Below are 57671 nucleotides of genomic sequence, written 5' to 3'. Positions count from 1 at the left end.
AACGCCTACTGGGTTGGGTAAAGCTGTGGGAATTGCTGGTGCGATCACACGATGGGAAAAGTTTCGATTTAATCCCCCTCCCTCTCGCCAGCAGCTAGAAGCATTGGCTAAGGTTGCGGGCATTGATGCCGATAGGTTAGAGCAAATGTTACCACCTGCTGGTGTGGGAATGAAAATGGAGCCGATTCGATTGTGTGCAGCTTGTTATGTGGAATCACCATGTCACAAGATTGAATGGCAGTTTAAGGTAACGCAAGGATGTCAGTATCATCATTTAAGTTTGTTGTCTGAGTGTCCTAATTGTGGGGCTAGGTTTAAAGTTCCGGCTTTGTGGGTTGATGGTTGGTGTCAAAGGTGTTTTCTGTCGTTTGGGGAGATGTTGAAGTGGCAGAAGCCCAGTTAGGTGGGATAGTGGAGCGATCACTTATCTCCTCTGGAAATTAACTTAGTCAACATAAACAAACTTGAGAAAACGGGTTATGAGTGCTGGACTGACTTGCAAAAAAGCCTGAACTTTTGTATAGTACAAGTGTATCTTGTCTCAAGTTATATAATATCGGCATTAAGATTATTTTTAACTAAAATTCTAAGATGAAATTTGAGCGTGTGCTTTAAGGAGGTTGAAGTATGAAAAACGCCTTGGATGTTGCCCGTTACTTCTTGCATCGGGTTGATAGGGAAGTGGGCGAAACTATTTCTCCTTTAAAACTCCAGAAGCTGGTTTACTATGCACAAGCTTGGCATCTAGTTTTTTACGGGAGGCTACTTTTCCCAGACAATATTCAGGCTTGGATACATGGGCCGGTTGTTTATTCTGTCTGGAATGAAAACAGAGAATATGAATACAAAGCCATACCCAAACCCGATGAACCTGTGTCAGATTTTACTAATGACGAGTTAGTAATTCTTGAAGAAGTTTGGTCTGTTTATGGAGAACTAGGAGCAAAGCAATTAGAGCGTTTGACCCATGCTGAATATCCTTGGATTCACGCACGGGGTGATCTTGCTCCAACAGAGAAATCTTCAGAAATTATATCTACTGAGGATATGATGTTGTATTATGTAAACTTCGCAGATAAGACAGACTCTTTCAAAATTCATCCCTCCGCTTTGGAAATTCACAAAGGACACATAGTTAATGAACCGATAAGTGTTTTTCCTTCAGTTGAGCTTATTGAATTAGTACAGCAATTGCAATATCCACTAAGAACATCACCAGAATTATATGGGTTAGCGCAAGCAGCAATTGATTCACTTAGTAACCGAAAGCTTGAAAGTATGGAAATTGAAGAATGGGCGTGTAAACTAGCTAATGACGTTAAAAATGCCATTGACTAGCTAGAATGCACCCAGTTAATTGTCCTCAGTGGGAATACTCACACTATCCAAATGCAAAAGAAATTTTAAATCATGAAACACAAAGTATTCTGATTGATTTGCGTAAAGGATATTTGGATACTGCCAAATCCTCTACTGATTCACGCGTTGTTCATAGGTTACTTTTTTCGCAGTTGACACCTCCTGAACATGATTACTTTGCAGGTCATTATCGTGGTGAAGATTTTCTTTGTCTTAAGGAGTGCCGTGTAGGCGTAGGAGGAGATATGAGGGTGGGTTATCATCCCCGTATAATAATTGAAAAGATGGATCAATTTGGTGAAGCTATTAGTCTTGGGATCAAAAAGTTGGATATTATTCATCAACCATCAGAGGCTCAATTATCTCCAATAGACAAATTGTTAAATACTGTAGCTTTTGCCTGTGAAGTTTTTGTAGAAATGCTTACAGTTCATCCCTATGCTAACGGTAACGGCCATGCGGCTAGGTTTATCCTGTGGTCTATATTGGGAAGATATGGTTATTGGCCAGTACACTTTCCTATTGAACCACGTCCTCCCCACCCTTGGTATGTAGATTGTATTAATAAATACAGAAACGGTAATAAGCAGCCTTTAGAGGCATACATACTGCAATGCATTATTGGGTAAATCATTGTCTTTTCTTGTTTATACCAACAATCAAGGAACATTTGATTGAGTTTAACTAGAAGTCTACTGTTTCAGAAAAACATTAAAATTAAAAAGTAAATAAGCATAAGCTATGCCCCAGAAGGCTATTTTGACAAAATAATTTTTTCTTAGCCATAATGCGGGGTAGGGGAGTCGAACCCCAGAGCGCATTTCCCTCGGAAAAACATTATCCCTTCCCTACTTCAATCTCCTGCTGTGCAACTGACGAGGATGGCAGAGTACCACCGTCTGGTATCCCGCAGAAATGCCCCCCCGCAAGTTGAACCAAGAGCCATTGCTACACTAATGTTTTTCATAAGTGATTCGGATAGAATGTAACGTATAGTTTCAACCCATCCGTTGCAAGTGGCAGGAGCATTGAAGAGATATTGGACAATGCAAACGCCCAAGCATTTGGAAATCTGGCGCATTTATACCAATTCCCGCATATTAGAAACTATCGTAGCAAAAACTAAAATTTTTTACAGGCGTAATGTTTTAATTCCTGTTCTAAAGTTTCGTAGCCTCCCAAATACGCTTTCATGAGGCATTTCCAAAGTTTGCCGTGATTTGGGACTTGAAGGTGCAGCAGTTCGTGAACAATTCATAATCTTGCAGGTGTGGTTCTAGAGATAATAAATTTGTATCAAAGGTCAAATTTAGTTCATCATCAAATACATCACACAGTCGTTTAGTAAAAATCAACGGCAGAATAAAGTCTTTATACTTCGCTGCTTCCTGCGCCCCACGAATACTGCAAGCAGTGTCCCAAATCCAATTTTCTAAGGATTTGTAACCATTACCATTACGTTCAACCATATAGATTTTTTGTACTTAATTTAAGTAAGAAGTTAATTTTTTTTGTAATTGCTCAAAAATAACATCTAACCAGACAGGAATGACAGGTTTACCTTCGTCTATGGATGTGATCGCCTTTTTTCTGTCATACTCCATAAGCTCAAGCGATAACTTCACCACGCCTAAAGGCGATCGCTCCTGTGTTTCTGACAACAACATAAAGCGTTTACCTGTACCAGAACTAAACAACTCCGGTTCTTGTTCCTTCAGGGTTTTTAAGGTTTCGCAAGCAATGTCAAAACTCAAACCCACAGACAGCCAATATACCATTGCTGCCAACTCTACTAAATTGGTTTTTGAGTAATAAATACTACGTCCTGTACCCGTATCACTAATGACAGGAACTACCACCCCTTTTTCTCGCCAATACTGGAGTTGACGGAGCGTACAACCTGTAATTTTAGAAGCTTCCTTACTTGTAAAAAATGTCTCCTGCATAGATTTCCATTTTACAGAAGACTCGTTTAATACAAATATGTTAGTATTGAACAAAATTGTTTTCAGGGTATGAGCCAAATTACCATTCAGTGTCGTTTAGGAGCCAGTGAATCTACCCGTCAACAGCTATGGCAGTTGATGGCAGAGAAAAACACACCACTGATTAACGAACTACTGATTCAGATTGGTAGACATCCAGAATTTGAAACCTGGCAACAAAAAGGTAAACATTCCACAGGTATTGTCAAAGAACTGTGCGAATCTTTGAAAAGTGACTCGCGTTTCATGGGACAACCTGCAAGGTTTTACACCAGTGCCACAGCATCAGTGAACTATATTTATAAATCCTGGTTTGCCTTGATGAAGCGTTATCAATCCCAACTGGATGGTAAATTGCGCTGGTTAGAAATGCTCAATAGCGACACTGAATTAGTAGCGCAAAGTGGAGTTTCATTAGATACTCTTCGTACTAAATCTGCTGAAATTTTGGCTCAATTTGCACCACAAGAAACCAACGGAAATACACCCACCAAAGGCAAAAAGTCTAGAAAGCGCAAGAAATCTCAAAATTTAGATAGTGAAATCAATTTATCAAAACACTTATTTGATACCTACGATCATACAGAAGATCATATAACTCGTTGTGCTATTAGTTATTTACTCAAAAATGGTTGTAGAATTAACAATAAAGGAGAAAATCCTGAAAAATTTGCTCAACGTCGTCGTAAACTAGAAATCCAAATTCAACGCCTCACAGAAAAGTTAGCGGCTCGAATTCCCCAAGGACGAGATTTAACCGATACTCAATGGATAGAAACCCTGATTACTGCTACTCAGACTGTTCCTGAAGACGAAGCAGAGGCGAAATTATGGCAAAACTATCTTTTAAGAAAATCTAGTCAAGTACCTTTTCCAGTAGCTTACGAAACCAATGAAGATATGATTTGGTTGAAAAATCAAGCTGGACGCATTTGTGTAAAATTTAATGGTTTAGGAGAGCATACATTTCAAATTTATTGCGATTCTCGGCAACTCCACTGGTTTCAACGTTTCCTAGAAGACCAAGAAACCAAGAGAAGTAGTAAAAATCAACATTCTAGTGCCTTATTTACCCTGCGTAGCGGTCGTATTGCTTGGCAAGAAGGAGAAGGGAAGGGCGAACCCTGGAATGTGAATCACTTAATTCTTTATTGTTCTGTGGATACTCGTCTGTGGACGCAAGAAGGAACAAATTTAGTTAGATCAGAAAAAGCCGAAGAAATTGCCAAAATCATCACTCAGACTCAAGCTAAAGGTGAGTTGAATGATCAACAACAAGCTCATATCAAACGTAAAAATTCCTCTCTAGCCAGAATTAATAATCCTTTTCCTCGACCCAGCAAGCTTTTATATCAAGGACAATCTCATATTTTAGTTGGTGTGAGCTTGGGTTTAGAAGATCCTGCCACCATTGCAATTGTAGATGGCACTACAGGCAAGGTTGTAACATATCGCAATATCAAACAACTACTAGGTGATAATTACAAGCTACTTAACAGACAAAGACAACAAAAACATTTGTTATCCCACCAACGGCATATTAATCAAAGGATAGCTGCACCAAATAACTTTGGAGATTCGGAGTTAGGGAAATATATAGACAGATTACTAGCAAAAGAAATTATTGCGATCGCCCAAATATATAAAGCTGGCAGTATTGTTTTACCGAAACTAGGTGATATGCGAGAACAAGTCCAGAGTGAGATTCAGGCTAAAGCTGAACAAAAATCAGATTTAGTAGAAGTCCAACAAAAATATGCCAAACAATACCGAACCAGTGTCCATAAATGGAGTTATGGCAGATTAATTGCAAATATTCAAAGTCAGGCAAAGAAAGCAGGAATCGCTACAGAGGAGGCAAAACAACCAATTAGAGCCAGTCCACTGGAGAAAGCCAAAGCATTAGCCATAAACGCCTATCAATCCCGAAAAGCCTAATTGACAAAACACCGAACCTTGAAAATAAAATAGTAATCAACAATAGCGCCGCAGTTCATGTTTTTGATAAACCTCTGAACTGAGATAAATGTGGGTTAGTTTGACTGTTGTGAGACAGTCTTGCTTTCTGACCCTGGTAGCTGCCCACCTTGATGCTGCTGTTCCTAGTGAACAGGAATAAGGTGCGCCCCCAGTAATAGAGGTGCGGGTTTACCGCAGTGGTGGCTACTGAATCACCTCCGAGCAAGGAGGAACCCACCTTAATTATTTATTTTTGGCAAACCATAAGCGAGGTCAATTTCCCTGGGTTTCTGCCAAAAGTCCAAATCCTTTGTCTAGTCTGTGTTTCAGATATTTATGGTTTGAGTAATACTCCCTGAAAAGGGAAATTCAAAGCAGATTTAGACACCTTTGCCAAAATCACCTTTGGAAGTGTCTCTAGATAAGGGTTTGGTCGGGCGGAGTTTCAACACCCCTCCCGAAGTGGGGCGGGTTGAAAGCTGTACCACTTTTGAGTGGAGAAGTTTTCTGCCAAGTTTCAACACCCCTCCCGAAGTGGGGCGGGTTGAAAGCCAAAGATGTTGGACAGCGCCTGAATTTGCTTGGAGTTTCAACACCCCTCCCGAAGTGGGGCGGGTTGAAAGCAAAATCTTAGATTGAGTTTCCTCGTCTTGGATGAGTTTCAACACCCCTCCCGAAGTGGGGCGGGTTGAAAGAAAGTTAAGTCAGTTTTTGCAGCCATCGGCTTAATTTGTTTCAACACCCCTCCCGAAGTGGGGCGGGTTGAAAGAGAAAAGATAAGGAGTGATCAACAGTACACACATTTGTTTCAACACCCCTCCCGAAGTGGGGCGGGTTGAAAGATTTGATTAGTTTGGTTATTGATGTTGTTACCAAGTTTCAACACCCCTCCCGAAGTGGGGCGGGTTGAAAGTTTGCCTGTTTTTGACGCAAGTGACACCATCTATGGCTGGGTTTCAACACCCCTCCCGAAGTGGGGCGGGTTGAAACAAGCTTGATAATTGCTTTATAAACACTCCGCTTTATAAAAAAGCTGTTAGAAAAAGGTGGGTTGAAAGCGAATCCAGTTACGTCCTTTACATTAGATAATTTGCCCAAATACTGAAAAAATTTGTACGCATCAGCACCTAACAGCGAGAAGCAGAACGCCACGCAAAAAATTTATTTCCAACCCTGCTCAATTGAATTTTTCGTGGTGAAATTACATCCTCTATAATTGAGAATGTAGACAGGAAGATGTGAGTGCTGGATTTAGCAGATTGATTAACCGAACCAAAAGGACGATTAATTTGTCAACGCGGTCAAATAATTTGGCAATACGGACAACAATTTGTCAACGCGGTCAAATAATTTGGCAATACGGACAACAATTTGTCAACGCGGTCAAATAATTTGGCAATCGACAGCACAGAGCATGTACAATTACCAATGAATATATTCATAAAGTGGACGTAACTGGATTCGAACCAGTGACCCCATCGATGTCAACGATGTACTCTAACCAACTGAGCTATACGTCCTTACCCACACAATTACTGAATTTAGCATATAAATTGGGAATAAGTCAATTATCGAATCTCAGTAATTGGCTATGGTTTTAATAGATAGGAGACGGAAGATAATGTTAACCTTTGTCTCCCTGGCATTTACTATCGGTAGCTAAGTTTCTCTACTATCAAGTATTAAAACCGCAACCCTACGCCGCCTTGGAGTGATACAGCCGCACCACCACCGTTACGGTAGGCATCAAAAGCGATAATGGCGTTGCCAAAAATAACTGTATTACTATTGGGGAGAACGTAATCAATTCCTGGTTGCAAGGCAAAGCTAATTTTATTACCGACTGGGGATGCAGAGTCACCACTGGTTAGCACTAAACCAGCCCCTAAATAAGCGTCTGTTTGCCAGTTGAGGGGTAGGTCGTAGGATACTGTAGGGACGATCGCTGTACCTTGGCCAATTAAAGCTTGAGCGCGGAAGGAAAGAGGACTTTCGAGTAATTTGTAGCGGAAGGCAAGTACACCTCCAATTTGAGTACCATCGCTCAGTCCTAATGCTGGGCCCACACCTACATAACTACCGTATGCTACTTGAGCTTGTGCTGGTTGATTGCTGAGAGACAGACTTAATAGGACACTAGCCCCTAGAATAGAAACTAAGGAAGAACGAGACTTCATTATTCAACTCCTGACACCATAAAAATACTTATATTAGCCATGGTTGTAATTGTCGATGGGGAGAGAGCCAAAGAGTTCTTTCCATGTTGCCTAATTGCAAATTCAATAACAAACGGTTTTGAGGGTTACTATATTAACGCTGTCCTGTAATAGTTTAATTTATTGGTTATTTTCCTGAAAGCTTTTGTATTATTTTTACATAAATTTCTCTACTCAACACAGTCAATCAATGAATTTTTAACTGACGCACTATCATAGTGTTGGTTACAAAAGATACTTTATTGTAGAGAGGGTTGTGATGAAGAGGATAAGGAAACGGTTGAAGTATGGATGGGGAGGTGTGGGTGGTGCGATCGCATTGAGGAATTAGCAGCAATATTTACAGCCCAACGTAAGCGGACAGGGGGCGATCGCACTGAAAAAGTTGCTTCCACCTGGGCAACCATTTTAGCACGGCGAGAAATGGGAGAATCATTACAAGCCATTGCTCAAGACTTGGAAATCCCTTATGCCACTGTCAAAACCTATGTGAAATTAGCTCGTAAGGCCCTCAAAGAAACTCCGTAAACAAGAAAAAGCTGGATTTGTTCCAGCTTCAGCCATATTTTGACACGGAAATATTAAAGTTTAGAAAATACTCATCACTTCCGAAATTAAAAATCAAAAGAAATAGTTCCTAAGACAGTCAGTGGTGCACCAGGAACTATATAAAAACCCTGCGATTCATAATACTTAGTCTCGAACAGGTTTTTAACATTAATTGCTGCCCGCCAATTATTGCGCCGATAAAAGATACTGGCATCTGTTCTCACATAGGAAGGAAGCTTGATACTATTTGGAAGAGTTGCTTCTCTCTCACCAACATAAACAACTCCTAGCCCAAATCCCAAACCTTGCAAATTCCCCTGCTGAAATTCATAGGTTGTCCATAAGCTGGCACTATTAAATGGCACGGCTTGTAACCTATCATTCAATTGGTCTAAATTATTGGATTGACTAACATAAGCATCGGTATAAGCATAAGTACCAATTATCTTCCATCCTGGCAAAATTTCACCTGTAATATCTAATTCCAAACCACTGCTTTTTTGTTCCCCAGTTTGAATACTGAAGTTAGGATCTTGAGGATCGGGAGTTAAGACATTATTTTTGGTGATATCAAAGTATGCCAAAGTTGCTGATAGGCGTTTGTTAAAGAACTCCTGTTTAATTCCTACCTCAAATTGTTCCCCTGTTTCTGGCTTAAATTGCTCATTTGTCCGGCTACGACTAAAAAATTGCGGGTTAAAAGAATTTGTCCAACTCGCATATAGTGAAGTAGAGTCAGTGGGTTGATAGACAATACCTACTCGTGGTGAAAAGTTAGAATCAGATGATTCAAATTCATAAGCATTGGCAGCTAAGTCTCTATAGAAAGAATTTACCCAATCAAAGCGCCCACCAGCTAATAGTTTTAAATTAGGCGTAAATTCAATGAGATTTTGGAAATACAATGCTACAGTTTCACCGCCATATTCTTCATAGAATGACCGCTCAAATTTTCCTGGTTTAGCACCATACACAGGATTAAAGATATCTATACCAGCAATGGAAGTATTGGCAAAATCATAGGCAAATCTATAGTTAGAAAACTCTAATCCCAACAAAACATTATGACTGATAGAACCTGTCTTTAACTTGCCACCAATTTCCGTTTGTAAGGAAATGTTTTGTTGTTCTTCATCTGTTTTTTGCGCGACTCTCGGCAGCGTCCTGCCATCATCTTCTAAAAAAGGTTCAGAGAAATTAGCATTGCGTGCTATTTGAGTATTTCCCTTGGTCGTAATAACGTTAAAACCCTGGCGTAATTTCCAATCATTGCTGAATTGATGTTCTAAATTATAGGTAAATGAGTTAGTTTTAAACTCAGCTTGATTGACATCAGGTTCTCCTAAAAATCGACTAATGGGAAGGTTTAAAAATACATTTCCTGGTGGCAGTCCTCTATCAAAGGTGTAATCATACTTTTGACTTTCATACTCAAAAGTCATACTGGTGCGTGGGCCAATATTCCAGGTAATGACCGGCGAGATAAAAAAGCTTTCATTTTCATGGAAATCCCGGAAACTGCGAGAATTTTCATAGGCAGCATTTAAACGATAAAGTACAGATTTATCCTCTGTTAACGGGCCAGTTACATCAATGGTGGGGCGATAAAAGTCATAACTCCCAGCCGTAAAACTAGCTCGATAAAAAGGTTCTGCTAAAGGTTTCTTAGTGATGGTATTTACTACACCACCGGGGTTATTGGCACTGCCATAAAGAACGGATGCAGGCCCTTTCAGAAACTCTACTCGTTCAATATTGGCAACATCACGAGGGCTGGTAAAACCAAAATCTTTAAATCCGTTACGCAGGGATTCAAAACTCGACTCAAAACCGCGAATAAAGTAACCCGAAGAAGATAAACCACCATAACCTGATTGCTGTTGCACACCACTGACGTTGTTAGCTAACTCACTCAGTCGCACAACTTGTCTGTCTTCTATCACCTCTTTGGGAATCACCTGAACAGATGCCGGAATATCTCGTAGCGGTGCATCTATTTTGGCTGCGGTTGTAGCTTCAGGTATTAAGTAACTACCATCTTTGTCACCTGTCACTACTAATTCTATTGGTGTTTCTGGTGCAGTTGGTTCTGCTGTTTGATTATTAGATTGAGTGGTGGGTGTAGGTTGGGCTTCTGGTTGAGTTTCTGGTTGAGGGGTAGGTGTAGGTGTAGGTTGGGCTTCTGGTTGGGGTGCAGATGCTGTTGACGTGACACCAAAAATTAAACCATCATCACTATCAAACAGTTCTACTGTGGGTGTATTATCTGTTCCCGTCACACTCAGTCGAATGGTACTGGAATTCAAGTTAGTCACGGTGATGTCACTAACTCCAGCAATGGGTTGTTTTTGGCTAACTGTGTCACCATTGGGTAGACTCAGTTGGGCTGAAGGAATGTCAACAATAAAAGTGTTACCGTCTTTTTGGGGTGATACCTGTAGTTTGTCTCCTTCTGGAGTGGCTAAGATAATTTCTAGTCCGTTATTAGTGGTATTAAAATTAACGGCTGTAATTTTGACTAATGTTTGACTTTGTTGTGGTGTTGTGGTAACAGATGCTACTGGTGCTAATTCAAAGATTAAGCCTTCATCACCATCAAATAATTCCGCGGTTGGTAAACCTTTTTCTCCTGTAACAGTTAGTCTGATAGTTTTAGCATCAGCTTGAGTGAGGCTGACAGCGGCAATTCCAGGGGCAGGATTTGCTTGGGTAAAGGTTTGGGCTTTGGGCAGTGATAGAACTGCATTAGGAATATCTACTATAAAGTTGTTGTTTTGACTTTTATTAACTGGTTTGAGCGCTTCTATATTGGGGCTTTCTAAAATAACTTCAATACCTTTAGCCGTAGTATTGACTTTAATACCTGTAACTTTAACAACATTATTGCTTTGAGCAAATAACTGGGCTGCACTGGTTGAGTATTGTTCTTTGTCTTGAACTGTAGATATTGCTTTTGTTTGCTCTGCACCCTGAGCAGGTTGTACTAAACCGCTAATTATCGCCAATACTAACCCAACCGAATGGATTTCTTTGATTAACTCCAACTTCATTTACCTGACTCCTACCAATACACCTGTTATGAGCTACCTGGTCTACTCATCCTTTCAGTCAGCAGAAATCTCCACGTCTGGTCTCCAGGCGTAAATATTTCTTGATAAGGATAAATAAATTAAATTTAATTATTCTCAATTAGCTATATGCGAATAATTTGCATCTAATTTAGAAACTAATAAGAACTACTATCATAAAGATTCTGGAGATGCAAGTATTGGTGAGATCCGAGATCAATTAGGTCTGGCTATAGCAGATGCCAGATTAAAGCCGGCAAACATTTATCCTGCCGTGGCGAGGTAGCAAAAAAAATGGTTAACTATCAAGTTAAATTTTGGTCACATATAAGCGATTCATGTCACTACGTAGATAACTCACTGTAGCTAATTAAACTTATATATAAATTACTTGTTGATAAGACTTATTGATAGATAGTTGCTTGTAATTTTCAATTAATTCCCTTATGTTTAAAACAACTAATTGAAAATTAGTAGCAATAAGTGATGTCAGAGTCAAAACCAAAGGCATTAGCGAATAATGCAAAGACCTTGTAGAAACGGGTTATGGGATGTCTCTGCATAGGGAATCAGCGACCAACTGATTGCTTAGTGTTGGCATGATGCCGCTGTATGAAAGTTTTGCTGCTTAGTTTCCAGTTGTCTTGTGTGCATCAGGTAGTGAAAGTACGATGACTCAATCTATTCATGATTTTTCTACAGTTGTAGAATTACTGCGTTGTAGATCCTTAGAACAAACCAATAGAGAGGCTTTTACTTTTCTGCAAGATGGAGAAGCACAGGCACATTCATGGACTTATGCAGAATTAGATTACCAGAGTAGAGCGATCGCTTCTCAACTGCAAATATTAGGTTTAGCTGGAGAGCGTGCCTTACTGCTTTACCCACCCAGCATAGATTACTTACCAGCCTTCTTTGGGTGTCTGTATGCTGGAGTTGTAGCAGTTCCCGCTTATCCACCACGTAATCAACGCAACACCCCCAGAATCTTAGCCATTTTAAAAGATGCACAAGCGGCAGTCATCTTGACCACGACGGCAATTCTGGCACAATTGCAATCTTTGCTGGCTGATAAATTTGACATAGATAGTATTCACTGGCTGACTACCGATAACCTCACACCTGGTATAGAAGCAGCTTGGCAACAGCCAGTCATTAATCCAGACACCCTGGCATTTCTCCAATACACCTCCGGTTCCACTGGCACACCCAAAGGAGTGATGCTCACCCATGGCAACCTGCTACACAATGCGGAAGTGACACGCCAGTATATGGAACATAGCTCTAGTAGCAAGTTTGTTACCTGGCTACCTGTCTATCATGACATGGGGTTAATTGGTGGTGTACTGCAACCGTTGTATGGTGGTTTTCCTTGTATCATGATGCCACCGGCGGCTTTTTTGCAAAGACCTTATCGGTGGTTGCAAGCAATTTCTCATTATCAAGGCACTACCAGTGGTGCGCCTAATTTCGCCTACGAACTTTGTATTGAAAAAATTACCCCAGAACAACGGTCAACCCTAGATTTAAGTAGTTGGAATGTAGCCTTTAACGGTGCTGAACCGATTCGCTACGAAACCCTAGAAAAATTTGCTGCTACCTTTGCTGAATGTGGTTTTCGTCCAGAGGCTTTCTATCCTTGCTATGGCATGGCAGAAACAACCTTGATGGTATCTGGTACGGTGAAGTCTGCATTAGTCACCACGAAAAAATTACAAAAATTAGCATTAGAGCAAAATCAGATTATTGATGGGGCTGATGATGAGAACTCCGTCACATTAGTGGGTTGTGGTCGAGTTGTACCCCAACAGCAAATAGTAATTGCTCATCCAGACACCTTAACTCGTTGTGTGGCTGGTGAAGTGGGAGAAATTTGGGTATCTGGGCCTAGCATTGGCAAAGGTTATTGGCACCGTGTTGAGGAAACAGGGCAAACTTTCCAAGCCTATTTGCAAGATACAGGAGAGGGGCCATTTTTGCGGACTGGGGACTTAGGTTTTTTAGATAATGACGAACTTTTTATTACTGGTCGAGCCAAAGATTTAATTATTATTCGCGGTCGCAACCTTTATCCGCAAGATATTGAACTCACCACAGAACGTTCTCATTCAGCTTTACGTGCTGGTGGCAATGCCGCATTTGCAGTAGAGGTAGAGACAGAAGAGAAATTGGTAGTGGTGCAAGAGCTAGAATTTCGTGCCAAACCGAATCTAGAAGAAGTTATTTCTGCTATTCGTCAGGCGGTTTCTCAAGAATTTGAGGTGCAAGTTTATGCAGTGGTGTTAATTAAACCTGGTACTATTCCGAAAACTTCTAGTGGGAAAATTCAACGCCGTGCGACAAAGGCAGAATTTTTAGCGGGTGCATTACAAATTATCAGTAGCAGTATTTCTGAAAATATTAATTTTGTAGAAACAGAGGCAAATTTACAGCTAAATCGCCCTACTTTGCTGGCGCTTTCACAGGATGAGTCTCAACTTTTCTTAGAGTCTTACCTAGTGGAACAAGTAGCAAGAGTCTTGAAAATTCCAGCTACACAACTAGATATTCAACAACCTTTAAGCGGCTTAGGACTGGATTCATTAAGAGTTTTTGAGTTAAAAAATCGCATTGAAGGTAATTTAGAAGTAGTTGTCTGTGTGGCTGACTTTTTTGAGAATTTGAGTCTAAAAGAATTGGCAACAAAAATCCTCGCAGAAATCGCAGCGGGGGATGGGCCATTAGTCACAGTAAGCAAAAGTAAAAAAAGCACTAACTATCATCCCTTATCTTATTCTCAGCAAGGATTATGGTTTATTCATCAGTTAGCACCTGACACTTGTGCTTATAACATTCCTATTGAGATTAATCTCACAGGAAAGGTAAACATAACTGCCCTGCAACAAAGCTTCCACGAAATTATCCAACGTCATGAGGTATTGCGAACTCAGTTTGTCTTAGTTGATGGCGAACCTGTTCAAGTGGTGCATTCAACTATTAGCTATGATTTACCAATAGCAGATTTACGAGATTTATCAGCAGAACAGCGGCAAGTTACACTAGAAAATCTCACCACAGAATTAGCTCAACATCATTTTGATTTATCTTCTCAACCACTATGGCGTGGTTTACTACTGCGCTGGACAGATGATGAATACAAACTACTAATTACCTTTCATCACATCATTACAGATGGTTGGTCTGTTGGTGTTTTCATGAAAGAATTAGGCGCACTATATGCCGCATTTGCTAAAGGAAAACCCTCTCCACTACCAGAACTACCAATTCAATATGTAGATTTTGCCCAATGGCAACACCATAATTTACATTCAGAACGTATTCAAGCTGCATTGACCTACTGGAAACAGCGATTAGGCGGTAAATTGCCTCTATTGAATTTACCTAGCGATTTTCCCCGGCCGCCTGTACAAACCTTCAACGGTGCTAAAGTTCAACTATCCTTACCTCAAAATCTGACAGCAGCGTTAAAGCATTTGAGCCATCGGGAAAACGCAACTTTATTTATGACCCTGTTGGCAGCTTTCAAAACCTTGCTGTATCGCTATACAGGACAAACAGATATTTTGGTGGGTTCTCCAGTAGCTAGCCGTAATTCTGTGGAAGTTGAATCATTGATAGGTTTGTTTGTCAATGTTCTGGTATTGCGGACTGATGTATCTAAACAACCTAGTTTTAGAGAGTTACTGGCACGGGTTAAATCTACGGCATTGGCAGCTTACGTTCACCAAGACTTACCTTTTGATCAGTTGGTAGATGAACTGCAACCTCAACGTGACCTGAGTTACAACCCCCTATTTCAGGTGATGTTTGTGCTTCAGAATGTACCAATTCCCATACCGCAACTATCAGATATTGCTGTCAGTTTCCATGAGGGTGATAACAGTGCAGCGAAGTTTGATTTAACTTTATTTATGGAGGACAGAGAAGAGGGATTAGTTGCAACTTTAGAGTATAACCGGGATTTATTTCACGCTGATACGATGCAACGGATGCTGGGGCATTTCCAGACGATTCTGGAGAGTATAGTGAGCGCACCTGATACTCAAATTACAGAATTGCCGTTATTAACGGTAGATGAAAGGCATCAATTACTGGTGGAATGGAATGATACGCAAAAGCACTATCCCCAAAGCCAATGTATACATCAACTATTTGAGCAGCAAGTAGATAATACACCAGATGCTGTAGCAGTGGTATTTAAAAATCAACAACTTACTTATGGAGAATTAAATCAACGCGCTAACCAAGTTGCTCACTATCTGCAAACATTGGGTGTGAAAGCAGATACTTTAGTGGGTATCTGTATGGAACGCTCTTTAGAAATGGTAATTGCCATCTTAGCTATTCTCAAAGCTGGTGGTGCTTATCTACCTTTAGATCCGACTTATCCAAGAGAGCGTTTAGCATTTATGTTGGCAGATGCTCAAGTATCGGTGCTATTAGTCCAACCACATTTAGTTGCACAACTACCACCACACGAAGCACAGCTAGTCAGCATTCATCCAGAATCTTTAGAATTTGCAGGTTACAGTCCTGAAAACCCGATTCAGGAAGTCACAGAAGAAAACCTGGCCTATGTAATTTACACCTCCGGTTCCACAGGAAAGCCCAAAGGTGCAATGAACACTCACAAAGGCTTATGTAACCGCTTATTGTGGATGCAAGATACATATCAACTAACAGCAAGCGACAAAGTTTTACAAAAAACACCATTCAGCTTCGATGTTTCCGTTTGGGAATTTTTCTGGCCTTTGTTAACAGGTGCAAGTTTAGTCATAGCTAAACCAGGTGGACATCAAGATAGCAGTTATTTGGTGCAATTAATTGCTCAAGAGGAAGTTACTACACTGCACTTTGTACCTGCCATGTTGCAAGTGTTTTTAGAAGAACCAGAATTAGAGAAGTGTAGTAGTATCAAACGGGTAATTTGTAGTGGTGAAGCCTTATCTGTTGAGTTACAAAAACGTTTTTTTGCCAGATTAAATGCCGAATTACACAACCTTTATGGGCCAACAGAAGCAGCAATTGATGTGACCTATTGGGCTTGTCAACCCCATAGCCATGAGAAAATAGTACCTATTGGTCGTCCTATTGCGAATACAAAGATATATATTTTAGACCAACATTTACAACCTGTTCCCGTGGGTGTTAGCGGTGAATTACATATTGGTGGTGTGGGGTTAGGACGTGGTTATTGGCAAAAGCCAGAATTGACTCAAGAAAAGTTTATTGCTAGTCCCTTTGAACCAAGAGATATTTTATATAAAACTGGCGATTTAGCTCGTTATTTATCCAATGGTAATATTGAATATTTGGGACGCATTGACCACCAAGTGAAAATTCGGGGCTTCCGGATTGAATTAGGAGAAATTGAAGTAGTATTAGCACAATATCCAAAGGTCAAAGAAACGGTAGTATTAGCCAGAGAAGATAGAGCAAATCATCATTACTTAGTGGCTTATGTAGTTCCTCACGAAGAAATGACATTTGCAGTTAATGAACTACGAGATTATCTTCAGGAGCAACTACCTGATTACATGATTCCTGCTGCCTTTGTCGAGTTAAATAAATTACCACTATCACCTAATGGCAAAATCGACCGTCAAGGCTTACCTGTACCAGTGATTCAACGCTCCGACTTACAAACAGCTTATGAAGCGCCCACTTCAGAACTAGAAAGAGCGATCGCCAAAATTTGGTTAGAGATACTGCACATAGAAAAAGTCGGCATTAATGACAACTTTTTTGATGTAGGTGGCAACTCATTATTAATGGTACAGGTAAATCACAAAATCCGAGAAGTTTTACAATGGGAAATTTCAGTTGTAGAAATGTTCCAAAATCCAACTATTAAATCCTTGTCTCAATACATAAATATCAACTCCAGAGCAGTAGATAATTTAACAGTTTTAAATAACCGGATTCACAAACAAAAAGAATCTGTAAATAGGCAGAAAATATTGATGAAGCGCAGCAGAAATATCAATTAAGCCAGAACCAAAATATTTAGAAATTAGGGAATATCAACGATAATGGTTGAAACTGATACCTTGCTAATGAGCAGTGCTAAAATTATTTATAACAATACCTCTGAATCAATTTTGCAACTGCCTATCCAAGAAACTTTAAATTACTTTAAATCTAGTGGTGTTTTATTATTTAGAGGTTTTGGCGTTGATTATGAACGCATGAAGACATTTGCGGAAAATTTTAGTTCCAAATTTGTCTTAGATAAAGACAGACCAATAGTCGATCCACACAATAAATATGTCACCTTAGTAGACCCAGGAATGCACTATGTTAGCCCTCATTGTGAGAACGCTAACTCTCCTTTTCGTCCCGATGTCATCTGGTTTTGCTGTGGTGTACCTGCTGCCCAAGGTGGTGAAACTTTATTTTGGGATGGTGTGAAAGTATGGCAGGAAATGAGTGTAGAATTAAAGAAATTATTTATTGCTCAAAAAATCAAATTCTACCAAAAATTTCCGGCGGCTGACTGGAAGCGTTTTCTGGGAATTGGTGCAACTTTAGCTGATGTTCAACGCACCCTCAATGGCATTCCCGGATTAAGCTATAAAATTAATGAGGACCAGTCTATTTCTATCGAATATATATGCTCGGCTGTCGTAAAGACAAAATACGCCAACCAAGACGCATTTGCTAATAGCCTCATTGCTGAATATAAAAATCCAAGAGGAGTAGTTACCTTTGCTGATGGTTCACCCATCCCAGCAACAGCCATCAACCAAATTCAGCACGTGATGAATAATTTAACAGAGGTAATCAACTGGCAATCTGGTGATTTAGTCATGATTGATAACTCTCGATTTCTCCACGGTCGCCGCTCATTTACTGATAGAAATCGGAGAATTTACTCACTTCTCAGTTATATGAAATAATTCTCCATCTCTCTGCTCCTCTGCGTGAAAAATATTATTTTAATTCAACCCAAATAAGAAAATATGGGTAGTACAGAAGCTGACACATCAATGGAAGGAATAGCAATTATTGGCATATCAGGAAGGTTTCCTGGTGCTAATAATCTTGAAGAATTTTGGCACAACTTACAAGCGGGAATAGAATCAATTTCTCAACTGACAGACAAAGATTTATTAGCAGCAGCAGGAGTTAATCCCAGTTGTTTAGATGATCATAACTATGTCAAAGCTAGCGGAATTTTAGAAAATATTGATTTATTTGATGCGGCATTTTTTGACTTTAATCCTAAAGAAGCAGAAATTACCGACCCACAACATCGCCTATTTTTAGAATGCGCTTGGGAAGCCTTAGAAAGTGCTGGTTATGACTCTAATAGATGTGAAAGCCGCATAGGAGTTTATGCGGGTGCGAGTTTAAATAATTATTTATCTTTTGATTTAAATAGTGACCAAGTTGGCTCGGCCCAATCCTATCAAAAATTAATTGGTAATGATAAGGATTTTCTCTCTACCCGTGTTTCTTATAAATTAAATCTAACCGGGCCCAGCCTAACTGTACAAACAGCTTGTTCTACTTCATTAGTCGCTATTACTCTCGCTTGCCAAAGTTTAATGAATTATCAATGTGATATGGCATTAGCAGGAGGAGTGTCAATTCGAGTTCCCCACAAAACAGGTTATTTATATCAACCAGGGGGAACTTTATCACCGGATGGCCATTGTCGGGCTTTTGATGCCCAAGCACAAGGGACAACGGTTGGTAATGGCGTGGGAGTTGTACTGCTGAAGCGATTAGAAGATGCGATCGCAGATGGTGATCATATCTATGCGGTGATAAAAGGTTGGGCAATCAACAACGATGGTTCGCAGAAAGTTGGTTATACAGCACCTAGCATCGATGGACAAGCAGAAGCGATCGCCGAAGCTATGATGTTAGCAGGAGTAGAACCAGAAACCATCAGCTACATTGAAGCACATGGTACTGGCACAACTTTAGGTGATCCCATTGAAATTGCAGCTTTAACCAAAGTTTTTCGTTCCAGTACAGACAAAAAAGGTTTTTGTGCTATTGGTTCTGTGAAAACAAATATCGGTCATCTTGATGCAGCAGCCGGGGTTACAGGTGTCATTAAGACGGCTTTAGCCTTAAAACATCAACAAATCCCCCCTAGCTTGAATTTTACCCAGCCCAATCCCCAAATTGATTTTGCCAATAGTCCTTTTTACGTCAACACAGAACTCACCCCATGGAAATCAGAACTATCTCCCCGACGTGCGGGTGTGAGTTCCTTGGGAATGGGGGGGACGAATGCTCATGTTGTTCTGGAAGAAGCACCAATACAAGTCAAAAGTCAAAAGTCAAAAGTCAAAAGTAAATATCTACTTTGTCTATCGGCTAAAACTAACTCTGCATTAGAAACTGCTACCGATAATCTGGCTAATTATCTCCAACTGCATCCTCATGTGGACTTAGCAGATGTTGCTTATACTCTGCAAGTAGGACGCAAAGAGTTTAATCATCGTCGGATTTTGGTGTGTGAGGATATTCCAGATGCAATCAATGCTTTAGAAAATAGAACTAACCAACGAGTTTTTACTCACCACCAAGAACCAACAGACAAACCGATTACCTTTATGTTTCCGGGACAAGGTAGTCAGTATATCAATATGGGTAAGGAACTCTATCAAACAGAGTCAATCTTTCGTGAATCTATAGACCGTTGCTGTTTGATACTTCAACCATTATTGAATCTAGATTTACGCGCAGTTATCTATCCCCAAGAGTCGGAAACAGAAACAGCGCAAGCACAACTCAAACAAACATCTCTAACCCAACCAGCATTATTTGTCATTGAGTACGCCTTAGCGCAATTGTGGATGTCCTGGGGTATTTCTCCCAGTGCGATGATTGGTCATAGCATCGGGGAATATGTAGCGGCTTGTCTAGCTGGTGTGATGTCCCTCGCAGATGGGTTAACGCTGGTGGCTATGCGGGGTCGATTAATGCAGCAATTACCAAGTGGAAGTATGCTGTCAATTCCCCTGTCAGCAGCAGAGGTTAAACCCTTACTCAACGAAAATTTAGCTTTAGCTGCTAGTAATGCACCCTTTTCCTGTGTGGTATCAGGAACTCATACAGCCATCGATGCACTGTCTGAAGAACTTACAGCCCAAGGGGTTGAATGTCGTCGTCTGCATACTTCCCATGCTTTCCATTCTCAGATGATGGCTGAGATTTTGCCCGCATTTAGGGCGGAAGTTGAGAAAATTACTTTAAACCCCCCACAAATTCCCTTTATTTCTAATCTCACGGGAACTTGGATTTCTGCACAACAAGCCACAGACCCAAATTATTGGGTCAGTCATTTACGTCAAACAGTGCAGTTTGCAGATGGTATTTCTGTGTTACTCCAAGAACCAAACCGGATTTTTCTAGAAGTAGGTGCGGGGCGGACTTTATCTACCTTGGTTAAACAACAAGCAGGCACACAGCAGGCCATACTGTCTTCTTTACGACATCCCCAAGAAGAAAAAGCCGATGTAGAATTTTTGCTCAATAACCTGGGTCGTCTCTGGTGCTGCGGAGTTGCAGTCAATTGGTCTAGTTTTTATGGGGGTGAACGTCGTTATCGTATTCCTTTACCAACATATCCTTTTGAACGTCAACGTTATTGGTTAGAACCGCAGAAAAAATCCCATGATGATTTTGCGACTAATCAGAAAAAGCCCAACATAGCAGATTGGTTTTATCTACCAGTTTGGAAACAAGCCATTTCACCCCAAATAGTGAAATCTCAAAAGCGGGTGTTGATATTTGCTGATGCTGGTCAAGTAGGTTTACAAATCGCTAAACGGTTAGAAAGGGAAGGTCAAAATGTTATTACTGTTTACCAGGGAGAACAGTTTAGTAAACTAAGTGGCAACTCCTATACTATTAATTCTAGTCAGCCTGACGATTATGATTTGCTGATTGCAGAATTGCTATTTTACGGGCAAATTCCCGATGGCATTCTACACCTTTGGAGCGTCGCATCTACTGAAGAAGTAACATCAGGAATTGAGTTTTTTGAGCATTGCCAAAAAACAGGTTTTTATAGCTTATTATTTCTCGCTCAGTCTTTGAGTAAACAAAATATTACTCAACCTGTAGATATATTGGTTGTCACCAATGATATATATGATGTTACAGGTGTAGAAAAATTATGTCCAGAAAAAGCAACTATTCTAGGAATGTGTAAAACCATTCCCCAAGAATATGCAAATATTTCCTGTCGCAGCATTGATATTGTCATTCCGGCAGTAGAAACTCAAATAGTAGACCAAATTTTCGCAGAGTTGAATGCTCAAGAATTTGAGAGTGTTGTTGCTTATCGTGGATATCATCGTTGGGTTCAAGCCTATGAACCACTACCGCTAGATAACAATCAAGCACCCAAATTACGATCAGAAGGAGTATATCTGATTACTGGTGGTTTAGGTGGTATTGGTTTAGAAATTGCTGAATATTTAGCCCAGACAGTACAAGCAAAATTAATATTAATTAGTGCGTCGCCTTTCCCTAGCCCAAATGAATGGGAAGCCTGGCTAACAACTCACGACGAACAAGATAAATTTAGCAGTAAAATCCGCAAACTCCAGGAATTAGAAAAACTGGGTGCAGAGGTTGTAACTTTGAGTGCTGATGTAGCCGATGCGGTGCAAATGCAAGGAGTTATAACTCAGGGTTTAGCTAGGTTTGGTCAGATAAATGGTGTAGTTCATGCTGCGGGAATTAAGCTGTTTAGAACAGTCCAGGAAATTACGAGAAACGAATGCGAACAACAACTCAAAGCTAATGGTCATGGACTGTATATTTTAGAAGCAGCATTGCAAGGTATAGAGCTTGATTTTTGTATCTTGATATCTTCCCTATCATCTGTTCTAGGTGCATTGGGTATGGCTGCTTATCCCGCCGCCCATCACTTTACCGATGCTTTTGTTTATCAACATAATCTAACAAGTCCTACACCTTGGATGAGTGTAAATTGGGATAACTGGTTAACTAGTCAATTAGCTAGAGAATTAGTAAATAAGCCAGAAATCGATACTGAATTATTCATGAATAATCAAGAAAGTGTGGAGGTATTTAAACGAATATTAGCTTTAAATCAAGTCAATCAGATAGTTGTCTCGACAACAGATTTACAGGCTAGAATCGCTCAGTGGATTAAGCCGATAACAATCATTAATCAACCTAATTCAATTACATTACATTCCCGACCATTCTTACAAAATAGTTATGTTGCTCCTAGAAACGAAATTGAGAAAACTATTGCTAATATTTGGCAAGAAATTTTAGGGATTGAACAGATAGGAATTGAAGATAACTTTTTAGAATTGGGTGGCGATTCGCTTTTGAGTATACAAATTACTGCTAGAGCTAACAAAGCAGGTTTACGGTTTACTAATCAACATTTATTTGAATACCCAACGATTGCCCAATTAGCAGAAATAGCAGGGAGAACTCAAACTGTTTACAGCGAACAGGGATTAGTAGAAGGGGAACTGCCCCTAACACCGATTCAGCACTGGTTTTTTGCTCAAAATTTAGCTGATGCACACCATTGGAATCAAACAGTTGTGTTAGAGGTGCAGCAAGAAATTAACTCTGTTTTCTTGCGACAGGTGGTGCAATATTTGCTGATTCATCATGATGCTTTGCGTTTGCAGTTTCGAGCAAAAACTTGGGGTTGGGAACAAGTAAATGCTAGTCCTGAGGAATTTATCCCCTTTGAGGAAATAGATTTATCAGACCTATCACCACAACAACAGGAACAGGAATTTACAGAATTAACTACAGAGATCCAAGCTAGTTTAAATTTGACTTCTGGGCCAATTGTGCGGGTTGCTTTGTTTAATTTCGGTACTAATAAACCAAGCCGCATACTGTTAGCAATTCACCATTTAGCTATTGATGTTGGTTCTTGGCGCATTTTGTTAGAAGATTTAGAAATTGCATATCAACAACTCAGTCAAGGACAAGCAATTAAGCTACAACCAAAGACAACCTCATTTAAACAGTGGGCTTTGCGGTTAACGGAGTATGCCCAGTCCATCGAGTTACAAAGAGAGCAGGTTTATTGGTTAGCTGCTGAACGTGATTGGGTATCATCTTTACCAGTAGATTATGCAGATGGGACAAATACTGTAGCCTCTGCTGAGACTATTTCTGTCATATTGAGCGCATCAGAAACCCAAGCATTACAGGAAGAGATTGGTGCAACTTATCGAGTACAAACAGAGGATGTATTAATTGCTGCTTTAGCACAGACATTGACTCAATGGACAAAAGAGCGATCGCTTTTAGTTGATTTAGAAGGAAATGGTAGAGATGTAATTTTTGATGATATTGATTTATCCCGGACAATAGGGTGGTTTACCAATATTGCACCCATGCTTTTACAGATTGGCGAGAGTCGAGAACCTGGGAAAATCTTAAAGCAGGTGAAAGAGCAAATCCGTAGTTTCCCGAATCAAGGTTTAGGCTATGGTGTATTACGCTACTTAATCTCTGATGAAATTATTACAGAAAAATTGCGATCGCTACAACCAGCAGAAATACTTTTCCTTTACCTTGGCAACTACGAGCAAACTGTACCTGAATCCTCTCTATTCAAATTATCAGACAAGTCTAGCGGTTTATCCCGTAGTCCCCGCGCACAACGCAGCCATCTGATAGAAATTAATGCGTTGATAGTTAACGACCAACTCAAAATTGATTGGATTTACAGTCAAAATGTTCATCGACAGCAAACTATCGAGAAGTTAGCTGAAGATTTTAGAACTGCTTTACTTTCTCTAATTACTAATAGTCAGTCTGCTTCAGTCGCAAACTACACACCTTCAGATTTTGCAGAATTTTCATCTAGCCAATGGAGTCAAGATGATATTGACAATATTTTGGCAGCCATTAATCAACAGTTATCAGTTAATTAATCTACACTTCTACACTGTCTAAAGCTTGAGAAAATCATGAAAAACATTGAGGAATTTTATCCGCTATCACCAATGCAGCAGGGCATACTTTTTCATACCCTTTATGCCCCAAAATCAGGCGTATATGTTGAGCAGTTAAGTTGTGATATTCAGGGTAGTTTAAATATTGCTTTATTTCAAAAAGCATGGCAAAAATTAGTTGATATACACCCGATTCTCCGCACTTCTTTTATTTGGGAAGGGATTAAAGAACCTGTACAGGTAGTGCATAAACAAGTAAAACTACCTTGGCAGCAACAAGATTTATCTAACTTGGCATCTATTGAACAGCAACAGTGTATCGAAACTTGTTTATTAGAAGAACGAGAAAAAGGTTTTGAAATTTCTCAAGCCCCATTGATGCGCTTAACGCTACTCAAATTAGCTGATAATCACTATAAATTTATCTGGAGTCATCATCATTTACTATTAGATGGTTGGTCTTCTTCCTTACTACTGCAAGAATTATTTGGTTGTTATCAAGCATTAAGCCAAGATAAAGATATGCAGACGCAAAAACCCCGTCCTTATCGAGACTATATAGCTTGGCTACAAAAGCAGGATTTATCAAAATTAGAGATTTTTTGGCAACAATATCTCCAAGGTTTTACAACCGTTACTCCTTTAGGTATAGACCAAAATTTTGGCGATCAGATAAGCGAAAACAAAAATTACACTACTCAAATATTGCGTTTATCATCCACAGAAACAGCCGCTTTACAGTCTTTAGCTAGACAACAACAATTAACATTAAATACCATTATCCAAGGAGCATGGGCGATTCTTTTAAGTCGCTATAGTGGTGAAAATGATATTGTTTTTGGCGGGGTTGTCTCTGGTCGTCCCACCATATTAGCGGGTGTAGAATCAATGGTTGGAGTGTTTATCAACACGTTACCAGTCAGAGTTAATGTGAATCCCCAAGCATTGCTTATACCGTGGCTCAAGCAATTCCAAATACAACAGAATGAAGTGCGTCAATACGAACATACTCCATTAATAGAAATTCAGAAGTGGAGTGAAATTCCTACGGGACAACCTTTATTTACAACTATATTTAACTTTCAAAATTACCCGGTAAATTCTGGATTACAAAAACCAATTAATTATCTCACAGTTTCTAATATTAATAGTTTTGTTCACCCCCACTATCCCCTTAATATTTCCGTCCAAGTAGACACAGAATTATCACTGGAAATTTTCTACGATACATCTTGCTTTGAAAATGATAAAATTTCTCGGATGTTGGGACATTTGCAAACCTTATTATCAGGTATGGTAGCGAATCCTCAGCAATATTTAGGGGAATTACCATTACTGACAGCTACAGAACGTCATCAGTTATTAGAAGAATGGAATAATACACAAGTTGAATACCCGCCAGACCAATGTATTCATCAGTTATTTGAAGCACAGGTTGAGAAAACACCTGATGCGGTTGCTGTAATTTTTGAGCATCAACAATTAACATATCAAGAACTTAGTCAAAAAGCCAATCAACTCGCAAACTATCTACAAAAATTGGGTGTAAAACCAGAAGTATTAGTGGGTATTTGTGTAGAGCGTAGCTTAGAAATGGTGGTGGGAATTTTGGGTGTTCTCAAAGCTGGTGGTGCCTATGTGCCACTAGACCCCACATATCCCCAAGAAAGATTAGGGTTTATGTTAGAAAATTCTCAAGTGACATTGCTGTTAACTCAGCAACATTTGCTTGAGATTATACCTACTCACAGGGCTAAAACTATTTGCTTGGGAGAAAATTGGGATTTTCTCGCTCAAGAAACTACAGCAAATCCGATGCACCTTGTCACACCGGACAATCTCGCTTATGTTATCTATACCTCTGGTTCTACAGGTAAACCAAAAGGAACTTTAATTACTCATCAAGGTTTAGTTAATTATTTAAGTTGGTGCACTCAAGCTTATCAAGTTGAGCAAGGTGCAGGAACTGTAGTTCATTCTTCTTTGGCATTTGATTTAACAATTACTAGCCTATTTTCACCATTAATTGTTGGTAATCAAGTTGAACTATTACCAGAAAATCAAGGGGTAGAATCTCTGGCTGAAACTCTGAAAAAAAGAACTAATTTGAGTCTGGTTAAAATCACACCTGCTCATTTAGAATTGCTTGGTCAACAATTGGTGGCTGAGGGGGTATCAGGTCGGACAAAGGCTTTTATTATTGGCGGTGAAAATCTTACGACACAACATATTTCTTTTTGGCAAAAATTTGCTCCAGACACAAAACTGATCAATGAATATGGACCAACTGAAACGGTAGTAGGTTGTTGTATTTATCAAGTATTATCAGAACAAAATTATCCTGGGGCAATTCCTATCGGCAACCCCATTGCTAATACCCAATTGTACATTTTAGACCAAGACTTACAACCAGTACCAATTGGTGTAGTAGGTGAATTATATATTGGGGGTTTAGGAGTAGCACGGGGTTATCTTCATCAACCAGAACTAACAGCACAAAAGTTTATTCCTAATCCTTTTAGTGATGAGCAAGGTACTCGTATTTATAAAACAGGTGACTTGGCTCGTTATCTCCCAAATGGAGAAATTCAATATTTAGGCAGAATAGATAATCAAGTCAAAATTCGTGGATTTCGCATTGAATTAGGCGAAATTGAATCAGTTTTAGAACAACATCCCGCAGTACGTCAAAGTGTAGTTATGGTGCGGGAAGATGTACCAGGATATCAACGTTTAGTTGCTTATTTAGTTGCTGAGAATATTGCTACTGATGAATTACGTCAATATTTACAGCCGCAACTACCTGAATACATGATACCCAGTGCTTTTGTATGCTTGGAATCTTTGCCGTTGACTCCTAATGGCAAGGTTAACCGTCGTGCTTTACCCGCACCAGACCAGCAACGTCCAGAACTAAAATCTGCTTTTATTGAACCTCAGACTGCTACAGAAAAGCAGTTAGCAGAGATTTGGATGCAGGTGCTGGGTTTAAAACAAGTGGGTGTAAATGATAATTTTTTTGAACTGGGTGGGGATTCAATTATTAGCCTTCAAGTAATAGCTAAAGCTCATCAAATAGGGTTACATTTTACGCCAAAGCAGATATTTCAAAATCAGACAATTGCTCAATTAGCAACGGTTGCTGATATCAAGTCCCAATATTTTGCTGAACAGGGTATAGTGACTGGAAAAGTTGCTTTGACACCAATTCAACATTGGTTTTTTGAGCAAAACTTACCAGACCCCCATCATTGGAATCAAGCGGTGCTGCTAGAAGTCCTAGAACCCCTTGATTGTGGATTAGTTCGACAAGCTTTAACTTTATTATTCAGACACCATGACGCGCTACGACTACGTTTTAAACGAGATGAGTTAGGATGGCATGGAGCGATCGCTCCTGTTGATGATGAGATACCATTAACATGGCTCGATTTATCAGCTTGTTCTCCACAACAGCAAGCAAACACTTTACTCTCTACTGCTAATCAATTACAAAGTAGCCTCAATTTAGTTCATGGGCCCCTACTACAGTTGGCTTATTTTAACTTGGGTAACAATCAACCTGGTCGCTTGCTGTGGGTCATCCACCATCTAGCTGTAGATGGGGTTTCATGGCGAATATTAATTGAAGATTTCCACACAGTCTATCAACTACTGGTCAACGCTAAAACTCCCCAATTACCAGCTAAAACAACTTCCTATAAATATTGGTCAGAACAACTTCAAACCTATGCTCACTCATCAAGTGTTAAATCAGAATTAGATTACTGGTGTAATATTGTCAGTCAATCTATCCAGCCTCTAGCTGTAGATTATCCCCAAGGCAATAACACTGAAGCATCAATTAGTCATATTACCATCGCACTCTCTCCCTCAGAAACACAATCTTTATTGCAAGAGGTAACACATAGCTATCGTACCCAAATTCAACATGTTTTACTGGCTGCTTTAGGGCATACTTTTAAAAAGTGGACAGGACATAATTCACTCCTTATTGATTTGGAAGGTCACGGAAGGGAAGGGATTTTTGATGATGTCGATTTATCCCGTACAGTTGGCTGGTTTACTACTATTTTTCCTGTTTTGTTAGATATCAGCAATGCTAATCATCTGGTAGATACTTTGCAAAAAGTGAAAGCAAAAATGCTGGAAATACCTAGCCGTGGTTTCGGTTATGGTGTGCTGCGTTATCTGAGTAATGAGCAGAAATTGATCACAGCAACTCAATCAGAAATCATTTTCAATTATTTAGGTCAATTTGATCAACTTCTACCCCAATTACCGTTATTTAAACTAGCTAAAGAATCCACAGGTACAAATCATAGTCCTTGGGGAAATCGACGTTATTTATTTACAGTAGAAGCAATAGTCATTGAGGGACAACTACAGCTGCAATGGTCCTATAGCAGTAACTTACATCGTCAATCAACAGTGGAAAAACTAGCTGAAGGGATGGTTGAGGCATTGCGATCGCTTATTATCCACTGCCAAACCGTTGATGTCAATAATTATACCCCTGCTGATTTTCCAGATGTTGATATCACTCAAGACCAGCTAGATCAAGTTTTTGCTGAACTCGCTTTAGATTAATCACACAAGTTGCCGTGAATAAGAAAAATATTGAATCAATTTATCCCCTTTCTCCATCCCAACTAGGGATGCTATTTAATACTGTATCTGTTGGTGAAAAATCAGGTATTTATGTTGAACAATTAAGTTGTAACTTAACAGGTAATTTGCATTTGCCAGCTTTTGAGCAAGCTTGGCAAAGAGTAGTTGCAAGGCACTCGATTTTAAGAACAGCTTTTGTTTGGAAGACCCAAGATGAGCCAAGGCAAGTTGTATTTCGTCAGGTAGAAATTAAGATTAATTATCAAGATTGGCGTGGTCAGGAATCAACTTTACAGCAACAGCAATTAGAGGAGTTTTTGAAAACAGACCGCGCACAGGGTTTTAATTTATCTAAACCGCCATTGATGCGATTAGCAATATTGCATTTACGAGATGATAGCTATCATTTTGTGTGGAGTCATCATCATATTTTAATTGATGGATGGTGTCTGTTTCTGTTATTTAAAGAATTACTATCTTTTTATCAAGCGATCGCTAAAAATCAAGCTGTACATATTCCACCTACCCGTCCTTATCAAGACTATATCACCTGGCTCAAACAGCAAAACTTAGAAACAGCTAATATTTTTTGGCAGAAAACACTCCAAGGTTTTACCCAACCCACTGCTTTAGGATTACCAGTAGGGGATGAAACCTACCGGGAATTAACAGCGGCATCCGGGAAAAAATCAGATGCATTATCGGCTACAACCACAGCTACATTACAATCATTAGTTAAACAAAATAGAATCACTTTCAATACCCTAATTCAAGGAATTTGGGCATTATTACTAAATCGCTATAGTAATCATCAAGATGTGATTTTTGGGATTACTGTGGCTGGTCGTCCAGTGGATTTGGTGGGTAGTGAATCCATGGTTGGCTTATTTATCAATACCCTACCACTCAGAATTAGTATTACTCCTGATTTTCCCCTTTGGTCTTGGCTACAAAATATCTACACACTGAATTTAGAACTGCGGGAATATGAGCATATTTCTACAGGTCAAATTTATCAATGTAGTCAACTTCCAGGGGGAGTGCCTTTATATGAAAGCTTACTCGTATTTGAAAATTATCCCCTTGATTACTCTATTCTCCAATCTCCTAATTTAGATATTCACATCACTGATATTTGTTCCCAAGGAGCACAAACCCAATATCCTCTAACTATATTGGTTAGTGTCGATTCAGAATGTAAATTTTCTCTTATTTATGACCAAAGACGGTTTGATGATAGAGATATTGATTTGATTTTGTCCCAATGGGTGAATTTACTACAATTTATTGCTCATCATCCAGATATAAATTTAGAAACACTATTAGCTAAAATCCCTATAGAGCAAATTCCCCACATCAGACCAAGATGTAAACAAGAGCAGACAATTTTTCATCAATTCCTGGCTACTCCCCAAACTCCTGTAGAAGCAATGGTCAGTCAAATATGGACTAAAATTTTAGGATTGCCACAAATCGATATTCACGAAAATTTCTTTAATTTGGGTGGACATTCCTTACTAGCTACACAGGTAATATCCCAAATTCGCCAAGTTTTTCAACTAGAATTACCCTTAGGAAAACTGTTTGAATTTCCTACCATAGCAGGTTTTTCCAAGGAAATTGAACAGATTCACCAAAAACAATCTCAGTCAAAATTACCACCTTTAGTTGCTGTTAATAGAACAGAGAAAATTCCTCTATCTTATGCTCAAGAAAGATTGTGGTTAGTAAGTCAATTACAAGCTAATGATGCCACTTACAATGAACTATTTACCTTAAGATTAACTGGGTTTTTAAATATAGAAGCCTTAGAACACAGCTTGAATGAGATAGTCCACCGTCACGAAGCTTTACGGACAAGTTTTTATACTGATGAACATGGACAACCATTTCAGGCGATCGCACCAAATGTCAAAATAAAATTATCGATATTAGAATTAAGCCATCTGTCTATTTCTGACCAGGACGGAGAAATTCAGCATTTAATCAATCAAGAATATCACCATCCCTTTGACTTGTCTCAAGTTCCCTTGCTGCGCTGCACACTGTTGCGTATCCATGAACAGGAGCATATCGTTTTATTTAGTATTCACCATATTGTTTCTGATGGTTGGTCAATGGGGGTGTTGACCAGGGAGTTAGCAGCACTTTACACAGCTTTTTCTGCAAACAAACTCTCTCCTCTACCACCATTACCCATTCAATATGCAGACTTTGCAGTTTGGCAACGTCAATACCTGCAAGGTGAAAGAAAAGAGAATTTACTTACCTATTGGCAACAGCAGTTAGCAAACTTACCTGCATTACAACTCCCCACAACCCATCCCCGTGGAGAAGTAAAAACGAACCGGGGTGCTAGTTATAGTTTCCTCATTCCTAATTCATTGGTGCAGGAAGTACAACTACTGTCTCAGCAAGCTGGTGTCACCTTATTTATGACACTGCTGGCAAGTTTTAAGATTTTACTCCAACGTTATAGCCATCAAGATGATATTGTCGTGGGTACAGATGTTGCTAACCGTAACCACACAGAAATTGAACAATTAATTGGTTTCTTTATTAATTTATTAGTTTTACGTACTGACTTAAGTGGAAATCCGACTTTTCTAGATTTATTACAACGGATACGTCATCAAACATTGGCAGCTTACGCTCATCAAGATTTACCTTTTGATGAGTTAGTGAGAGCATTGCAACCTGAACGACATCTCAGTAACCAGGTTCCTCTATTTCAAGTTTTATTTGTTCTGCAAAATACACCAAATTCAGTTTTAGAATTACCAGGACTTGCTTTAAATTCAATCGAAGTAGAAAGCGGAATATCCAGGTTTGATTTAGCCTTGCTACTCAGAGAAACTGATTCAGGTATCACAGGTAAATGGCAATATAATGCTGATTTATTTACCACTGATACGATTACTCAATTCACAAATCACTGGCAAACATTACTCAACAGTATTGTCACTTCTCCTCATAGCCGTATCAATACATTAGAAATGCTCACAACTACAGAAAAGAGACAAAAAAATATGGAACAACAGGAGCGTAAAGCAGCGAAAAGACAAAAATTCATGAGCATTGCTCCTCAACCAGTAAATTTGTCAGTAGAGCAATTAATTAAAACAGATTATTTGCCAGATTCGCCAAAATTTCCTCTCGTCATTCAACCTCATAGCCCAGAAGTTGATTTAATTTTTTGGGCTGAGAATAATCGCGAATATCTACAGACAAAATTATTTACCCATGGAGCTATCTTATTTAGAGATTTTCCTGTAAAATCAGTTGCAGAGTTTGAAAATTTTGCTCAAACAATTTGCCCCAATTTATTTGCTGAATATGGAGATTTACCCCGCACAGGTGAAGGTGGTAACGTTTATGGTTCTACTCCTTACCCAGCAGATAAAGCCATACTTTTTCATAACGAAAGCTCTCATTTACATTGCTTCCCCTTAAAGATTTGGTTTTACTGTGTTCAGCCTGCAACTAAAGGTGGAGAAACTCCAATTGTTGAATGCCGTAAAGCTTATAAATTACTCAGTCCCCAGTTGCGAGAGAAGTTAGCTACTAAACAGCTAATGTATGTGAGAAATTTCGCGGAAGGTTTAGATGTAAGTTGGCAAAATTTTTTCCGTACTACCAATAAAAAAGATGTAGAAAATTATTGTATTCAAGCAGGAATTGACTTTGAATGGTATGATGATAATGGTTTAGTAACTCGTCAAATTCGACCCGCTTTAGCCATACATCCTCAAACTGGCGAACCTGTATTTTTTAACCAAATTCAATTACACCATATTTCCTATTTAGATGTAGATGTACGAGATTCACTCCTCTCTCTGTTTGGTGAATCTAAGTTACCACGTAATGTTTATTTTGGTGATAGCACACCAATTACAGCAGTAGAAATTGCCGAAATTAATCAAGTTTATCAGCAATCTCAAACTAGTTTTTCCTGGCAAAAAGGCGACATTATTATGCTTGACAATATGCTCACTGCTCATGGTCGTAATCCCTTTGTAGGTGAGCGAAAAATTGTTGTTGCTATGGGAGAAATGACAAATGGTTCAGATATTAAGAATATTGAAAATTAATCATATCAACACAAAAAATTATCAATCTATATGCAAACTAAAACTATTAGCGGCTTTCGTCTCTCACCTCAACAACAAAGACTATGGAATTTACAACAACATAGTTCTGCTTTCTGTACCCAAGCTAGTGTTGTAATTACAGGTAATCTCCAAATCAATATTCTCCATCAAGCCCTTGAAGTAATTGTTAATCACCATGACATCCTCAGAACCAGTTTTTACCGTCCACCAGGGATGAAAAATCCTGTGATGGTAGTTAATCAGGAGATTAGCTGTGCTTGGGAATATTTAGATTTCAGTGCTGAAGCTGAAGAGGATATTATAGCGAAAATTCCAGGATTGTTTTGGCAAGGTAGACAAAAATGTCAATCTTTATCACCACAATCTATACTGAATTTATTTCTCATAAAATTAGCGGATGATTACCATATTTTAATTATTTCTTTGCCAGCTTTGTGTGCTGACACTAGAAGTATCAAAAAATTGATCCAGCAAATTAGCCAAGCCTATGGTAAATGCTGCCAAGGCGAAACTTTTAGTGCTGAATATGTACAATATATTCAATTTTCTGAGTGGCAAAATCAATTAGTTACAGATGAAGATGCTGAGATAGCTCAAGCATATTGGCAGAAACAAGCAATTCCCTGTTTATCAGGCTTAAAATTACCCTATGAAGTAAAAAGTAAGGGAGGAAAGTTTGTTGCTGATAGTTATCAATTAGCCATTGACCCAGAATTATGGGAGAAGATTGATAATTTTGCCCAAAATTATGATGTTAAAGCTGAAATTATCTTATTAGCTTGTTGGCAAGTCCTCATTTGGCGGCTGACTGGAGAGTCAGAAATTGTCATTGGTACAGCCAGTGACCGTTGTGAGTATGCAGAACTAGATCATACCTTGGGACTATTAGCAACTTGGCTGCCAATTAAAACTAAACTTACATCTAATTATAACTTTCTAGAAGTATTAGCCGCAGTCAATCAAAACTTAGCCAATGCTATTGAATGGCAAGATTATTTTCTCCCAATAACTCAAGGAGCAGATAATTTCCTGGCTTTTCCCATTGGTTTTGAATGGGAGCAGTTACCACCAACATTATCAACAGCTGGTGTATCATTTGCCATTGAGCAAATTTATAGTTGTATTGAACCATTCAAAGTCAAACTCCGCTGCACTGCACAAAATCAGAGTCTGACAGCGGAACTATATTATGATGTCAACTACTTCTGTGGTAAGACAATTCAACGGTTAGCTAGACAGTTGCAGACTGTAATTCATAGTGCTGTTATTGCACCGCAAACTTTCATCTCTCAATTACCAATTCTCTCACAGAGCGATCGCCACCAACTCCTATTTACATTTAACCAAACCGATAAAAATTACAGTTTAACTCAGTGTATTCACGAGGTTTTTGCTACCCAGGCAGCCACCACACCTGATCACATAGCTGTAGTTTATGAACATGAACAACTGACCTATGGAGAACTCAACCGCAAAGCTAATCAACTAGCTCACTATCTGCAAACATTGGGTGTGCAACCAGATGTAGTAGTGGGGTTATGTGTCGAGCGTTCCCTAGAGATGATTATTGGTCTGTTAGCCATTCTCAAAGCTGGAGGAGCCTATTTACCTCTCGACCCAATTTTACCCCAGGAAAGCCTATCCTACCGCTTACAGGATGCCCAAGCCCCCATTCTGTTAACACAACATCAATTAGCAGAGACATTTTCTGTTGATGTAGCCCAAGTAGTCTGCATCGATACAGACTGGCCAACTATAGCTCAATGCCCAGATGTCAATCCCATCAGCCATACAACTATCGACCATCTTGTCTATGTGTTATTTACATCTGGTTCGACAGGTAAACCCAAAGGTGTGGCGGTTGAACATCGCCAACTATTAAATTATGTTCAAGGAATAACCCAGCAATTAAACCTCCCAGATAGTGCTAACTTTGCCACTATTTCCACTATTGCCGCCGATTTAGGCAATACTGCCATTTTCCCTGCCCTCTGTACAGGAGCATGTCTGCATGTAATTTCCCATGAACGGGCAACTAATCCAGAATTATTACTAGAATATTGCGATCGCTATCCCCTTGACTGTTTAAAAATTGTTCCTTCCCACATCAATGCTTTATTAACAGCTTCCCAACCGGAGAAGATTTTACCTCAAAAATATTTGATTCTGGGTGGAGAACCCCTACCTTGGAACTTAGTAGAACAGCTTCAGCACTACGCCCCCAACTGCCACATCCTCAACCATTACGGCCCCACAGAAGCCACCGTAGGAGTCCTCACCTATACTCTCAACGGTGAATTGGCCCCAGACCAACCAGAAACCGTGCCTTTAGGTCGCCCACTGGGTAATATTCAAATTTATATTCTCGACTCTCATCTCCAACCAGTACCCATGGGTGTACCTGGAGAACTGCACATTGGCGGAGAAAGTTTAGCACGAGGTTATCTCCATCAACCAGAACTCACCAATCAAAAATTTATTCCCCATCCCTTTAACCCAGCCCCAGGTGCAAGATTATACAAAACCGGCGATTTAGCTCGTTACCTTCCTGATGGCAACATTGAATTCTTGGGAAGAATTGACCAGCAAGTCAAGATTCGCGGTTTTCGCATTGAACTAGGGGAAATCGAGTCCGTACTACAACAACATCCAGCCATTCGGGAAACAGTAGTGACTGCGCGGGCAGATGAATCAGGCAACCAGCGGTTAATTGCCTATTTTGTCCCCCATCAACCCAACTGTGCCGTTAGCGATATTCGTCACTTTCTCAAACAAAAACTGCCAGAATACATGATTCCTGGGGCTTTTGTAGCCCTGAAGAAACTGCCATTGACAGCCAATGGTAAAGTGGATCGTCAAGCATTGCCAGATCCCGACCAAATTAGACCAGAATTAGCAGCTATCTTCACGCCACCCCGCACTCCTGTAGAAGCAACAATTGCCAAAATTTGGGCCCAGGTACTGCAAATTCACCAAGTCGGCATCTATGACAACTTCTTTGAGCTAGGTGGCGACTCAATTATGACTATTCAAATTGCTGCCAGAGCTAACCAAGCCGGGGTGAAAATTACACCTAAGCAGTTATTTGAAAACCCTACCGTAGAAGGACTAGCCGCTGTTGCCAACGTTTGCTCCACCTCCACACCACCAATTACTTCTACATCTCGAACAGCCATTGATGAGTCCTGGTTGAACAAGCTACCAGGGTTAAACATCAACGAAATTGAAGATATATACGAACTCACTCCCATACAAAAAGGCATCCTTTTTCACAGTTTGTATGCTCCTGAAGAAAGTTTATATTTCTTCCAAACTCGCTTTGCTTTACGAGGAGAACTCAATGTTGATGCGTTCAACCAGGCTTGGCAGCAAGTCGTAGAACGGCACACCATCCTACGCACCAGCTTTCATTGGCAAGACCTCGAACAACCATTACAAGTGGTGTATAAGCAAGGAAAAGTACCTCTCCAACTACAAGACTATCGGGGTATAGATACACAACAGCAACAACTACAATTAAAATCTTTTTTGGCAAGCGATCGCACCTCCGGCTTTGATTTGTCCCAAGTGCCCCTGATGCACCTCACCCTATTCCGCTTTGCCGATGATTACTATGAATTTATTTGGAGTAGACACTTCATCATTGCCGATGGCTGGTCAATCCCATTAATCTTAGATGAAGTCATCCGAATTTATGAAGCCCTTTGTCAAGGTCAAAATCAGCAGTTAGCACCCAGCACTCCCTTTGCTAATTACATTGAGTGGATAAAACAGCAAGACCTATCTCAAGCAGAAATATTTTGGCGACGAGTAGTCAGCAACTTCCACACACCCACCCCCCTCACCACCCTCTACACTGATAACCTATCCCACCAAGAAGAAAAATACGACGACCAACAAATTACCCTCTCCCCAGAAATAACCGCAGCCCTTTATGCCTTTGCTCGCCAACATCAAATCACACTCAACACCATCATTCAAGGGGCTTGGGCCTTTCTTCTCAGCCGTTATAGCGGTCAGGAAGAAGTAGTGTATGGATGTACAGTATCCGGTCGTCCACCAGAACTTGCGGGAGCAGAATCAATAGTGGGTATGTTAGTCAACACCTTACCCGTCAAAGTCAAGGTAGATGGTAACCAAAATTTACTCCCATGGCTCAACCAACTGCAAGCACAATTACTAGAAATGCGTCAGTATGAATACACATCTCTAGTAGAAATTCAAGCCTGGAGTCAAATCCCCAGAGGTTTGTCTTTATTTGATAGCATTGTCGTCTTTGAAAACTTACCCACACCAGATAGTTTAAAACCAGGAAACAGAAGCCTTCATGTCCCAGACTCCAGTAACTTTTACAAAATTAACTACCCCCTCACCATCGTCATTATTCCTGGTTCTCCCTTAGTCCTGGGCATCAATTATGATTTTCATCGTGTTGATCTAAATATGATTAATGGCATCCTCACCCATTTGCAAATCCTCCTACAAAACATCATCAGTCATCCTCATATCTGTCTGAAAGATTTAGAGTTAATCACAGAATCAGAACAACAAATCACCTCTAATTTAGCCAAAGCAGCCATCTTTGATTTTTGTGATTTAGCCACTCCTATTTAGATAAATAGAGGATTTATATGACTTACGCAGAAGTGACGGAAGAATAAATCCATATTTTTCTAGCCTATGGGTAAGTCTTGAATTATTTTTTTATTTCACATCAGCTTTTAAATATTTTTCAGTACCCCCAATAAATAATTACCTTACCTTCACATATCATCAATTTCTGGAGATACATCCATGGATGTTTTTGAACACCAAGAAATCAACATTAACCATGTTTTTGCCAAACATGAATCCAATGTCAGAAGTTATTGCCGCAATTTTCCTGACATCTTTCAACGTTCCAAAGGTGCCATTATCTATTCTCAATCAGGCAGAGAATACATCGATTTTTTAGCTGGTGCAGGTGCTTTAAATTATGGTCACAACAATGACTTTATCAAACAAAAAGTCATGTCTTATCTCGATGCTGATGGAGTTGCACATGGATTGGATTTGTATACATCAGCTAAAGAACATTTCCTAGCCAAATTTAGTGAATTAGTTCTCAGCCCTAAACAACTCGATTATAAAATTCAATTTTGTGGCCCTACAGGTACAAATGCAGTAGAAGCAGCTTTAAAACTAGCTAGAAAAATCACCAAACGTCCAGGCATATTTTCTTTCATGGGTGCCTATCATGGCATGACATTAGGTAGTTTATCCGTCACTGGTAATCTGGGAGTGAAAGCAGGAGCATTTGGCACCTCAAATCACGTCACCTTCATGCCATATCCCTATGGTTTTATGGACACATTCGACACAATAGAATTTATTAATTCAGTCTTACATGATGCCAATTCAGGAATTGAAAAACCAGCCGCTATTATCTTTGAAACTGTACAGGCTGAAGGTGGAATTGTTGTAGCACCCATTGAGTGGATGCAAAGATTGAGAGAACTATGTAATCACCATCAAATTTTATTAATTTGTGATGATATTCAAGTAGGCTGCGGTCGAACTGGCTCTTTCTTTTCTTTTGAAAGAGCAGGTATTGTACCTGATATGGTCATTCTTTCCAAATCTATTAGTGGTTATGGATTTCCCATGTCACTATTATTAATTAAGCCAGATTTAGATATTTGGGAACCTGGTGAACATACTGGCACTTTTAGGGGCAATCAATTAGCATTTGTCGCTGGAACAGCCGCCTTAGAATATAGAGAAAATGCTAATCTTGAACAAGATGTAAAAATCAAAGAATTTTTCTTAAAAAACTTCCTCCATAAAGAAATTGCTTCCATCAATGACAAAATTCAAATCCGTGGTCTTGGTATGATTTGGGGCATTGATATCGCTAACTTTGGTGGTAGCGATTTAGCCCAACAGATTACTTCTCGTTGCTTTGAATTAGGCTTAATTGTTGAGCGTGTGGGGAGAGATGATACTGTCATCAAGATTTTGCCACCATTAACAGTTGAAATGCCTATTTTACAAAAGGGATGTTCAATTATCAAACAAGCTTTTAGTGAAGCTATCAGTCATTAATTTATTCATGTATTGAGAATTTTTATCAAATAAGGTAGAGGATGATGGTTAACTGCCAAATGAGAGAGACAACAGAGGATTTTGAACAAATATTTTTCGACAAAATATATTGGTTCAACAAACTAGCTGGAGAATTACCAGAAACAAATTTCATCACTGATTATGTCAGACCTAGATTATCTAGCGGTAAAACTCAAACCATCACTTTTGAGCTACCTAGTCACTTATCAGTACAGGTAATTAAATTGGCTCATGCTTCCCATTTGTCAATATATATAATTCTAGTCTCTGTCTTAAATTTATTACTGCAAAAATATACTGGTAGTAATGATATTATCCTTGGCTCTCCTTGTTATTATCAACATCATCAATCAGCAATAAACAATCACATCGTTCCCTTACGCTCTCAGTTAGTAAACCACCTAACCTGTAAAGATTTACTCTTACAAGTTAAAGATATAGCAATAGGAGCGTATAGCCATCAAAATTTGAGTTTTGATGATTTATTGAAATTATTAAATATACCCAAAAGCCAAAACCGCTGCCCCATTTTCGATATAATAGTTTTATTGAAAAATATTCATCATCTAGATGGTATTGACCAACTCAAGAATGACTTGACTTTTAGTTTTGAGGTTATTGGTAATTCCATACAAGGCGAAATTACATATAATTCATTACTTTTCCAAGCAGAGACTATCAAAATTTTAATTAAATATTATCTCGGCTTAATTGCCAGTTTTGTTAATCACCTTGACAAGCCAATTTCCGCAATATCTGTATTATCAACAACAGATGAACATCAAATTCTCACAGATTTCAACGCAAATACTCAGAACTTTCCTGTGGAAAAAACTCTCCACCAATTATTTGCAGAGCAAGTGAGTCAAACACCAAACAAAATAGCCGCATTTGATAAACAAACAGAATTAACTTATCAACAACTGAATGATAAGGCAAATCAATTAGCTCAATTCCTTCAACAATTAGGAGTTAAACCTGGAGATTTTATTGCTATTGCTAAACAGCGAGATGTTCACTTCTTGATCGGTATACTGGCAATATTAAAAGCAGGTGCGGCTTATGTACCAATTGATATTAGCTATCCTCCTGAGAGAATTAATTACATGCTCTCCAACAGTGCGGTAAAAACTCTGTTGACAGATTCATCGAATATTCATTACTTAACAGGAATTTGGGACAATTGCCACCAATTAAAATCTGTAATTGTTTTAGACAGAAAAACACATAATTCTATCTCAGATTCAAATATAAAATTCAATATTTACACATCCCTAGAGTGGGAAAATTTGCCCCAGGATAATCTGGCCATGCAGACACCAGGCATCGCCCCCGCTTACATGATTTATACTTCTGGTTCCACAGGATTGCCGAAAGGAGCAATTATTAGACATGGTGGGGCAATTAATCATATTTATGCTCAATTTGCAGCTTTAGAATTAGGAGAAGAATTAACATTTCTGCAAAGTGCCCCAGCTTCATCAGATATCTCTGTTTGGCAGTTTTTAGCCCCCATTCTTATTGGTGGTCAAACGGTTATCGTCAATACTGAAACTGTTTGTCATCCAGAGAAATTATTCCAAGTCATTCAACAAAGAAAAATTACCATTGTTGAACTGGTTCCAGTTGTACTGACAGGTTTATTGGACTATATTTCTCAGTTACCAGCCGATCAAAGATTATTACCTGATTTGCAATGGATGATGGTAACAGGAGAATCAGCATCAGTAGATTTGGTAAATCGATGGCTAGAAATTTTTCCTCAAATCAAGGTTGTCAATGCTTATGGGCCAACGGAAGCAGCTGATGATATCACCCAATTTATTATTGATCAGCCTTTACCAGAAAACCAACGCACAGTTCCCATTGGTAAACCCTTAGCCAACTTAAATATCTATATTCTTGATTCTCAAATGCAACCCCTACCCATTGGGGCATTAGGAGAAATTTGTGTGTCAGGATTTGGAGTTGGCCAGGGATACTGGAAAAATCAAGAAAGTACCCAACGTAATTTTGTTCCTAATCCATTTACTCATACAGCTAAACCCTTGCCAGGTATTGAGACAGATTTCATTTACAAAACTGGTGATTTAGGAAGATGGTTACCAGATGGCAACATTGAGTTTTTTGGACGCATTGACCATCAAGTAAAAATTCGTGGTTTTCGGATTGAATTAGGAGAAATTGAAGCATTACTGAGTCAACATCCTGCGGTCAGAGAAAATGTAGTTGTGGTTAGAGAAGATCAACCTGACGACAAACATTTAGTAGCTTATATAGTCCCCCAAAGCGATGATTCATCACTGTTGAGTGAAGTAATACCACAGCTACGCCAGTTTTTAAAAGAAAGATTACCAGAATACATGCTACCTTCCACTTTCATGCTGATGGAGTCCTTACCCTTAACTCCCAGTGGCAAGGTAGACCGCAAAGCTTTACCAGCACCTGATACATCTTCCTGTCCACTCGCAGTTAATTTTGTCCCACCCCGCACACCGACAGAACAGATAGTAGCTGATATTTGGGCTGATATTTTAAGAAGGGAGTCAGTAGGAATTGATCACAACTTCTTTGATTTAGGTGGTCATTCGCTGTTAGCTACACAAGTGATTTCTCGATTACGTGAAGCTTTTAAGGTTGATTTACCTCTGCGTAGCTTGTTTGAAAATCCAACTGTGAAAACCTTGGTTGAACAAATAGAAGGAATTCTGACAGTACGAGAGTTACAGGCTGTACCTGTGCAAACAGCAGAAGACAGAGAGGAAATCGAACTATGAAAACAATTCAGGAATTTTTGTCTGACCTTTGCTCTCAGGATATCAAAATATGGGCTGAAGGCGATCGCTTACGTTGTAGTGGCCCAAAAGCAGTGCTGACACCAGAAATTAAAGCTGAATTAGCAGCACGCAAGCTAGAAATTTTAGCATTTATTAGTCAAGGTAATCAAGCTTTACAAGCAACTTCACCATCCATTCAACCCGCTGGACGTGATGGTAATATCCCTCTGTCTTTTGCCCAGCAGCGACTTTGGTTTCTCAGTCAATTAGAAACAAATAGCAGTGCTTACAATATACCCGCAGTCGTCAGACTCACAGGCCAATTAAACATCAATGCACTCTCTCAAAGCTGCCAGGAAATTATCAGACGGCATGAGATATTAAGGACAAATTTTATTGTTGCTGATGGTTCTCCCATCCAAGTTATTGGCAAAGATAATAAATTTATTTTTCCAGTCATCGATTTGCAGATATTGGCAGACAATGACAAACAAAGAGAAGTACAAAACTTGGCTATTTTAGAAGCTCAGAAACCCTTTGATTTAGAAAAAGATGCTTTGCTGCGAGCCACCGTACTTCAACTCTCATCAACAGAGTATGTGGTGTTATTGACGATGCACCATATAGTTTCTGATGGTTGGTCAATAGGCATATTAATTAAAGAACTCACAGCACTGTATACAGCCTTTTCTCAAGGTGAACCTTCCCCACTTCCCGAACTACCAATTCAGTATGCTGATTTTGCTATTTGGCAAAGACAATGGTTGCAAGGGGATGTCTTACAAACCCAACTCAATTATTGGCAACAAATTTTGGCTGGTGAGTTACCTATTTTAGAATTGCCGACTGACTATTCTCGACCAGCAATTCAATCTAACAACGGTGCAACAAAGCATTTCCAATTATCCAAATCTCTGACTGAGAAACTCAAAGACCTGTCACAGCAGGAGGGAGTCACCTTATTTATGACTCTGCTGGCGGCATTTAAAGTGTTGCTATATCGCTACACTCAGCAGAAAGATATTATAGTAGGTACTCCTATTGCTAACCGCAATCGTGCAGAAATCGAAGGCTTAATTGGCTTTTTTGTTAATACTTTGGTATTGCGTACAAATCTTGATCATAACCCTTCTTTCAGAGAATTATTACAACAAGTAAAGCAAGTGACTTTAGGGGCTTATGCTCACCAAGACTTACCATTTGAAACATTGGTAGAAACAATACAACCAGGGAGAGATTTAAGTCATAGTCCCTTGTTCCAGGTAATGTTCGTTCTGCAAAATACCCCAGCAGAAGATATTGAGTTACCAGAGTTAAACCTAGAAATATTAAAAGCAGAAAAACATACTACTAAATTTGATCTAACTCTTTCGCTGACAGAAACTGAGGTAGGATTAAAGGGAGATTTAGAATACAACACAGATATATTTAATGCTGATAGAATTACCCGAATGATAGGACATTTTCAGGTATTGTTAGAGGGAATTGTTAATAATCCCCAGCAGCACTTGTCAGAATTGCCATTATTAACCACCAGTGAACAACATCAATTATTAATAGAATGGAATAATACTGAAACTGATTACCCTCAAAACCAGTGCATTCATCAATTATTTGAAGCACAGGTAGAGAAAACTCCGGATGCTGTTGCAGTGGTATTTGAGAATGAACAATTGACCTATTGGGAACTGAATGCCAAAGCAAATCAACTAGCACAATACCTGCAAAAACTGGGAGTAGGGCCAGAGGTTTTGGTGGGGATTTGTGTAAAGCGTTCCCTAGAAATGATAATTGGACTTTTGGCCATTCTCAAAGCTGGAGGAGTTTATCTACCTTTAGATCCCAATTATCCTACTCAACGGTTAGCTTTCATGCTTGAAGATGCCCAAATCAAAATACTGCTGACTCAAGCACAGCTACTAGAAATATTACCCTTCCATCAAGCCAAAGTAATCTGTATTGATAAAGACTGGGAAATTATAAGCCAGGAAAATCGAAATAATCTCAAAAATCAAGTTTCACCGACAAATAACGCCTATACTCTTTATACATCTGGATCAACAGGCAAACCAAAAGCAGTTGTCATTGAACATAGAAACACTCTTGCTTTATTAAATTGGGCAAGACAAGTTTTCACAAGCCAAGACCTCACGGGTGTTTTAGCATCTACTTCTATTTGTTTTGATTTATCAGTATTTGAATTATTCCTACCTTTAAGTTGGGGTGGTAAAGTAATTCTGATAGAGAATATATTGCATTTACCATCTTTTCCTACGGCAAAAGAAGTAACTTTCATTAATACCGTCCCTTCGGCTATAGCTGAATTACTAAAAATTGACGGTATACCTGCTTCTGTACATACTATTAACTTAGCGGGTGAAGCCCTATCTTTAAAATTAGTACAGCAGTTATATCAAAAAACATCTGCGAAAAATGTATTTAATCTTTATGGACCTTCTGAAGACACGACCTATTCAACATTTTCTTTGGTGAAAGTGGAAGCTGAACTTGTTACCATTGGTCGTCCCATTTCCAACACCCAAGCTTATATTTTAGATGCCCATTTACAGCCAGTTCCTATAGGTATTCCTGGTGAATTATATATTGACGGTGCTGGTTTAGCTCGTTGTTACCTCAATAGACCAGAACTAACAGCAGAGAAATTTATTCCCAACCCCTTTAGTAAAAAAGTCGGAGCGCGTCTATACAAAACTGGTGACTTAGTTCGGTACTTACTCGATGGCAATATAGAATTTATTGGACGCATTGATCATCAAATTAAAATTCGTGGATTCCGCATTGAAATTGGGGAAATTGAAGCAGCAATTCATCAACATCCGGAAGTAAGAGAAGCTGTAGTTTTAGTCAGAGGAGATATAGCAGATGACAAACGTCTAGTAGCTTATATAGTTACCTATTTCTGTGAAATATCTGTTCGAGAATTAAGGGATTTTTTGAAGGCTAAATTACCAGAATACATGATACCTTCTGCCTTTGTTGTGTTAGAGAAATTTCCTCTGACACCCAATGGCAAAATTGACCGTCGAATCTTACCTGCACCTGATACCATCCAGAATTCAGAAGAAAATTCTTCCCTAGCTTTGACACCTGTTCAAGAATTACTATCTGGTATTTGGGCAGCAATTTTGGGTATCAAACAAGTAGGGATTCATGATAATTTTTTTGAATTAGGTGGACATTCTTTATTAGCAACTCGTGTTATTTCTCAAATTCGCAAAGCTTTCAAAATAGACTTGCAGTTACGCTGTCTATTTGCATCACCAACAATAAAAGAATTAGCCAAGGAGATTGAGAACACTAAGAAAGCAGATTGTAAAATTAAATTACCCCATATAGGTCAGACTTCCAGAATCGGCAATATTCCTATTTCTTATGCTCAACAAAGATTATGGTATCTCCACCAATTAGAATCTAATAACACTGCATATAATATCTGTAATGCTGTGCGTATTATTGGTTCATTGAATATTCCAGCTTTAGAACATAGCCTTAATGGAATTATTGGTCGTCACGAAATTATTCGCACCAATTTTATGTTAGAACAGGGTCAACCAATTCAAGTTGTCTCTCCCTGTCTTAAGTTAAAATTACCTATTATAGACCTGAGCCAACTATTAGATGACGAAAAAGAGACAACAGTCCAAAAATTAGTGCATCAAGAAGCAGAAAGACTTTTTAATTTAGATACAGATCCACTATTAAGAGTTACGCTATTACAATTATCTGAAACTGAATATGTGCTGCTGTTCACGATGCACCACATTATTTCTGATGGCTGGTCTATGGGAGTATTAATTAATGAAATAGTAGCCCTGTATGAAGCCTATTCTCGTGGTAAGCCATCTCCACTACCAGAAATATTGATTCAGTATGCCGACTTTGCTATTTGGCAACATCAATGGTTACAGGGAGAAGTTTTAGAAGAACTACTAAGTTACTGGCAACAACAACTGCAAAACTTACCCACTCTCAAATTGCCAACAGACTATCCTCGACCTCTAACACCAACATATCAAGGTTCAGCACAACCTTTTACACTCTCTCCTACATTATCTCAACAAATCAAAACCCTGAGTGATCAACATGGTGTAACGCTTTTCATGACCTTGCAAGCTGCTTTTGCCACCTTAGTGCACTACTACAGCGAGCAAGATGACATTGTGATTGGTACAGATGTTGCTAACCGTAATCAGGGAGAAACTGAGGGTTTAATTGGATTTTTTGTGAATCAATTAGTATTACGCACCAAGTTTGATGGTAATCCTAGTTTTTCAGAATTACTAGAAAGAGTTCGGGCAGTTACTTTAGATGCTTATGCACATCAGGATTTACCATTTGACAAACTTGTAGAGGCTATTAATCCAGATCGTAATTTACACAGCACACCATTATTTCAAGTAAAATTAATTCTTCAAAATACTCACACAACTACTTTGAAGATTCCTGGTTTAACTTTCCAAGAATTAACTACAGAAACTAAAACAGCCACCTTTGATTTGCTGTTTGATATCAGAGATACAGAGCAAGGTTTGACGGGATTATTGAAATATAGTACAGATTTATTTACAGCTAAAACTATCGCCAGCATCCTCAAACACTTTGAAACAATTTTGAGCCAAATTGTGAGTCAGCCTACTGTGAAAATAAATGAAATCACAGAAATATTAGCGCAAGCAGACAAGCAAGAAAAACTTGCTCAAGAAATAAATTATCAAAATTCTTTGCAACAAAAATTGGGCAATATTAGGCGTAGGTCTGTTAAGTAAAGTATTTTTGTTAATTTGCGACATTCGATTGAATGAATAGAGGATACAAGTAATGCCGACAAATCAAAATCAACAAACTGGTTCATTAAAATTAGGAAATATCAGACGCAAAGCTGTTAATGTTGGTGAGAATGAATTAATCAAAACCGAATATCTTCACCACAGCCCTAACTTTCCTTTAGTGATTAAACCAGCAGTTAAAGGAGTAGATTTACTGACTTGGGCTAAGAATAATCGAGAATTTTTACAATCAGAGTTATTAAAATACACAGCAATTCTTTTTCGTGGTTTCAATGTCACATCAATCGAAGAATTTGAGCAAATTATTGCGGCTATTTGTGGAGAAGCATTAGAATATCGCTATCGAGCCTCACCACGTACTCAAGTTGCAGGGAGAATTTACACTTCTACTGATTATCCTGCTGATCAAAGTATATTTCCACATAATGAACATGCTTATTCACCTACATTTCCTTTAAAAATATTCTTCTTTTGTCTAACTCCACCAGCACAAGGAGGAGAAACACCTATTGGTAATTGTCGTCAAGTTTTCGCCAATATTGACCCCAAAATTAAAGAAAAATTCATTGAAAAAAAAGTTATGTATATGCGTAACTTTGGGGACGGTTTCGGCTTACCTTGGCAGACTGTTTTTCAAAGTACGGAAAAATCAAAAGTAGAAGAATATTGCTATAACAACTGCATTGATTTTGAATGGAAAGATGGCGATAAATTAAGAACCCGTCAAGTTGGACAGGCTATTATCAAACATCCCATAACTGAAGAAATGGTGTGGTTTAATCATGCAACCTTTTTCCATGTCTCTACATTAGAACCAAAGATTCGTAATTCTTTATTATCTTCTTTTAAGGAGGAAGATTTACCTACCAATACATATTACGGTGATGGTTCTGTAATTGAGCCTGAAGTTTTAGAACATCTGCGTCAAGCTTATCAACGGCAAATGGTGAGCTTTATTTGGGACAAAGGAGATGTATTGATGCTCGATAATATGTTAGCTATTCATGCTCGTAATCCCTTTGTTCCACCGAGAAAAATTTTAGTAGGAATGGCTGAACCTTATACCCCCTCAGTTGCAGTCTGAAATAAAAACAATCAATTTACTTACATAAAAGATTAAAAAGATTAAGAGGAATTAAAATGCAAGCAGCAACTATAGAAGGATTTCGCCTTTCTCCCCAACAGGAGCATTTATGGTCACTACAACAATTTGATAATCAATCGATATATCGCAGTGATTGTATAATTTCAATTACAGGCGATGTTGATATAAACCGCTTGAAATTAGCTTTACAAGATGTTGTTAATGACCATGAAATACTCCGCACCTGTTTTCGTTGTCTTCCAGGGATGACTATCCCAGTTCAGGTGGTTATAAATAACAAAATAATTTTAGAAAAAACATACAATTTGAGCGATTTAAATGATGAGGAGCAAGATACTAAAGTTAAAGCAATTGTTCAAAATTTGAGATGTCTGCCTTTTGATTTAGAAAAGGGTTTAAATTTACAGACTGCTTTGATTACTCTCTCCTTAGATCAGCACCTTTTATATCTCAGTTTACCTGCAATTTGTGGGGATAGTATCACTCTGCATAATTTAATGGGAGAAATTGCTAGTGCTTACTCAGGTAATTTGAATGGTGAATTATCTGAAGAACCGCTACAATATGCAGATTTTTCTGAATGGCAGAACCAAATTTTAGAAGCAGAAGAAACGGAGATTGGGAGGAAGTATTGGTTGCAACAAAACTTAGCTAATATTGATAATTTAAAACTTCCTTACGAAATTGATGGTTTAAATAAGCATCAGTTTGAACCAAAAGCTATCAATTCACTCATTGAGGCTGATTTGGTGCAAAAGATAGCAATTATAGCCAAAAAATATAATACTTCTAGTTCGATATTTCTGCTTACTTGCTGGCAGATTTTATTATGGCGCTTGCTGGAGCAATCAGAGATTGTAATTGGTGTGGGTGTAGATGGGAGAAAATATGATGAATTAAAAGGTGCGTTGGGTTTGTTTGCTAAATATCTTCCCATACAATCTCATTTAGAAGATAATTTAAGTTTTAACCAAGTTTTACAACAAGTAAATGAATCTCTAGAAGAAATCAACAAATGGCAAGAATGTTTTTCTTGGGAGTCAATTAATGATTCTGATACAAAATTAACTACTTTGCCTTTTGGGTTTGATTTTAAACAAGAATCACCTGTATATTATGTGGGGGATGTAAAATTTTCCATTGAGTCACAGTATAGTTGTATCGAAAGATTAAAAATAAAGCTTTATTGTCAACAAAGCACTGAAGATTTAAAGCTAGAATTTCATTATGATTCTAATTTATTTAATAGCAAAAATATTCAACTAATAGCCGAAAGTTTTCACCAGTTAATTATTAGTGTTGCTAATAAGCCATATGAGGTAATTAGTAAGCTCAATATTTTAAGCGATCGCACTCTGTATCAACTTCTATTTCAGTTCAATCAAACTGATGCAAATTACCCAAAAGATAAGGGCATTCATCAGTTATTTACCGAGCAAGTAGCATGCACACCCAATAATATTGCTGTTGCATTTAATAATCAGCAACTTACCTATGGTGAACTGAATGCACGTGCAAATCAATTAGCTCATTACTTGCAACGTTTGGGTGTAGGTGCAGAAGTATTAGTGGGAATTTGTGTGGAACGTTCCCTAGAGATGCTCATTGGTATCTTGGGTATTCTCAAAGCTGGTGGTGCTTATGTTCCCCTCGACCCCCACTATCCCCAAGAACGTTTAGCTTTCATGCTAGAAGATACCCAGGTATCTGTCTTATTAACCCAACAGCATTTACTGGAAAGCTTACCTAACCACAATGCACAGATAATTTGCATAGATACAGATTGGGAAACCATAGCGCAGGAAAATCAGGAAAACCCCCTTTCTACAGCCTCTCCTGAAAACTTAGCTTACATCATCTACACTTCCGGTTCTACTGGTAAACCGAAAGGAGTAGCGATCGCACATCGTAACTTAGTTCATTCTACAACAGCACGCCTTACCTACTACCAAGAACCCATCACCAGCTTTTTATTGCTTTCATCCTTTGCGTTTGATAGTTCAGTTGCGGGTATGTTCTGGACGCTTTGCAGTGGTGGAACTCTACATTTACCAGCAGAAGGAGTGCAACGAGAAGTTCTGAAACTCATAGAGTTAATTTCCCAAAATCGCATTTCTCACTTATTAAGCCTTCCTTCTGTATATGGGCTGATTTTGCAACAAGCACAACCACAACAATTAAATTCTCTACGTGCTGTCATAGTTGCAGGTGAAGCTTGTCCACCAGAATTAGTAGAAAATCACTCTCAATTACAGCCTGATACATCTTTATTTAACGAATATGGGCCGACAGAGGCAACGGTTTGGAGTAGTGTTTACCATTGTCAGTCTCTAGAAACTGGAAAGCAAATATCTATTGGTTGTCCTATAAGCAACACACAAATATATATACTAGATTCTCACTTACATCCAGTTCCTGTTGGTGTGACTGGCGAAATTTATATTAGTGGTGAAGGTATAGCTAGAGGTTATTTAAATCGGCCTGCAATTACATCTGAAAAATTCATTCCTCATCCCTTTAGCCAACAACCAGGAATGCGTATGTATAAAACTGGCGATTTAGGAAGATATCTCAGTAATGGCAATATTGAATTTTTAGGACGCATTGACAACCAAGTAAAAATTCGCGGTTTCCGGATTGAATTAGGTGAAATTGAAGCATTATTAAATCAATATCCTGGAGTACAGGCAGCAGTAGTTATTGCTCGTGAAGATGTACCAGGAAATAAACGCTTAGTTGCTTATGTAGTTCCTGATTCTAAATCAGCTACTACAGCGAATCAACTGCGGGATTATCTGCAAGATAAACTGCCGGAATTTATGGTTCCGTCGGCTGTCGTGCTGCTTAAAGAATTACCTGTAAGTCCCAATGGTAAAATAGATAGAAAGGCTCTACCTGCACCCGAACAAATCAGGGCAGAATTAAGAGGAGAATTTGTTTGCCCTCGCACAACTGTAGAAGAAAGGCTAACTCAAATCTGGGCTGAAGTATTAAAAGTTGAGAAAGTTAGCATTTACGATAACTTCTTTGAATTAGGTGGACATTCCTTATTAACAACTCAGCTACTTGCCAAAGTTAAAGAAGCTTTTAACTTGGATATATCTTTACGCAATTTGTTAGAAAAACCCACCGTAGCAGGGTTAGCAGAGAATATTGAGCGAGTTTGTCAAACAGCAGTTCAGTGTTCAACCTTGGATATCAAAACTGAAACCGTTTTAGACCAGACTATTTATCCTCAAACTTTTGGTAAATTTATCCCTGAACCCAAAGCGATTTTATTAACTGGAGCATCAGGATTTTTAGGAGCATTTTTACTAGCTGAACTTCTACAACAAACCACGGCGGATATTTACTGCTTAGTGCGTTATACAAATCTTGATGATAGTCATACAAAGTTACAAAATATCCTCAAATCTTATGGACTTTGGCAGGAAATTTGGAGTTCTAGAATTATTCCCATAGTCGGTGATTTAGCAAAGCCACTTTTGGGTGTAGAAACTGAAAAATTTCAACAATTAGCATCTATCATTGATGTCATCTATCATAATGGTGCTTGGGTGCATCATCTTTATCCTTACTCCATCCTCAAACCTACCAACGTACTGGGTACACAGGAAATTCTCAGGTTAGCCAGTCAAATTAAAACCAAACCAGTACATTTTATTTCTAGTTCTGGTGTTGTCGCTGCAAGAGTTGAATCGGGAGTTAAATTAGTTCATGAACAGGATATCCTGAATGAAAACGAATTTCCTAGCAACGGATATTGTCAAACTAAATGGGTAGCTGAAAAGTTACTACAAACGGCGGCTGAAAGAGGAATTCCCATCTCTATTTACAGACCATCTCGCATATCTGGACATAGCCAAACTGGAGTTTTTAATAGCAATGACTTTCTCTACAAACTGATAATTGGTTGTGTGCAATTAGGAAGTACGCCAGATATAGATATTAGAGATAACATAGTACCTGTAGATTATGTCAGCAAAGCCATAGTTCATTTATCCAAGCAGGAAGAATCTCTTGGTAAAACCTTTCATTTAGTACATACCCAAACGCTGCATACAAATACACTGATTGACCATATTCGCTCCTTGGGGTATGTAATTGAGCAAATTTCCTATGACCAATGGCGAGCAAAATTGCTCCAACTTACCCAAAGTTCGCTAGAACATCCTTTATCTTCACTAGTGCCATTTTTCCCAGCCAGACAAGCTCAAGAAGATAATTCTGATTTAGGATTTTTAAAATTTGATCACAAAAACGTTATCAATGGCTTAGTAAATACTTCTATTAATTGTCCTCCGATAGATGAGAAGTTACTAGGCATTTACTTTTCTTATCTCATAGAACAAGGATTTATGAATATTAAATTTTGAATATAAAATTCCATCTCTCAATATCTACCTCTCCGCGTCTCTGCGTGAGAAAAAATCATCTCATTTAATCATTCAAAAATTTTGCACAAAATTAGGAGCAATATTGTATGAATACCACAACTCTTTACACTAGTTATGACCCTCTAGCTCGTGTATATAATGAAGATTGGGCTGTAGAAGTTCTCAAAGAGACAATACCAGCTTTAGAAACATTAATTTTCCCAAATTTAATACAGGATGCACAAATTCTCGACCTTGGTTGTGGCACAGGACAATTGGCACAAAAGCTAATGGAAAAAGGGTATAAAGTCACAGGAATTGATGCTTCGGCAGGAATGTTACATTATGCTCGTGAAAATGCACCAGAGGCAAAATTAATTCTTAATGATGCACGGCTTATTGATTTTTATCCTACTTTTGATGCAGTAATTTCTATAGGAGCTTTTAACCATGTAATGAGCCTAGAAGAGTTAACCAATGTGTTTCATAAAGTTTACCAATCTCTATTAGATCATGGTATCTTCTTGTTTTATTTATTTTTAGAAGAAGAATATCTCGATAATTGGAATGGAAAAATTACTGGAAATGTGAAAGAAGACTACGCATGGGCAGCGAAAAATAGCTATGATTTAGAAACTAAAATAGCATCAATTAATTTAACAATATTTTCGTTGATAGATAATACTTGGCAGAGATTGGATAGCACTATTTCAGAAAAATGTTACACCCAAGAAGAACTTATTTTATCTTTAAAAACAGTTGGTTTTAGCGATATTAGGGTTTATGATGCCCATCTGGATTTAAATATATCTAGAATGCCTGGGTGCAAATATTTTGTGTGCCATAAGCAAAAAATGAACGGGAAGAACCATACATAAACTGCCCATCATTCCATTCACAATTGTTGAATAAATCTTTCTGGATATTCCCATAACTTTTTTGTAAAAATTATGAATGCACACCAAGTTACATTACATCAACCTTCAGATAATTTAACCAAGATATTAGCTACAGCAGGTCTTACCAACCAGCAGCAAAAGTATTTACGAGATTTTATCAATCGTTACAGCACACGCACCAAAACATCAAAGCAAATTTCTCAAACTTATCGCCCATTTTTAGCTGATGATAAAAACTTAGGAGAGTTTAATTTACTCTGCAAAGAAATGTATTATCCCATTGTGGCTAATCGGTCTTTGGGTTCTAAAATCTGGGATGTAGACGGGAATGAATATGTAGATGTCATGATGGGTTTGGGGATTAATATTTTTGGTCATAACCCATCTTTTATTAAAGAAGCCTTAATCACCCAACTGGATAAAGGTATTCAAATTGGCCCTCAATCAGAACTTGTGGGAGAGGTAGCTGAATTAGTTTCTCAAATGACTGGGATGGAACGAGTTTGTTTTAGCAATACGGGTACAGAAGCTGTGATGAGTGCTATCCGCATTGCTAGAGCAGTTACAGGTCGTGAAAAAATTGTGATTTTTTCGGGTTCTTATCATGGTCATTTTGATGGCACTTTAATTAAGGCAAATAATGCAGAAAATAATTACTCGGCAATGCCATTAGCACCTGGAATATTACCAAATTTTGTGAATGATGTTTTAGTGTTAGATTATGGCAATCTTGAATCATTAGAAATCATCAAAACTCATCAACAAGAATTAGCAGCAGTTTTGGTAGTTCCTGTACAAACTAGTAGACCGGCTTTACAACCAAGGGAATTTTTACAACAGTTAAGGGAGTTAACACAAGCAACTGAAATTGCTTTAATTTTTGATGAAATGGTGACAGGATTTCGCATTCATCCAGGTGGTGCACAGGCTTATTTTGGTGTACAAGCTGATATTGCAACTTACGGAAAGATTGTGGGTGGTGGAATGCCAATAGGGGTGATTGCTGGTAAAAGTAAATATATGGATGCCATTGATGGGGGTATGTGGAATTATGGTGATGATTCTTACCCTGGGACGAAAAAAACATTTTTTGCAGGTACTTTTTGTAAGCATCCCTTAGCAATGACTGCTGCAAAAGCAGTTCTGAAATATCTGCAAAGTGAAGGATTATCACTACATCAAAAGTTGAATGAGCAGACAGCACAATTTATTAATGCTTTAAATGATTATTTTTCAGTAGAAGGATTACCATTAAGAATGGCGAACTTTGGTTCTTTATTTGGTTCTGCATCTGTGGAACTTGCTGATGGAAATTCTGCTGCTTCAGTAGCCATGGCATTATTAAAATATCATCTCCTGGATAAGGGAGTTCACTTGTTAGGGGTTAGTGGTTATTTATCTACAGCCCATACAGATGAAGATATCAACTATATCATTCAAGCTGTTAAAGATAGTGTAGAAGAAATCAGATTGGGAGGGTTTTTACCTCCCCGTGCTGCTGTTTGAAAGTTTAGTTCATAGGAAATAAAGATAATGCAAACAACTTCAGAAGAGACAACAATTTATAAAGTTGTAGTTAACCATGAGGAGCAATATTCTATTTGGCCTGCTGATCGAGAAAATTCTCCTGGTTGGAGAGATGCAGGAAAAAATGGGCTGAAGTCAGAATGTTTGGAATATATTAAGGCAGTCTGGACAGATATGCGTCCCTTAAGTTTAAGGAAGAAAATGGAAGAATCATCCCAGGAAAATTAATTATTCATCAATTGTGAATGTGATTTGTAGGGAGGGTTAACTTCTCTACAATCATTTTGCGTAAACAGCAAAATAAATTTATTTAATCTCATGAAAAAGAACATATCCAATCAAAACTCTTGGATAGTTTGCCCTAAACCTAATCCTTTGGCAAATTTGCGTTTATTTTGCTTTCCTTATGCTGGTGGTAGTTCATTTATTTTTCGTAATTGGCCAGACTCTCTATCCCCATCTGTCGAAGTTTGTACCATCGAACTTCCGGGACGAGGAAGACAAATACAGTTACGACCATTTGATCGAATTGAGCCACTTGTAAATGCGATCGCTTCTGTGATATCTCCTTATTTAGACAAGCCATTTGCCTTCTTTGGTCACAGCATGGGTGGTTTGGTCAGCTTTGAGTTAACGCGGTTGCTGCGTCAACACTATGGTCTTCTCCCAGTTCACCTATTTATCTCTGGTCGTCGCGCACCCCAACTTCCCGACTCAAAACCATCGGTTCATAACCTCCCTGAAGCAGAGTTTATTGCCGAACTACATCGTCTCAATGGGACACCACCAGCAGTATTAGGGAATGCAGAATTAATGCAGCTATTTCTGCCAATTTTGCGGGCAGATTTTGCTGTTTTGGAAACTTACATTTATCATCCTGAACCACCTTTAGAATGTCCGATTACCGTTTTTGGTGGCTTAGAGGATACAGAAGTTGATTGTAATCAATTACAAGCATGGCAAGAGCAGACAAAGGCTGATTTTAATTTACATATGTTTCCTGGCAATCATTTTTTTATTCATTCTACTCAAGCTTTCTTAATCAAAGCTTTAGAGCAACATTTAAAGTATTAATCAAGAGCGTGAATTTGCTATTTAAAAACCAATCCTGATTATCTCTATGTCCCATCGATTTATTAAACATGCTAGTTTTAATCCTGAATTATTATGGCAAAACCCAATTTTATCTGTTCAAAGCTTAGGAAAAAAAATCGACAATCAATGGTTATGGCGTGATTTAAATTTTGAACTTTTCCCAGGAGAACAAGTAGCTGTAGTTGGTGCTTCGGGCACAGGAAAAAGCCAATTACTGAGAGCGATCGCTAGTCTTGATCCCATCCAAGCAGGATACATTTTCTTTCAAGGTAAATCTCTTGATTCCTACCCTCTCCCACAATATCGCGCTCAGGTAATTTATCTCCATCAACGTCCTGCACTGTGGGAAGGAACTGTAGAAGATAACTTACAACAAGTTTACCGTTTAGCAACTCATCGTCAACAAGTTTATAATCGCCAAATTATTATTAACTATTTACAAATTTTACACAAATCTGCCGATTTTTTACAACGTCCTGTGAAAGCGATTTCTGGTGGAGAAGCGCAAATTGTTGCTTTTTTGCGCGCTCTGCAACTTTCACCTTTAGTTTTATTACTTGATGAGCCTACAGCTTCTTTAGATATAGTTACAGCTAATTGTTTAGAGGCTTTAGTAACAGCTTGGCAGCAGGAAGACCCCCAACGGGCATATCTTTGGACTAGCCATGATGCTGCACAATTGCAACGGATTACCCAGCGTCAAATTAATTTGTAAATTAACGCATTATGACACCTAATTATATTGTCATTGGTTATCCTCAACTTGCCCTAGCCGCCTTATTTATTGTCATTAATATCGGTCTTTCTTTGGCTCTAAATTTAGGCTTAGGAAAAAGTTTGTTAATCGCTTCCCTACGGATGGTAGTGCAATTATTATTAGTAGGATATTTATTGCAATGGGTGTTTACTCTCCGCAATCCCTTGTTAATTATCATCTTAGCTTTAGCCATGACAATTATGGCGGGTATATCGAGTGTTAATCGTACTCATCGAAGATTTTCTAGTATTTATTGGAGTAATTTTATTTCCTTATTTTGCGGTTCATTTTTAGTCACTGGCTTCACTGTTGGTGGTATTATTCAAGTTCATCCTTGGTATGATCCGCAATATTTAATTCCTTTATTAGGCATGATTTTGGGTAATGCCTTAACTGGAACCTCCTTGACTTTAGAGCGGTTTATGGAGGATTTAACTAATCATCGAGAACAAATAGAAGCACTCTTGACTTTAGGTGCAACTCGTTGGGAAGCTGCCCATCAACCGATTAGAGAAGCATTAAGAATTGGCATGATTCCTACAATTAATTCCATGATGGTGATGGGATTAGTAAGTTTACCAGGGATGATGACTGGTCAGATTTTAGCTGGTGCTAGTCCTGTGGATGCTATCCGCTATCAAATAGTGATTATTTTTGCACAAGCATCAGGAACTGCAATTGCCACAATTGGTGTTGTATTGCTGGCATTTTTATCGTTATTTAATCAAAAACATCAGCTATCAGATGCTTTATACAAACAAAGCTAAATATCTTTCAATTTGCACATTAATATCGATAGTGTTGGGTTGATAAAGAAAGATAATGTTGGTTTCGCTATTGCTTAACCCAACCTACTTTTATCTGAGATTAACTGTATTGATAATGTCTAATTTTTAATTAATATATGAAATCCCGTCAAATTCGAGATATTGCTTTTATTCTTCATCGTTATATTGGTTTGGTATTAGGACTCATAATTGCTGTGATTGGCTTGACAGGTAGTTTGTTAGTATTCAAGCCGGAAATTGAGCAAACCCTAATTACCCAGCGAGTTGGGAAGATAATCACTCAAGAACAAATGATTTCCCTTGATGCAGTGTTAGCCACAGCTAAGTCAGTGAATGCTAATCGTCCTGACCTGGAATTAAATAAAATTAGGCTACCTGCTACTCCTAGTTCACCTTATCAAGTAGATTTTTTTGATAAAGACTATCAACTAACTCGCCTATTTATTCATCCTTATACTGGTGCAGTTATAGGAATAAATGAATCGGATTCTAGTTTTGAAAGAATTGTGCTGAAAATTCACTATAGTTTGTTAGTAAGGATTCAGGTCTAAATGTGAGGAATTAAAGAAGGAGTCTGCACAGCAGGGTTAACCATTGCTTTGATAGCTTGGTCAAAAAAGTCAATAACAGAACGTCCTTG

The 57671-nt window shown here is 38.6% G+C and carries 27 protein-coding genes, 1 tRNA gene, 1 pseudogene and 1 CRISPR repeat array (1 of these 30 running past the window's edge); of the genes and pseudogenes, 23 read left to right on the top strand and 6 right to left on the bottom strand.

Going from position 1 to position 57671, the window contains the following annotated elements:
• From H6G73_RS14235 to H6G73_RS14225, 3 genes are all read left to right on the top strand, one after another.
• Window positions 1-403 carry the 3' portion of a TniQ family protein gene (locus tag H6G73_RS14235; RefSeq protein WP_190605520.1) on the top strand. Its footprint begins 101 nt before the window's first position, so 403 of the gene's 504 nt are visible here — the last part of the coding sequence; its start codon lies off the left edge, out of view; its stop codon occupies window positions 401-403.
• Window positions 404-627: 224 nt separating this feature from the next.
• Window positions 628-1338: a Panacea domain-containing protein gene (locus H6G73_RS14230; protein ID WP_190605518.1), complete on the top strand. Its 711-nt coding sequence runs from the start codon at window positions 628-630 to the stop codon at window positions 1336-1338.
• Window positions 1339-1343: 5 nt separating this feature from the next.
• Window positions 1344-1988, top strand: a complete 645-nt coding sequence (locus H6G73_RS14225) for a hypothetical protein (protein WP_190605516.1) — start codon at window positions 1344-1346, stop codon at window positions 1986-1988.
• A 493-nt stretch (window positions 1989-2481) separates the two neighbouring features.
• Here the strand turns inward: H6G73_RS14225 and H6G73_RS25130 are convergent, their stop codons facing one another.
• Genes H6G73_RS25130 through H6G73_RS14215 form a run of 3 tightly spaced genes read right to left on the bottom strand, consistent with a single transcriptional unit; the run spans window position 2482 to window position 3305 of the window.
• Complete coding sequence (locus tag H6G73_RS25130; protein WP_390840055.1) at window positions 2482-2598, bottom strand: hypothetical protein; 117 nt, start codon at window positions 2596-2598, stop codon at window positions 2482-2484.
• Entirely contained in the window at window positions 2550-2828 is a 279-nt protein-coding gene (locus tag H6G73_RS24465; protein WP_242034201.1) for a type I restriction-modification system subunit M N-terminal domain-containing protein, read from the bottom strand. The genes H6G73_RS25130 and H6G73_RS24465 overlap by 49 nt, the downstream gene beginning before the upstream one ends.
• Window positions 2829-2843: 15 nt before the next feature.
• Window positions 2844-3305: a MerR family transcriptional regulator gene (locus H6G73_RS14215; protein ID WP_190605514.1), complete on the bottom strand. Its 462-nt coding sequence runs from the start codon at window positions 3303-3305 to the stop codon at window positions 2844-2846.
• 69 nt (window positions 3306-3374) lie between these two features.
• On the opposite strand from H6G73_RS14215, the gene cas12k reads away from it, so the two are divergent.
• On the top strand, window positions 3375-5282 hold the full coding sequence (cas12k, locus tag H6G73_RS14210) for a type V CRISPR-associated protein Cas12k (protein WP_190605512.1): 1908 nt from the start codon (window positions 3375-3377) through the stop codon (window positions 5280-5282).
• Window positions 5283-5744: 462 nt separating this feature from the next.
• Window positions 5745-6294: direct repeats of the CRISPR family, unit length 39 nt; unit sequence AGTTTCAACACCCCTCCCGAAGTGGGGCGGGTTGAAAGC.
• Window positions 6295-6749: 455 nt separating this feature from the next.
• On the opposite strand, the gene H6G73_RS14205 is transcribed toward cas12k, so the two are convergent.
• Window positions 6750-6823, bottom strand: a tRNA-Val gene (locus H6G73_RS14205).
• 162 nt (window positions 6824-6985) lie between these two features.
• A complete protein-coding gene (locus H6G73_RS14200) occupies window positions 6986-7480 on the bottom strand; it encodes a hypothetical protein (protein WP_190605510.1) in 495 nt (164 codons plus the stop codon).
• Between the two features lie 351 nt (window positions 7481-7831).
• On the opposite strand from H6G73_RS14200, the pseudogene H6G73_RS14195 reads away from it, so the two are divergent.
• A pseudogene (locus H6G73_RS14195) lies at window positions 7832-8047 on the top strand (sigma factor-like helix-turn-helix DNA-binding protein); the annotation flags it as partial.
• Between the two features lie 86 nt (window positions 8048-8133).
• Here the strand turns inward: H6G73_RS14195 and H6G73_RS14190 are convergent.
• The gene (locus tag H6G73_RS14190; RefSeq protein WP_242034200.1) at window positions 8134-11118 is read right to left on the bottom strand and encodes a TonB-dependent siderophore receptor; all 2985 of its coding nucleotides are present in this window, start codon (window positions 11116-11118) and stop codon (window positions 8134-8136) included.
• 689 nt (window positions 11119-11807) lie between these two features.
• Between H6G73_RS14190 and H6G73_RS14185 the strand changes: the two genes are divergently transcribed.
• The 18 genes from H6G73_RS14185 (at window position 11808) to H6G73_RS14100 (ending at window position 57582) form a co-directional block, all read left to right on the top strand.
• On the top strand, window positions 11808-17126 hold the full coding sequence (locus tag H6G73_RS14185) for a non-ribosomal peptide synthetase (protein ID WP_190605508.1): 5319 nt from the start codon (window positions 11808-11810) through the stop codon (window positions 17124-17126).
• A 42-nt stretch (window positions 17127-17168) separates the two neighbouring features.
• Window positions 17169-18035: a TauD/TfdA family dioxygenase gene (locus tag H6G73_RS14180; protein ID WP_190605506.1), complete on the top strand. Its 867-nt coding sequence runs from the start codon at window positions 17169-17171 to the stop codon at window positions 18033-18035.
• Window positions 18036-18098: 63 nt separating this feature from the next.
• Complete coding sequence (locus H6G73_RS14175; protein WP_190605504.1) at window positions 18099-24050, top strand: type I polyketide synthase; 5952 nt, start codon at window positions 18099-18101, stop codon at window positions 24048-24050.
• Between the two features lie 36 nt (window positions 24051-24086).
• A complete protein-coding gene (locus H6G73_RS14170; protein ID WP_190605502.1) occupies window positions 24087-28661 on the top strand; it encodes a non-ribosomal peptide synthetase in 4575 nt (1524 codons plus the stop codon).
• A 14-nt stretch (window positions 28662-28675) separates the two neighbouring features.
• Complete coding sequence (locus H6G73_RS25005) at window positions 28676-32773, top strand: condensation domain-containing protein (protein ID WP_190605500.1); 4098 nt, start codon at window positions 28676-28678, stop codon at window positions 32771-32773.
• Window positions 32774-32803: 30 nt separating this feature from the next.
• Window positions 32804-37408, top strand: coding sequence for a non-ribosomal peptide synthetase (locus H6G73_RS14160; protein ID WP_190605498.1), 4605 nt, complete (start codon window positions 32804-32806; stop codon window positions 37406-37408).
• A 180-nt stretch (window positions 37409-37588) separates the two neighbouring features.
• Window positions 37589-38878 carry a diaminobutyrate--2-oxoglutarate transaminase gene (gene ectB / locus H6G73_RS14155; RefSeq protein ID WP_190605496.1) on the top strand — a complete coding sequence of 430 codons (1290 nt, stop codon included), beginning with the start codon at window positions 37589-37591 and terminating at the stop codon, window positions 38876-38878.
• A 59-nt stretch (window positions 38879-38937) separates the two neighbouring features.
• On the top strand, window positions 38938-41676 hold the full coding sequence (locus tag H6G73_RS14150) for a non-ribosomal peptide synthetase (RefSeq protein WP_199317731.1): 2739 nt from the start codon (window positions 38938-38940) through the stop codon (window positions 41674-41676).
• A complete protein-coding gene (locus H6G73_RS14145) occupies window positions 41673-46463 on the top strand; it encodes a non-ribosomal peptide synthetase (protein ID WP_190605494.1) in 4791 nt (1596 codons plus the stop codon). Before H6G73_RS14150 ends, H6G73_RS14145 begins: the two co-directional genes overlap by 4 nt.
• Window positions 46464-46515: 52 nt before the next feature.
• On the top strand, window positions 46516-47568 hold the full coding sequence (locus H6G73_RS14140) for a TauD/TfdA family dioxygenase (protein WP_190605492.1): 1053 nt from the start codon (window positions 46516-46518) through the stop codon (window positions 47566-47568).
• A gap of 56 nt (window positions 47569-47624) precedes the next feature.
• On the top strand, window positions 47625-51965 hold the full coding sequence (locus H6G73_RS14135) for a non-ribosomal peptide synthetase (RefSeq protein ID WP_190605490.1): 4341 nt from the start codon (window positions 47625-47627) through the stop codon (window positions 51963-51965).
• 107 nt (window positions 51966-52072) lie between these two features.
• Window positions 52073-52843, top strand: a complete 771-nt coding sequence (locus H6G73_RS14130; RefSeq protein ID WP_190605488.1) for a class I SAM-dependent DNA methyltransferase — start codon at window positions 52073-52075, stop codon at window positions 52841-52843.
• Between the two features lie 72 nt (window positions 52844-52915).
• A complete protein-coding gene (locus H6G73_RS14125) occupies window positions 52916-54370 on the top strand; it encodes an aspartate aminotransferase family protein (protein ID WP_190605486.1) in 1455 nt (484 codons plus the stop codon).
• 27 nt (window positions 54371-54397) lie between these two features.
• Window positions 54398-54619, top strand: a complete 222-nt coding sequence (locus tag H6G73_RS14120) for an MbtH family protein (protein ID WP_190605484.1) — start codon at window positions 54398-54400, stop codon at window positions 54617-54619.
• Window positions 54620-54709: 90 nt separating this feature from the next.
• The gene (locus tag H6G73_RS14115; RefSeq protein ID WP_190605482.1) at window positions 54710-55465 is read left to right on the top strand and encodes a thioesterase II family protein; all 756 of its coding nucleotides are present in this window, start codon (window positions 54710-54712) and stop codon (window positions 55463-55465) included.
• A 46-nt stretch (window positions 55466-55511) separates the two neighbouring features.
• On the top strand, window positions 55512-56201 hold the full coding sequence (locus H6G73_RS14110; protein WP_190605480.1) for an ABC transporter ATP-binding protein: 690 nt from the start codon (window positions 55512-55514) through the stop codon (window positions 56199-56201).
• 11 nt (window positions 56202-56212) lie between these two features.
• The gene (locus H6G73_RS14105) at window positions 56213-57010 is read left to right on the top strand and encodes an ABC transporter permease (protein ID WP_190605478.1); all 798 of its coding nucleotides are present in this window, start codon (window positions 56213-56215) and stop codon (window positions 57008-57010) included.
• Between the two features lie 137 nt (window positions 57011-57147).
• On the top strand, window positions 57148-57582 hold the full coding sequence (locus tag H6G73_RS14100; RefSeq protein WP_190605476.1) for a PepSY-associated TM helix domain-containing protein: 435 nt from the start codon (window positions 57148-57150) through the stop codon (window positions 57580-57582).
• The last annotated feature ends 89 nt before the right edge of the window (window positions 57583-57671 follow it).

Origin of the sequence: Richelia sinica FACHB-800, assembly GCF_014698825.1 — a bacterium.
Lineage (GTDB): Bacteria > Cyanobacteriota > Cyanobacteriia > Cyanobacteriales > Nostocaceae > FACHB-800.
This window is presented reverse-complemented; position numbering and strand designations above follow the sequence as displayed.

Bases quoted from the DNA above. Each gene is read 5' to 3' on its own strand.
- H6G73_RS14135 (WP_190605490.1), top strand. From the start codon at position 47,625: ATGCAAGCAGCAACTATAGAAGGATTTCGCCTTTCTCCCCAACAGGAG.
- H6G73_RS14145 (WP_190605494.1), top strand. From the start codon at position 41,673: ATGAAAACAATTCAGGAATTTTTGTCTGACCTTTGCTCTCAGGATATC.
- H6G73_RS14230 (WP_190605518.1), top strand. From the start codon at position 628: ATGAAAAACGCCTTGGATGTTGCCCGTTACTTCTTGCATCGGGTTGAT.
- H6G73_RS14215 (WP_190605514.1), bottom strand. From the start codon at position 3,305: ATGCAGGAGACATTTTTTACAAGTAAGGAAGCTTCTAAAATTACAGGT.
- H6G73_RS14150 (WP_199317731.1), top strand. From the start codon at position 38,938: ATGAGAGAGACAACAGAGGATTTTGAACAAATATTTTTCGACAAAATA.
- cas12k (WP_190605512.1), top strand. From the start codon at position 3,375: ATGAGCCAAATTACCATTCAGTGTCGTTTAGGAGCCAGTGAATCTACC.
- H6G73_RS14140 (WP_190605492.1), top strand. From the start codon at position 46,516: ATGCCGACAAATCAAAATCAACAAACTGGTTCATTAAAATTAGGAAAT.
- H6G73_RS14180 (WP_190605506.1), top strand. From the start codon at position 17,169: ATGGTTGAAACTGATACCTTGCTAATGAGCAGTGCTAAAATTATTTAT.
- H6G73_RS14200 (WP_190605510.1), bottom strand. From the start codon at position 7,480: ATGAAGTCTCGTTCTTCCTTAGTTTCTATTCTAGGGGCTAGTGTCCTA.
- H6G73_RS14175 (WP_190605504.1), top strand. From the start codon at position 18,099: ATGGGTAGTACAGAAGCTGACACATCAATGGAAGGAATAGCAATTATT.
- H6G73_RS14125 (WP_190605486.1), top strand. From the start codon at position 52,916: ATGAATGCACACCAAGTTACATTACATCAACCTTCAGATAATTTAACC.
- H6G73_RS14160 (WP_190605498.1), top strand. From the start codon at position 32,804: ATGCAAACTAAAACTATTAGCGGCTTTCGTCTCTCACCTCAACAACAA.
- H6G73_RS14115 (WP_190605482.1), top strand. From the start codon at position 54,710: ATGAAAAAGAACATATCCAATCAAAACTCTTGGATAGTTTGCCCTAAA.
- H6G73_RS14120 (WP_190605484.1), top strand. From the start codon at position 54,398: ATGCAAACAACTTCAGAAGAGACAACAATTTATAAAGTTGTAGTTAAC.
- H6G73_RS14185 (WP_190605508.1), top strand. From the start codon at position 11,808: ATGACTCAATCTATTCATGATTTTTCTACAGTTGTAGAATTACTGCGT.
- H6G73_RS14190 (WP_242034200.1), bottom strand. From the start codon at position 11,118: ATGAAGTTGGAGTTAATCAAAGAAATCCATTCGGTTGGGTTAGTATTG.
- H6G73_RS14110 (WP_190605480.1), top strand. From the start codon at position 55,512: ATGTCCCATCGATTTATTAAACATGCTAGTTTTAATCCTGAATTATTA.
- H6G73_RS24465 (WP_242034201.1), bottom strand. From the start codon at position 2,828: ATGGTTGAACGTAATGGTAATGGTTACAAATCCTTAGAAAATTGGATT.
- H6G73_RS14170 (WP_190605502.1), top strand. From the start codon at position 24,087: ATGAAAAACATTGAGGAATTTTATCCGCTATCACCAATGCAGCAGGGC.
- H6G73_RS14225 (WP_190605516.1), top strand. From the start codon at position 1,344: ATGCACCCAGTTAATTGTCCTCAGTGGGAATACTCACACTATCCAAAT.
- ectB (WP_190605496.1), top strand. From the start codon at position 37,589: ATGGATGTTTTTGAACACCAAGAAATCAACATTAACCATGTTTTTGCC.
- H6G73_RS14100 (WP_190605476.1), top strand. From the start codon at position 57,148: ATGAAATCCCGTCAAATTCGAGATATTGCTTTTATTCTTCATCGTTAT.
- H6G73_RS14130 (WP_190605488.1), top strand. From the start codon at position 52,073: ATGAATACCACAACTCTTTACACTAGTTATGACCCTCTAGCTCGTGTA.
- H6G73_RS14105 (WP_190605478.1), top strand. From the start codon at position 56,213: ATGACACCTAATTATATTGTCATTGGTTATCCTCAACTTGCCCTAGCC.